Here is a 57671-nt window from a genome sequence, read left to right on the forward strand (position 1 = left end):
GCCGATCTGCTCAAGCAATTGATTGACCTTGGGTTGCTCGCGCAGGATCAACGCAATGTGGTTGCTGAGGGTGTCGATGGGCGCATGAAACTCCAGCGGCAGGCGCTCTTTGTTGACCGCCAGCTTGTTCAGGCCTACGAGGATGTCGGCCGCCTTGTCATCCGTGGTCATCTGGGCGAACTCAAGGCTGCTGAGCATCAGGTCGTAGGTGTCGGTAGAAATGTTGTGCAAGCGCAGTGCGTCGGCATCGGCCAACTGCCCCAATTGTGCCTGGATACCGTCGGCGGCAGCGGGCAGAAACGCCAGGGAGTTGCGCAGCACGGCGTTATGCGACTTGAAGCGCTCGACGTACTTTGCTTTTTCCTCGAACGCCTGCTGGTAGTCGGCGTAAGCCTGGCGCCATGCCGGGGAGTCACCGTGCTGGTTGCGGGTTTCAATGCGTTCGAAAGCCCACCACAGGCGCTTCATCTCGACCACTGGCCAGACCAAGGGGTCGTAGTTGTAGTTGATGCTGGTGCGGGCCTTGAGTATTTCGTTTTCCCATTGCGAGTCGTTTTGCTTGATCTGCCGGATCAGGTCACGGGCCTGGGTGTAGGTACCGCTCTCGTCGGCCTTGGACATCAGGTACAGGTAGACCAGCACCGAGGCCAGCAACGCGGCACTGGTGGCCAACAACAGCAAGCTGCGGCGGCGGGTCAACCTCATAGGGGTTTTCCCTCCCATTCACCGGTCAGGGTCTTGAGAAACTGAATGATCAGCGCTTTGTCGTCGGCGCTTGGCGTGCGCCCCAGTTGGTAGCGGAACATGACGTCCACCGCCGCTTCCAGGGTCGGCGCCGAACCATCGTGAAAGTACGGGGCGGTGACCGCGACATTGCGCAGGCTGGGCACCTTGAACACATGCCGGTCTTCTTCATCGCCCGTGACGTTGAAGCGCCCCAGGTCGGCAGGCGTGGGGTTGCCGCGGTCGGCGAAATAATCGCCCAGCACGCCGAACTTCTGCAGCATGTTGCCGCCGATATTGACGCCTTGGTGGCAGGCAATGCAGCCGTATTCCTGAAACCGCGCGTAGCCGTATTTTTCGTCCTTGCTGAGGATCTCGGTGTCGCCCTGCAGGTAGCGGTCAAAGCGTGAACCCGGGGTCAACAGCGTGCGTTGAAAGGTGGCCAGCGCGTCCTGAAGGGTGTGTTCATCCACCGCCTTGCCATAAGCCTTGGCAAACCCTGCGCGGTAGCTTGGGTCTGCGGCGACGCGCTGCACAACCACTTGCCAGTCGCTGCCCATTTCGCCTTGGCGCTGGACCACCAGGTGGGCCTGCTCTTCGAGGGTTTGCGCACGGCCATCCCAGAACTGGCGAAAGTTCAGGCTGGTGTTGAACACGCTGGGGGTATTGACCGGCAAGGGCTTGCCATCGACGCCGAGCGAGCGCACCTGGCCGTCGGCGCCCCCCTGGTCAAGCCGGTGGCAACTGGCACAGGCCAGGCTGGCGTTGCTCGACAAGCGCGGGTCATTGAACAGTTTGCGGCCCAGTTCGACCCGCTCAGGCGCTAATGCAGGCACCGCGGGCAATGGGGTGAGGGGGCCGCCAATGGCCTGTGCCAAGCCAATCGAAGGCACCAGGAGCAACAGCACGGCCGCGCACGTGCGAAACGGCGGGTGGATAGGCATCGGGCAACCCTCCCTGGTGACAACGCGCTATGCCGCTGAGAATAGTCAGTGCCGTGCGCCAGCGCTAACCGGCGGGGCAAATGTCATCTAGCCTGTGATCAAGGACCCGTTTGATTACCCGGTGCACGGAGGGGACCATGGAACAACCGGTAATGGATGATGTGGCCGACAGCGCTTCTGAGAAAGCCGTCGTGCTGCTGGTCGATGACGAGGCCTCGATTCTCAACAGCCTGCGCCGCCTGTTGCGCGGCCAGCCCTATGACGTGTTGCTGGCCGAAAGCGGCGCTCAGGCCCTTGAACTGCTTGAACAGCACCCCATCAACCTGGTGATCAGCGATGCCCGCATGCCCGGCATGGACGGCGCGACCTTGCTGGCGCAGGTGCACCAGCGCTTTCCCGGCACCTTGCGCATCCTGCTGACCGGTTATGCCGACATGGCCACGATCACCAAGGCGATCAATGACGGCCAGATTCACCGCTACATCAGCAAACCCTGGAATGACCAAGAGATGCTGGTGACCGTGCGCCAGGCCTTGGCCTTGCAGCACTCGGAAAGCGAGCGACGGCGCCTGGAGGCGCTGACCCAGGCACAGAACCAGCAGTTGAAGGTGCTCAATGCCAGCCTCGAACAGCGTGTCGCGGCGCGCACCGCCGAGCTGCAGCAAACGGCCGACATGCTCGACCTTGCCTACGAAGAGCTCAAGCACAGTTACGTCACCGGCACCGAGGTGTTCTCGCTGCTGGCCAACCTGCGCCTGCCCAAGCCCAAGCAGACCAACCGCCAGGTCATCGAACTGATTCGTGTGTACTGCACCCGCCATGGCCTGGATGAGGCCAGCCGCCGCGACCTGACCATGGCTGCCGCCCTGTACAACATCGGCAAGATGAGCTGGACCGACAGCATGCTGACCTGCCCGGTAGACCTGCTGCCGCATACCGAGCGCGACCTGTACCGGTCGTACCCGAAACAGAGCGAATCGCTGGTGATGACCCTGGAGCCGATGAAAGAAGCGGCGCAACTGATCTTGCACCATCAGGAACGTTGGGATGGCAGCGGCTTCCCCGACCATCTCAAGGGCGAGGCCATCCCCCTTGGGGCACGCTGGTTGAAGCTGGCGGTGGACTTCATCGAGTTGCAACGCGGCCTGGTGCTGGAGCGGCAGATGAACAGCGATGAGGCCTTGATGTACATCCGCAAATACGCAGGCAAGCTGTATGACCCGGCGCTTGTGGAAGACTTTGTAAACGTCTGCGCGGAGTTTCTCAGCGATGTGACCCTGGCCGACCCGACGGTGCAGGCCCTCGGTACCCGCGACCTGGCCGCCGGTATGGTCCTGGTGCGCAATCTGAATGCGGACAACGGCATGCTCTTGCTCAATGCTGGCAAGGTGCTGAGTACGGCGTTGGTGGAAAAGCTGATTGCCTTCGAGCAGATGGAGGGGGGCAAGTACAGCGTGTTCGTTCGCGTCCCTGAGGGGGCTGTGACTTGAGCCCCGGTATCGAAGCCTCCTAACCTGACGCCTTAGACGCAGGCATACACCACCAGCTCCACCAGCATTTCCTCACGCGCCAACCCCGCCACCACGACCGCTGCCCGGTTAGGGTAGGGCGGCTGGAAATACTCGGCATACAGGCTGTTGACCGTTGCCAGGTAGCTACGGTCGGTAACGTAGATAAGCACCTGGGTCACGGCGTCCAGTGACGCGCCCGCAGCCTCCAGGGTGTGGCGCAGGTTGTCGAGGGTCTGGCGAGTCTGCGCCTCGATGCCACCGGCGACCACCTGGCCCTGGGCGGCGATGGGGATTTGTGCCGTGTACAGCGTGCCGTTACCCACCACCGCCCATTCCAGTGGCGCTTTGGAGGCATACAGATCAGTCTTGATGGCATGTTTCATGGGTAATTCCTTGAGTGTTCGAAGTGCTCAGTCGGCATCGCTACCGCCACCTGCGCCATGCTGACGCGAGGCATCGGTGCTCTCGACCAGGATCTGCTCGGCAAGCTGCTTGAGACGCTGCCAGGTGTGCGCTTGCACCGTGAACCCCTGGCTGACCGGGGCATGGGGGGCAACCGGGTGGGGCGTGTGCAGGGGGCGATCGAACAGCACCGTGATGCTCTGGTCGATTGCCGCACTGGCGCAAGGCTGGTCGTCGCTGAGCAGTTGCGGGCGGGTGGCACCCGCAGCGAAGAACACCGCGTGCTGCTGGCGCGCATCGCCCCAACGCGCCTGTACCTCAAGGCCCAGCTCCGCGGCCCGGCTCAGGTAGCCCATCAATAACAGGCGGTTGTGGCAGTGCTGGATGCGCAGTACGCCGTGGCCAACCTGCAACGCTTTGTCCATGGCCAGCTCCACCACGGTCGCCGCGCAGCGCAGCACGCTCTGGCCGTGGCAGTCGATCACCAGCAGGGCGCTGTCTTCCAGGCACAGGGTGTAGGGCTGGGCTGCTTCGTGGTGCAGGTAGTCCAGGGCCTTTTCCAGCGTGCCCAAGCCGTCCAGCCCTTGAAGGTGCAGCCAGCCGACCAGCTCGGCGGCGTCCTCGCAGTCGCCGGCGGCAAAGCCCATGCCTTCGAAGGCCTTGCGGCACATCACCTGGATTTCGTTGAGTGACACGCGCATGGTCAAAGGCCTCCGTGCGGCATGACGGCGAAATTCCAGTCGTCGTCGAACGGCTGGCCTATTTCGCTGACCAGGGGCGCGCCCTGGAACAGCGTAATACGCACCCAACGGCTTGATTTGGGGTCGAACTTGCCGGCGCCGAAAAACGCCAGTTTGCAGCGCAGCAGGTGGATGGGCAGCATGTCGCTGGCCAGCAGGTTGGCGCGTATTTCGCCATAGGCACTCTGCGCCATGCCTTGCAGGCGACGCACCGTGCCTTTGAACCCCGGCTGGGCGATCAGGAAATGTGCCGTCAGTGCCTGCGGTTGTGCGCGCAGGTGTGCGTGCAGGGCGCGGTGGCAACGCTGGATATTGCGCGCGATGCCCAGTTGCATTTCTTTCTCGGCGCCAGGTTCTTCACTGCGCATGCCCAGGCGTGGCTCTTCCTTTTCGGCTGAGCGGTACCAGAAGAAGTGCTCGGCCTCGACGTTGTCAAAGTCGTAGGCCAAGGCCCAGGCATAGTGCGTTTCGATAAGCTCGCGCAACTGCCCGAGCGGCATCTGTGCATCCAGGCGCCACCCTTCGACGACCCCCATCTGCTCGGCCAATGGCGCTACCTGTTCGGGGTAAAGCTCCAGCAGTACGCTCACCAGCAGTTCCTGGCAGCCCAGCCCCGCGTGTGCCTCGCCCCAGGCCTGCACGCGTTGCCACAGCCCTTCGCTGCAAGGCTGGCAGGCGAGCCAGTCGGCCAGTTGAGCCAGCTCGACGAGGGTCTGTTGGTCCTGTTGATGTTGGCGCTGATCTTCGGTGCGGGTCTGCTGCAGATGCTCACGGGCACGTGCCAGCAGGTTGTGCAGGCGGGCCAGCGTGGCCGGCGCAGGTGTTTGAGCCAGTACCCGCGCCAAGGCGGTTTCCCGCGTGTGGACCCAGCGCTCGACCAGTTGCGGGTGGTTGATCAGGAACGGCGCCATGCCCAGCCCGGTGGCGTTGCCCACCCCCAGGTAACGTTGCAGCGCTACATCCAGGGGGGCTGCGCGATGCGGATTGAGCGCACGGGCCATGTGCTCGATCTGCTCGATGCTGAAATGGCGCAACAGGTACACCGTGAACATCTGTGCGCTGAACGGCTGGTTGAAGTCTGCGTTGCCTTGCAGGCAGGCGAAGTCGGCGATGCCGAACTTGCCATTGCCGTACACGGCGGTGGTGCGATAAAGGTAGCCGACTTCGGCCAGTTGCTGCGCGGCAGGCTGGTGACCTTCGGCCAACGCCGCGAGGAAGCGGTCGAAGTTGCGCAGGCTGCGGTTGGCACGTGACAGCACCAGTACGCGGGCGTCGAAGCGGCCGGCTTCCTGCAAGGGCACGTTGCGCTGCAGGTCGGCCAATTGCGCGTCATCGACATCGCCGGCAACCAGCACGAAGGTCACGTCCCATTGGTCGGCGATCACCCGGTCGCTGCGCTTTTCCGGGGGCAGGTAAGCCGAGAAGAGCACGCAATGGTAATGGGCGTGCGGCGTGTCGATCCGGTAGATGGCGGTACCGAAGCCCTGGTGGTCGAGGTCGAAGCGCCAGCGTCGGATTTGCCAGCGCTGCGTCATCATCCGCCGCATGCTGCTGCGCACGAAGCTCAAGGGGCTTTGGAAGTGGCTGCCGAGGCGGGCCAGGTCCATGACCTGGCTGGCCGGGCGCAGTGGGGCGGTTGCAAACACGGGGTTGGACATTGTTGTTGTACCTGCATGCTTCATGGTTCAGACGCCTTGTTCGCGGGCCATGTGGCGGGCGATACGCACCGCATCCCACAACGCTGGCAGGATCACCAGCGACACCGGCACCGCAGTAATGACGATAAAGGACTGCAAGGCCGTCACCCCGCCCGCGCCAATCGTGATCAGCACCACCGCCGCCAGGCCCATGCCGATGGCCCAGAAGCCGCACAGCCACTTCTTCGGTTTATCGTTGCTGGACATCGCCAGGGCCACGGTGAAGGCCATGGCATCACCGTTGGTAGCCACCGAGATGAAGCTCAGGAACAGAAACAGCGCACTGATCAGGCCGCCCAGCGGCAAGTTCTGCGTCACCCACAGCAGCAAGTCTTCCGGCTGGGTGCCATGGGCGGTGACGATGCCCGGTGTCTGCAGTTCCAGGCCGATGCCGGTGCCACCCACCACGGTGAACCAGAACATGGTCACCAGCGGGGCGATGATCGACAGCGTCATGATGATCTCGCGGATGGTGCGCCCGCGCGAGATTCGGGCGACGTACAGCGCGACCATCGGTGCATAGCCGATGAACCAGCCCCAGTAGAACACCGTCCACCAGTCCAGCCATTTCGGGTCGGCGCGAAACAGGGTCATGGGGATGAAGTTTTCCACGTGCAGGGCGAATGCTGCCGGGAAGCCGCCGAGGATGAACAGGGTCGGCCCGAACACCACCATGAACAGCGCCAGGCCGATCATCAGCCAGACATTGATCTCGCTGACGAAACGAATGCCCTTGAGCCCCACCAGGCACGATACGGTGTACATCAGTGTGACCAGGACGATGGTCAATGACTGGGTGAGAATGCCGTTGGGCACACCCCATACGGCGTGCAGGGCGCTGCTGATCTGCAGCCCGAGGAAGCCGATCGGGCCAATGGTGCCGGCGACCACGGCAATGATCGAGGTAGCGTCGGCCAGGGTACCGATCGGGCCTTTCAACGCACGTTCGCCGAACAGGGGGTAGAGCAGGGTACGTGGCGCCAGTGGCAGGCCCTTGTCGTAGTGCAGGTGCATCAGCACGATCGCCAACAGGCTGCCGAGCACGGCCCAGGCCAGGAAGCCCCAGTGCACGAAGGACTGCGCCAGTGCTGCGGTTGCTGCGGCTGCGCTGTGCGGTTGTACGCCGGCGAACAAGGGCGGCGGGCTGGCGAAGTGCATCAGCGGTTCGGCGGCGGCCCAGAAGGCACCGCCACCTGCCAGCAGCGCACACATGATCACCGCAATCCAGTTGAAGGTGCTGATGTCCGGGCGCTGAGCCACACCGCCCAGGCGCACCCGCCCGCAGCGGGAGAAACCAATGCCAAGGCTGACCGCGAAGGTCGCCAGCATCAGCACCTGCCAGTACAGGCCGAAGAACTTGGTCGACCAGGCGAACAGCGTGTTGACCAACGCCGACACCGCATCGATGTCGACCAGCGCCGCAATCAGGAATGCGCCAAGAAAGCCGCCGCTGATCAGGAACAGCGGCCAGTCGATGTCCCGTGCCAGTGGCAGGCGCATGGCCTGGCCTTCGGCCGGCAGGGTGGTGGGGTTTTTCATGATGCCTCCGGAACCTGCGATTGTTGTTATTGTTGATGCTGTCCGTGCGTAGGGCTCAAGCTGGCGCCGGGGTGGCGGTCTCCAGCAGGCGCAACCAGTTCAGCCCCATGATCTTGCCTACCTCGCCTTCGGCAAAGCCCCTGGCACGCAGGCCCCGGGCAATGTTGGGGAAGTCGCGGCTGTCACGGAACCACTGCAGGGGCGCCGGCCAGTTGGCGTTGTCCTTGGAACCCTCGCCGTAGTCCTTGTCCTTGCTCCAACGGCCGTTGCGCATCCACTCCAGCACCGCCAGTGGTTGTGCCTGGCACAGGTCGGTGCCGATGCCGATATGGTCCACACCCATCAGGTCGGCGGTGCGCGCGACCATGTCGCAGAAGCTTTCCAGGCTGCAGTCCGAAGCACCCTTGAGGTGGAACGGGTAGGTGCTGAAGCCCAGCAGGCCGCCGGATTCGGCGATACCACGCAGCACGGCGTCAGACTTGTTGCGCTTGGCCGCATGGAAGCTCGACGGGTTGGCGTGGGAGATGATCACCGGTCGGCTGGACAGCTCGATGGCCTGCAGGGTGCTGCGTTCGGCACTGTGCGACATGTCGATCAGCATGCCGACCCGGTTCATCTCGGCGATTACCTGGCGGCCGAAGCGGCTGATGCCGTTGTCCTCGTGCTCGTAGCAACCACTGGCCAACAGGCTTTGGTTGTTGTAGGTGAGCTGCATGACGAACACGCCGAGCTGCCGGAACACCTCTACCAACGCAATGTCGTCCTCGATCGGCGAGCAGTTCTGGAAGCCGAAGAAGATGCCTACCCGGCCTTCCTGCTGGGCCAGGCGGATATCGCTTGCCGAGCGCACCGGGCGGATCAGCTCGGGCCAGGTTTCGAAGCGGCGGTTCCACTCGCCCAGCCGTGACAGGGTTTCACGGGCATTTTCGTGATAGGCAATGGTGGCGTGAACGGCGCTCAGGCCACCGGCCTGCATCTGCTGGAATATTTCCGGGCTCCAGTTGGAGTATTGCAGGCCGTCGATCATCAGGATGTCGTGCATGGTCCGTACTCCTTCAGGGCCGCAGGTAGGTGGTCTTGACCACGGTGTAGAAGTCGCGGGCGTACTGGCCTTGTTCGCGCGGGCCGAAACTTGAGGCTTTGCGGCCGCCGAACGGCACGTGGTAGTCGGTGCCGGCGGTCGGCAGGTTGACCATGACGCAGCCCGTCTGGGCGCGGCGCTTGAACGCGCTGGCGTGGCGCAGCGATTGGGTGATGATGCCAGCGGTGAGGCCGTACTCGGTGTCGTTCAGGGTCGCCAGGGCTTCATCAAAGCCGCTGACGCGGATCACGCAGGCGATCGGGCCGAATACTTCTTCACGGTTGATGCGCATGTCGTTGCGGCTGTCGATGAACAGCGCAGGGCGCATGTAGTAGCCGTCAGTTTCCAGGTGCAGGCGTTCGCCGCCTTCGATCAGGGTCGCGCCTTCGGCTTGGCCCAGGCGCAGGTACTCCAGGTTTTGCTCCAGCTGACGTGCTTCGGCCACCGGGCCGATCTGCGAGCCGGCGTGCAGGGCATGGCCAACCTTGAGCTCGCGCATGCGCAGGCGCAGGGCTTCGACGAAGCGGTCGTGGATACCGTCGCAGACGATCAACCGTGAAGAGGCTGTGCACTTCTGGCCAGTACCGAAGAAGGCGCCGTTGAGGGCGCAGTCCACAGCCACTTCAAGGTCGGCGTCATCCATCACCACCAGGGCATTCTTGCTGCCCATCTCCAGCTGGCAGCGCACCAGGTTGCCGGCGGTGGCCACGGCGACCCGGCGGCCTGTCTGCAGTGAGCCGGTGAAGGTCAGCGCATCGATGTCGGCGGATTGCACGAGGGTTTCGCCAACGCTGGCGCCGCTGCCCATGACCAGGTTGAAGGTGCCGACGGGCAGCTGCTGGCGGCTGATGATTTCGGTCAGTGCCCAGGCGCTGGCCGGCACCAGGTTGGCGGGTTTGAACACCACGGCATTGCCGAAGGCCAGGGCCGGGGCGATCTTCCAGGCGGCAGTGGCCATCGGGAAGTTCCAGGGGGTGATGATACCGACCACGCCCACCGGTTCACGGTGCACTTCGATGTCTACGCCCGCGCGCACCGACGCTGCAGTTTCGCCTATCTGGCGTAATACCTCGGCGGCGTAGTAATGGAAGAACTGACCACTGCGGTTGACCTCGCCGATGCCCTCGGCCAGCGGCTTGCCTTCTTCACGTGAGAGCAGTTCACCCAGCTCCTGCTTGCGGGCGATCAACTCATCGCCAATCGCCATCAGCGCTTGCTGGCGCGCCTCCAGGCCAATTGCCGCCCACTGTGGTTGTGCGGCACGGGCCGCCTGAATGGCCTGCAGGGTCTGCTCGGTGCTGGCTTGATGGTAGTCACCGATCAGGTCGCTGATGTCCGAGGGGTTGTGGTTGGCAAGGGTGGCCTGGCCTTCGCACCACTGGCCATCGATGAAGTTTTTGTAGGTGTTGTGTGACATGGATGAAAGCCTCTGTTTGCCTGGCGTTCATCTTGCGAGCAATATGGCCCAAATAAAAATTAATAAAAAAAATGCTTTGATAAGGAAAGCTAACCATGTTGCCCGAGCTGAAAATCACCCAGCTGCGCTACTTTGTGCTGGTCGCTGAACTCAAGAGTTTCCATGCCGCCGCACGCCAGGCCTGCCGCACCCAGCCGGCGATTTCACTGGCGGTGCGTGAGCTGGAGCAAAAGCTTGACCAGGCGCTGGTGGAGAAGGGCGGTGGTCGGGTCGAGTTGACGCCATTCGGCGAGCATTGCCTGCCCCTGTTTCGTGGCCTGCTGGAGCACCACGACCGCATCGCTCGGGAGGCCACCTTGCTGGCCCGGCACGAGATCGGCCAGGTCAGTATCGCTACCGTGCCATCGGTGGCCAGCCGCCTGCTGCCGGGGCCTTTGGCGCGCTTTGTGGCCGAGCACCCGAACGTACAGGTCAGCATCCAGGACGGCACCGCCGAAAGCGTTCAGCATCTGCTGGCACACGGGCAGGTGGATTTTGGTATCAGCAGCCTGTGGCTGAACGATGAGCAGATCGCCTTTGCGCCGATCATCCACGATCAGGTCGGGGTGGTGTGCCGGGCCGACCACCCCTTGGTACTGGCCGGTGCGACGCTGCACTGGTCACAGTTGCAGGGGCTGGCGATGATCCGCAACGGCACCTCGAGGTTGCTCGAGGGTACGGATGCCGAGCGCTTGCTCGCCCACAGCCGGCTGTTTGTCTCGAACATGATTTCGCTGATTGCGATGCTGGAGGAGGGCGTGGGTATCAGTACCCTGCCGTACCTGGCGTTCCCGCAGGAAAACGACAAGCTCGCATTCCTGCCCCTGGCGGCGCCGAAGGTAGAGCGGCAGATTGGCATGCTGACACGCAAAGGCCGCAGCCTGTCGCCGGCGGCGCAGGCTTTGCTTGGGTTCTTGCAGGCGCAGATGGCGCAGTAAGGTGCGCCCAACCGTACAGGCTGGGCGTTGGCCTTAGCTATTCCAGTCCGGTGCAAAATCGGGGCTTACCACGCGCTGATCCTTCGGCAAGCCTGCGATCAACGCCCGGTCTTCATCATCCAGCCGTACCTCCAGCGCCGCCAGGTTCGCCAATTGGTTTTCGCGGCTGCTGGCCTTGGGGATCACTGCGACGCCGTCCTGGTCGAGCAGCCACTGCAGCGCCACCTGGCTTGGCAGTACGCCGTGCTTGCGCGCAATCGACTGGATCACCGGTTGCTGCGCCGCCTGGCCGCGGGCTAGCGGGGTGTAGGCAGTGAGCAGCAGGTCATGGCTGCGGGCATAGTCGAGCAGCGGTTGCTGGTCGAGCAGCACGTGGTACTCCACCTGAATGGCCGACAACGGCGCGCCCAGCGTCTCGATCACCTGGCGCAGCAGGCCGAGGGGGAAATTGGCCACGCCGATGCTGCGCGCCTTGCCCTCGTCACGCAGCGCTACCAGGGTCTCGATGCTGCGGGCCAGGTCCCAGTCCTTGCCGGGCCAGTGGATATGAAACAGGTCTACCTGGTCGGTGCCCAGGGCGCGCAGGCTGTCTTCCAGTGACTGACGCATGGCCTTGGGTTCAAGGCGATCCCACCACACCTTGGTGGTCAGGTGGATCTGCTCGCGTGGCACGTCGCTGTCGCGCAGGGCTTGGCCCACGGCGGATTCATTGTCGTAGGCAGTGGCGGTGTCGATGTGCCGGTAGCCCAGTTCCAGGGCTTGGCGCACGGCGTGGGTGCACTCGGTGCCGGTCATCGGCCAGGTGCCCAGGCCGATGCAGGGCAGGTCCAGGCCGTTGTGAGTGGTGAGCCTTCGCATGACGATTCCTTGTAGTGGTTACAGAGTCCGTAACGGATGGTCTTCGATCAGCCCGGTGCGAACCATGCGCGGCAGGCGGAAAGTGGTCGATCAGCGAACGGAAATTGCTTTTGGCCTGGACAGGCGGCAATTGAACTTCCTTATGCTCGTGCATCTCTTCTAGAATTCCAGCTGTTACATCCGCCAGGCCAGCCCTGTGCGGCTTTCCCTGGGCGTTGCATCCAGCCGCGCCGCCGTCGAGAACGCCATGAGTTCCAGCACACCGCTGTCCGGAGTCAACCAACCACTGCGTGGCATCGCCCTGGTGGTGGTGGCGACGTTCCTGTTTGCCAGTCACGATGCCCTGTCAAAATTCCTCGGTGGCCTGTACCCGATCATCATGGTGGTATGGGCGCGCTATCTGGTGCACACCCTGCTGATGGCCGGGATCTTCCTGCCCAAGTCGGGCCTCAATGTGCTGCGCACCCGCCGCCCGCTGTTGCAGACCCTGCGTGCCCTGAGCCTGTTGAGCACCAGCCTGTTGTTCACTACCGGCCTGCAGTACTTGCCGCTGGCCGAAGCCACTGCGGTCAACTTCCTGGCGCCGGTGCTGGTCACGGCCTTGTCGGCCCCGCTGCTCAAGGAGCGGGTGACGGTGGGGCAGTGGGTGGCGGTGGTGATGGGCTTTATCGGCGTGCTGGTGGTGGTGCACCCCGGAGGCGCGATGTTCACGCCGGCGATTCTGTACCCCTTCGGCTCGGCGCTGGGCTTCTGCTTCTATCAACTGCTGACGCGGATTCTGGCCGCCCACGACAGCCCTACCACCAGCAACTTCTATGCAGGGCTGTGCAACACCCTGGCGATGAGTGCGCTGGTGCCGTTCTTCTGGGAGGTACCGCGTTGGGACCACGCGCTGTTGATGCTGGCGCTCGGCGGGTTCGGCATGACCGCCCACCTGCTGCTGACCCAGGCGTTTCGCCATGCCGCCCCCGCGCTGCTGGCGCCGTTCAGTTACTGCCAGATCGTGTTTGCCGGGCTGCTCGGGATGTTGTTCTACAGCCAGGTGCCGGACAGCCTGAGCCTGGTGGGCATCTCGATCATCTGCCTCAGTGGCTTGGGCGCCGCCTGGATGCAGCGGCGCAAGTGAAATTGCCCGTGTTCAGGGCAACGCCATGAACTGCAGGATACGCTCGCGCAGCCAGCGTTCGGCCGGGTCGTTGTCCTGGGCGCCACTCCAGACCATGGACAGCTCCGCTTCGGTGATCTCGAAGGGTGCCGGGTCGGCGCGCAGGCTGCCGTCATCGGCCAGGGCGCAGGCGGCGTAGTCCGGTACCGTGGCGATCAGCTCGGTGTTGCGCAGCAGGGCACGCAGGCTGCCGAACTGCGGCACGGCCAGCACCACCTTGCGGCAACGGCCGATGCGCGCCAGGTCGAGGTCGATATTGCCGCTCATGTCGCCAGAGAACGACACCATCACATGCGGCCGGGCGCAGTACTCATCGAGGGTCAGTGGCCCCGGGCGATCGTCGGCGCGCAGCACCCGTACGCCAATGTCGCGCAACTTGCGGCGCTTGGCGGTGGCGGGCAGGTCGGTGGTATAGCTCACCCCAACCGAAATCTCGCCGCTGGCCAGCAGCCCCGGCATCAACAGGAAGTTGGCCCGCCGCACCACCACGCTGATCTGTGGCGCCTCTTCGCGCAGGGCCTGGAGCAGGGCGGGGAACAGGCCGAACTCGGCATCGTCCGACAGCCCGAGGCGGAATACATTGCAGCTGTTGGCCGGGTCGAATGCCCGCGCGCGGCTGATGGCCGAGGAGATCACATCCATGGCCGGCCCCAGCTCGGTGAAAATCTGCATCGCCCGCGGCGTGGGCTCCATGGCCCGGCCATTGCGGATCAGCAGCGGGTCGTCGAACAGCTCGCGCAGGCGGGCGAGGGCGGCGCTGACGGTGGGCTGGGTGATGAACAGCTTTTCACCGACGCGGGTCAGGTTGCGTTCGATCATCAGGGCTTCGAACAGCACCAGCAGGTTCATGTCGACGCGGCGCAGGTCGTTGCGGTTCATGGGGCTTGGCTCACGTTGGCTGGAAGGTTCGCGGTGCATTGAAGCACGGCGCCGGCCCTTGTGCCTTGTATGGATGTGCCGGCCTTATGGCGGGTCGGATCGGCGCTGACAGAGCCAGCCTATTGCGCCGGAATACTGGCTCTATTAGAAGTCTGCCCAAGCTCGACTAGTCTTTCCTCTGGCCCTGCGAATTGCCCATGTGGGCGGCGTCTGAGCACCTGTATTCAAGACCCTGCCGCCATGGCGTGACAGCGTTGCAAGCCCCGTGTCGGCAAAAGGCCGACCCGACCTGATGAGGGGTAGGCACGAGCCTCAGTGCTCGGCTGATAGAACACCTGGCATAGACCGGAAATCTGGATAACCGACCCAAAGGTACCCACAGATGTCGAACGAATCGAAATGCCCGTTCCATCAAACCGCAGGTGGCGGCACCACCAACCGTGACTGGTGGCCTGACCAGCTCAACCTGAGAATCCTCCACCAACATTCGTCCAAGTCCGACCCGATGGACCCCGACTTCGACTACGCCAAAGCCTTCAAGAGCCTCGACTTCCAGGCCCTCAAGCAAGACTTGACGGCCCTGATGACCGACTCGCAGGACTGGTGGCCCGCCGACTTCGGCCACTATGGCCCGCTGTTTATCCGCATGGCCTGGCACAGCGCCGGTACCTACCGTATTGGTGATGGCCGGGGTGGCGCAGGCTCTGGTCAACAGCGCTTCGCGCCGCTCAACAGCTGGCCGGACAACGTCAGCCTGGACAAGGCCCGGCGCCTGCTTTGGCCGATCAAGCAGAAGTACGGCAACAAGATTTCCTGGGCCGACCTGATCGTGCTCACCGGCAACGTCGCGCTGGAGTCCATGGGCTTCAAGACCTTTGGTTTCTCGGGCGGGCGCGCCGATGTGTGGGAACCGGACGAAGACGTGTACTGGGGCTCGGAAAAGGTCTGGCTGGGCGGCGACACCCGCTACGGCAAGGAACAGCTCAAGGCCCAGCCGCCCGGCCAGGGTGACCTGGTGGCCGAGCCTGCCAAGCATGGCGAAGAGCAAAGCCGCGACCTGCAGGCCGAGCGCAACCTGGAAAACCCGCTGGCCGCCGTGCAAATGGGCCTGATCTACGTCAACCCGGAAGGCCCGGAAGGCAACCCCGACCCGGTCGCCTCGGGCAAGGATATCCGCGAGACGTTCGGCCGCATGGCCATGAACGACGAAGAGACCGTGGCCCTGATCGCCGGTGGCCATGCGTTTGGCAAGACCCACGGCGCCGGCCCCGCCGACAACGTCGGCGCCGAACCCGAGGCCGCCGGCCTTGAGCTGCAGGGCCTGGGCTGGGCAAATACCTTCGGCACCGGCAAAGGCCCCGATACCATCACCAGCGGCCTCGAAGTGACTTGGACCTCGACGCCGACGCGCTGGAGCAACGAATACCTCAACAACCTGTTCAACTTCGATTGGGAGCTGACCAAAAGCCCGGCCGGCGCGCACCAGTGGCGGCCGAAGGAAGGCAAGGGTGCAGGCACCGTGCCGGATGCCCATGACCCGGGCAAGAAACACGCACCCTCGATGCTCACCTCCGACCTGGCGCTGCGTTTCGACCCGATCTACGAGCCGATCGCCCGGCGCTTCAAGGACAACCCCGAGCAGTTGGCGGACGCCTTCGCCCGCGCCTGGTACAAGCTGATCCACCGCGACATGGGCCCGCTTGCGCGTTACCTCGGGCCGGAAATGCCCAACGAGGTACTGCTGTGGCAAGACCCGCTGCCCAAAGCCGACCCCTCGTCGCTGAATGAGCAGGACATCGCTGCGCTCAAGGCCAAGGTGCTGGCGTCGGGCTTGAGCGTGGGTGAACTGGTGTCGACCGCCTGGGCCTCGGCTTCCACTTTCCGCGGTTCGGACAAGCGCGGTGGCGCCAATGGCGGGCGCTTGCGCCTGGCGCCGCAGAGAGGCTGGGCTGCCAACCAGGGCGTGGACAAGGTATTGGCGGCGCTGGAGAAAATTCAGGGCGAGTTCAACAACGGCGGCAAGCAGGTCTCCCTGGCCGACCTGATCGTGCTGGCCGGTACTGCAGCGGTGGAAAAGGCCGCCAAGGATGCCGGTTACACGGGCAGCGTGGGGTTCCGCCCCGGTCGCGTCGACGCGACCCAGGAACAGACCGACGTCGAGTCGTTCGCGGTGCTGGAGCCGCTGGCGGATGGCTTCCGCAACTTCACCAAGGACCGTTACAGCGTCAAGGCCGAGAAGCTGTTGCTGGACAAGGCGCAACTGCTGACCCTCACCGCCCCCGAGCTGACCGCGCTGATCGGTGGCCTGCGCGTACTGGGCGCCAACCAGGGTGGCAGCAAGGACGGCGTGTTCACCGACCGGCCCGGCACCCTGAGCAACGACTTCTTCCGCAACCTGCTGGACATGGGCGTGGAGTGGAAGCCGACCTCAGCCGACAACGAAGCCTTCGAAGGCCGTGACCGCAAGACCGGGCAGGTGAAATGGACCGGCAGCCGCGTCGACCTGGTGTTCGGCTCGCATGCCCAGTTGCGCGCGCTGAGCGAGGTATATGGCAGCAGCGATGGGCAGGCCAAGTTCGTCAAGGACTTCGTAGCGGCTTGGGTAAAGGTCATGGAGCTTGATCGCTTTGATCTGAAGTAACGTCATCAGTACGTGGGGGCGCTGTGCGCCCCATTCGCGGCGCAAGGCCGCTCCCACAGGGTGTGGGGGCGGCCTTTTGTCGCAAATGGCCGGCAAAGCAGCCCCGGCCATCCCGCCAATTCCAGGTCGGATAGATACAAAAGCGTCCTCGTTCGTTCTGTTGCAATGCTTCTCAGGCGGCCGGCCTGAACAGCGTGCTCACAACGACAAGGAACCCGACCATGCAAATGCCAAAGACCCTGAAGATCCGTAACGGCGAAAAGGTCAAAGCGACTTTCTCCGCGCAGGAATACGCAGCCCGCCACGCCCGTCTGCGGGCCTACATGGCCGAGCAGGACATCGAGGCGGCGATCTTCACCTCGTACCACAACGTCAATTACTACAGCGACTTCCTCTATTGCTCGTTCGGCCGCCCGTACGCGTTGGTCGTGACCCAGGACAAGGTCGTCTCGATCAGCGCCAATATCGATGGCGGCCAACCTTGGCGGCGCACGGTCGGCACCGACAACATCGTCTACACCGACTGGCAACGCGACAACTACTTCGTCGCCATCCAGCAGGCGCTGCCGCTGGCCTCGCGCATCGGCGTGGAGTACGACCACCTCAACCTGCAAAACCATGGCAAGCTCGCTGCCTGCTACCCCAAGGCCGAGCTGCTGGACATCGGCGCCCCGTGCATGCGCATGCGCATGATCAAGTCCGCCGAAGAGCAGGCGTTGATCCGCCACGGTGCCCAGGTGGCCGATATCGGCGGCGCTGCGGTGGTCGAGGCCCTGCGTGAGCATGTGCCAGAGTACGAAGTGGCCTTGCATGCTACCCAGGCCATGGTGCGTGAAATCGCCAAACGCTTCCCCGACGGTGAACTGATGGATACCTGGACCTGGTTCCAGTCCGGGCTCAACACCGATGGCGCACATAACCCGGTTACCAGCCGCAAGGTCGGCAAGGGCGAGATCCTCAGCCTCAACTGCTTCCCGATGATCGCCGGCTATTACACGGCGCTTGAACGCACCCTGTTCCTTGACCATTGCCCGGATGATCACCTGCGCCTGTGGCAGGCCAACGTCGAGGTGCACGAAGCAGGGCTGAAACTGGTGCGCCCGGGCATGCGCTGCAGCGACATTGCCCGTGAGCTGAACGAGATCTTCCTGCGTCACGACCTGCTGCAGTACCGCACGTTCGGCTATGGCCATTCGTTCGGCACCCTCAGCCACTACTACGGCCGCGAGGCGGGGCTCGAGCTGCGCGAAGACATCGACACCGTGCTGGAGCCCGGCATGGTGGTGTCGATCGAGCCGATGATCATGCTGCCCGAAGGTCGGCCGGGTGCTGGCGGCTACCGCGAGCATGACATCCTGATCGTCAACGACAACGGTGCCGAGAACATCACGCGCTTCCCGTATGGCCCGGAGCACAACATCATTCGCAAATAACGCCCGGTGCCGGCCTTTTGGGGCGGGGGTTGCCCCGCAAAGAGGCCGGCACGCACACCACAATAATTACTGAATGACCATTAGACCCTGCCTCCAATTAGAAGAATCAGAGGGTACCCGTCATGTCCAGCACCACCCTGAACGCTTCCACTCTCGGCGGCTCCGTGCCCAGCGCCGAACGCCAGGCCTTGCGCAAGGCCGCGCGCGCCAGTTTCATGGGCAACTTCGTCGAATGGTTCGACTACGCCGCCTACGGCTACCTTGCAACCATCATTGCCGCGACGTTTTTCCCGCAAACCGACAAGACCAGCGGTTTGCTGGCAACCTTCGCGGTGTTTGCCCTGTCGTTTCTCGTTCGCCCGTTGGGCGGTGTGGTCTGGGGCCATTTCGGCGACCGCCACGGGCGGCGCAACGCGCTGTCGTTGTCGATCCTGATCATGTCGATTTCGACCTTCTGCATCGGGCTGCTGCCCGGCTACGCGCAAATCGGCGTATGGGCGCCGTGCCTGCTGTTGCTGATTCGCCTGGTACAGGGCTTTTCGGCCTCGGGCGAGTATGCGGGGGCGTCGGCGTTTCTGGCTGAGTACGCACCGCAGGGCCGGCGCGGGCTGTACACCAGCATCGTACCGGCCAGTACGGCGGCGGGGTTGTTGTTCGGCGCGGCGTTCGTGGCGGTGCTGCATGAGGTGCTTAGCAGCGAAGACCTGCACAGCTGGGGCTGGCGGCTGCCGTTTCTGCTCGCGGCACCCTTCGGCCTGGTAGGCCGATATATCCGCATGAGCCTGCAGGACACCCCCAAGTTTCTGGAGATGGAGCAGCGCCTGGAGAACAAGGCCTGCATGGCCCCGGCGCCGATCCGTGAGCTGCTGACCGCGCACCGCCGCAGCCTGGTCATCGGTATCGGCGTCACCTGCCTTAACGCGGTCGCGTTCTACCTGCTGCTCAGCTACATGCCCACGTACCTGTCCACCGAGCTGGGCATGGGCGAGCGGGATGCCTTCATCGCCTCGACCGTCTCCCTGGCCACCTACATCGGCCTGATCTTCCTGATGGGGCGGCTGTCTGACCATTTCGGCCGCAAGACCATGCTGGTGATCGCCTCGCTGTTGTTTCTGGGGCTTACCGTGCCGCTGTTCACCTTGCTCGATGGGCAGCCACTGCTGGTGATCCTGGCCATCCAGATCCTCTTCGGTGCGATGCTGGCGATGAACGACGGTACCTTGCCGTGCCTGTTGGCGGAGATCTTCCCGACCCGGGTACGCTTCAGCGGCTTTGCCCTGAGCTTCAATGTGGCCAATGCCTTGTTTGGCGGGACGGCGCCGTTCATTGCCACCTGGTTGATACAGGTGACCGGCAGCAAGCTGGCGCCGGCCGGGTACCTGCTGGCGGCGGCACTGGTGGCGCTGGTGGCGATGTTGATGTGCCGGGAGACGGCGCATGCGGCCTTGAAAGACTAGCGGGCTTTGCCGGCCGCTTCGCGGGGTTACCGGCGAAGCGGCATCCCCTCACTCAGTGCAACGAAGCCTGGCGCCGCTCCCCCAACGGCGACAGCCCAAAGAAGCGGCTGTAGCTCTTGGAAAAATGCGCCGGCGAGCTGAAGCCGCACGCCAGCGCCACCTCACGTACCTGCACATCGCTGCGCAGCAGCAGCTCCCGCGCGCGCGACAGCCGCAACTCCAGGTAGTACTGGCTGGGTGTACGCTGCAGGTATTTATGGAACAACCGCTCCAACTGGCGCACGGTCACTTCGTTGAGGCTGGCCAGCTCCTCCAGCCCCAGGGGTTCTTCCAGGTTGGCCTCCATGATCGCCACCACCTGGCTCAGCTTGGGCTGGGCGCTGCCGAGCAACGTGCGCAGCGGCACCCGCTGGCGCTCGCGCTCGCCACGCACCCGGTCGCACAGCAGCAGCTCGGCCGCCTTGGCGGCGATGCCCTGGCCACCTTCCTCACGGGCCACCAGTTGCAGCATCATGTCCATGGCCGCCACACCGCCCGAGCAGGTATAGCGGTCGCGGTCCAGCTCGAACAGCTGGCCGGAAATGACGATACCGGGGAACTGCTCCTGCAAGGTCTGCATGTCTTCCCAGTGGATGGTACAGCGGTAGCCTTTGAGCAGCTCGGCCTTGGCCAGCAGGTAGCTGCCGGTGCAGATGCCGCCCAGCGGCAGGCGTTGACGGGCCAGTTGGCGTAGCCAGTCGATCAGTGGCCGGGTGCCACGGCTGCGGTCGATCGGGTTGGCACCGACCACCAGCAGAGCGTCCAGCGCCGGGGCGTTGTCGATACAATGGTCAGGCAGCACGCGCATGCCGTTGCTGGCCATTACCGGCTCGTGGCTGGCGGCGATCAGCACAGTGCGAAACATCGGGCGGCGGGCGGCCAGGTTGGCCATGCGCAGGGTCTCCACCGCCGACGCCAGGCCGATGGTGGTGAAGTTGGGCAGGATCAGAAAGCCGAAGGTCTTGACGGTGCAGGGTGATACGGGTGCAGTAGCGGGGTGGACCATTGCGATCTTCCTGTGCAAGCTGAGGCATAGTTGGTCAGGGGCAGTGAAAAATCCAAGCCTCGCGTGTTTCTTGTTGTTATGGGTCGTTGCCGGGTCGATCTTACACCCCCGGCGCAGCGGCCAGGAATGGCTCCGCCGGCTGGCGGCTGCCAACAGTGATTGCCCATAGAAGGTGAACGTTCAGTGAACCCCGAATCCATGCTGGCGGCATTGCCAGGTTTCGCCATGACACCCGCGTCGATCGAGGTGCTGCCCGATGCCAGGGCCTATCGCACCTGCCTGCTCGAGCGCATCAGGGCGGCGACCCGGCGTATCGTCATCGTCGCGCTGTACCTGCAGGAAGACGAAGCCGGCCAGGAAGTGCTGGATGCCTTGTACCAGGCCAAAGCCGCGCGGCCAGGCCTGGAGATCACCATCGTGGTCGACTGGTTCCGTGCCCGTCGCGGCCTGCTGGGGGGCGGGCGGCAGCCAGGCAACGCTGCTTGGTACCAGGCCCAGCGTCAGCACCATGGCCTGGACATCGTCATCCATGGCGTGCCCGTGCAAACCCGCGAGCTGTTTGGTGTACTGCACCTTAAAGGCAGCATCATCGACGATTGCGTGATCTACACCGGCGCCAGTCTCAACAACGTCTACCTGCACCGTTTCGACCGCTACCGCCTGGATCGCTACCACCTGTTCCACTCACCGGCCCTGGCCGATGCCATGGTCGATCTGGTGCGTCGCCTGCTGCACCACACTGCCACGCCGCGCCTCGACCTGCCGGCACCGCCCTCGACCCGCAGCCTGCGCGGCGACATCCGGCGCTTGCGCGCGCGGCTGCGGCGCATGGCCTATGACGTGCCTGCCAGCGCGGCGGGGCAGGGCCTGCGGGTGATCCCGCTGCTGGGTGTCGGGCGCGGCAACCTGCTCAACCGGGTGCTTTGTGCACTGCTGGGCGCTGCGCGCACGCAAATTGTCATCAGCACGCCGTACTTCAACCCTCCACGGGTATTGATGCGCGAAATCGACCACGCACTCGACCGGGGCGTGCGGGTGGCGCTGATTGTCGGCGATCGTACCGCCAATGACTTCTATATCGCGCCCGGCGAGCCGTTCAGTGCCAGCGGCGCGTTGCCTTACCTGTACGAGGACAACCTGCGCGCATTCACCCGCCGTCGCCAGGCCGCCCTTGCCAGTGGCCAGCTTGAGGTGCGGATCTGGAACGACCCAGGGCACACCTTCCATGCCAAGGGGCTGTGGGTCGACCAGCGTTACTCGCTGTTGACCGGCAACAACCTGAACCCGCGAGGGTTCAACCTGGACCTGGAAAACGGCCTGCTGATCGATGACCCCGAGGCACAGTGGGCAGTGCCGCGCGACGCCGAGTTGGCGGGGTTGCGCCAGCATGCGCGCAGGATCGATTCAGCTGCCGAGCTGGGGGTCAAGGCCGAGCACCCCAAGGAAGTGCGCAAGTTCTTGCGACGGTTGCGCTACAGCCGCCTGGAACCGTTGATCAAGCGGGTGCTGTAACGCTGTTGAGGGGGCTCTGAAAAAGTCTTGCAAGCGCATACAATCAGGCCTTTTCCACGTTAACCAGATAGGCCAGACCGTCCATGGCGCTTGACCCCCCAACGATGCTGACAATCACCATCGCCCTGGCAGCTGCGGCTGCATTGTACCTGGCGATCGAGTGGCGCAGTGTTCGCGAGCCCTCGCTGCTGTTCTGGAGCACCGGCTTCGCCACGATTACCGTCGGCTGCATCCTGGCCCTGTTGCGGGGCAGCGGCTTGCTGCTGATCGGTATCTGGTTCGCCAATGGTTTGCTGGTGGTGGCGCACGGGTTTTTCCTGCTGGGGGTGCTGCGCTTCACCCAGCACCGCCTGTCGCGCGCCTGGCTGCTGATGGTGGTGGTGTGGTTCGCCTTGCTGCTGTTGCCCGCCGGCCCCGAGTGGTCGAAGGTGATGCTGATGGTCAACTCGTTGCTGGTGGCGTTGCTGACGCTCAGAGCCAGTTTCCTGTTGAAGCCCCACGGCAGGTCGTTGAGCGTGGGCGCGGTGCAGTTGCGTTATGTGCTGCTGATTCATGGCCTGTTCTATGTGGTAAAGGCGATTATTGCAATCACCCCGGGCACGCTGATTGACCTGGCGACGTTTGGCGGGCTGATCATCCAGGTTTCCCTGGTCGAGGGGGCGATGGCAATCATGCTGATTGCGCTGTCGATGACCGGCACGGTGCGTTATCGCCGTGAAGAGCGCATTGCCCGGCTGGCGGCACGGGACCCGCTGACAGCGTTGTACAACCGCCGCGCGCTGGAAGTGCGGGCGACGCACTTTTTCAAAGAGGTGAGCCCGGCGCGGCCAGGCGCCTTGCTGCTGATCGACATCGACAATTTCAAACTGGTCAACGATTTGCACGGGCACATTGCCGGTGATCGGCTGTTGATCGCCTTGAGCGAGATGATTCGTGCGGTGTTGCCGGAGCGATCACTGGCGGCGCGGCTTGGCGGCGACGAGTTTGTCATCCTGCTCAGTGCGGCGACCAGCGAGCGCGTGGTGGCGCTGGGCAGCCAGTTGCGTGAACAGTTTCAGCAGTTTGCGCTGCAAACGGTGCCCACGCCGCAGGCCGTGACCTTGAGCATCGGTGCCAACCTGTTCGACCAGCCGCCCGCGAGCCTGGCGGCGTTGATCGAGCAGGGGGATGTGGCGCTGTATCAGTCCAAGCGCGGTGGGCGCGACAGCATTCGCCTGGTCGACCGGACGCTGGTCAGCTCGGGCAGCTAGCAACGCTTGACGCTGGGGGCCGCCAAAGCGGCCCCCAGACACTCAGGTCACAACCTGATAGCAAGGCACATACGCCGCGCCACCCGGCAGTTTCATCCGGTGCTGGTCGACAAACGCCTGCAACAGGTGCCCCAGCGGCGCCAATACCGCACTGTCACCACGGATCTGGTACGGCCCGTGTTCCTCGATCAGGCGGATGCCCTTGTCCTTGACGTTGCCCGCCACAATCCCGGAAAACGCCCGGCGCAGGTTGGCGGCCAGTTCATGCGGCGGCAGCTCGCGGCGCAGGGCCAGTTCGGCCATGTTGGCGTGGGTCGGGTCGAACGGGTGCTGGAAGCCCTCGTCGATTTTCAGCAGCCAGTTGAAGTGGAAGGCATCGTTGCGCTCGCGGCGGAACTGCTTCACCTCCTTGAGCCCTTCGACCATCTGCCGCGCCACTTCGGCCGGGTCATCGATGATGATCTGGTAGTGGCGCTGGGCGGCGTCACCCAGGGTAGCGCCGACGAACGCGTGCAACTGCATCAGGAACGGCTCGGCACTGCGTGGCCCGGTCAGCACCACCGGGAAGGGCAGGCCCTGGTTGTCCGGGTGCATGAGAATGCCGAGCAGGTAGAGGAACTCCTCGGCTGTACCGGCGCCGCCGGGGAAGATGATGATGCCGTGGCCGACGCGGACGAAGGCTTCCAGGCGTTTCTCGATGTCCGGCAGGATCACCAGTTCGTTGACGATCGGGTTCGGCGCCTCGGCGGCGATGATGCCCGGCTCGGTCAGGCCCAAATAGCGGCTGCCGTGCATGCGTTGCTTGGCGTGGGCGATGGTGGCGCCCTTCATCGGGCCCTTCATCACCCCAGGGCCGCAGCCGGTGCAGACGTCCAGCTTGCGCAGGCCCAGCTCGTGGCCGACCTTCTTGGTGTACTGGTATTCCTCGGTGCTGATCGAGTGGCCGCCCCAGCACACCACCATCTTCGGCTCTACGCCGGGGCGCAGGGTGCGGGCGTTGCGCAGCAGGTGGAACACGTAATCGGTGATGCCCTGGGAGCTTTCCAGGTCGATGCGCTGGCTGGCCAGCTCGCTTTCGGTATAGACGATGTCGCGCAAGGCGCTGAAGAGCATTTCGCGGGTGCTGGCGATCATCTCGCCATCGACGAAGGCATCGGCTGGGGCATTCAACAGCTCCAGACGTACGCCGCGGTCTTGCTGGTGGATGCGCACCTCGAAGTCCTTGTAGGCCTCGAGGATGGTCTTGGCATTGTCGACATGCGCGCCGGTATTGAGGATGGCCAGGGCGCACTGGCGGAACAGGGTGTAAAGGCTACCGGTACCGACTTCACTCAGTTGCTGCACTTCACGTTGCGACAGCGTCTCCAGGCTGCCTTTGGGGCTGACGGATGCATTTATGACATGGCGTTGAGGCATCTAAGTCTTTCCTGTGCGGGTAAAACATCCTTCTTTGACACCACCATACCGAGAAATGCACGCGACAACGAGGGGCACCGCGGAAAGATTCTGCAGACGGTGGGGGGCGGCTTCGCGGGTAAACCCGCGAAGCCGCCCCCCACTGAGCTTGCATGTTCAGCCGAACAGTTTTTGCACCCCGAAGGTAATGGCCAGCCCACCGCCCACCAGCCACAGGTTGAGTATCGCCCCGGTAATCAGCGCCCGTGGCCCCGCCTGGCGGATCTGGCTGAATCGGGTCTCCATGCCCAGCGCGGTCATGGCCATGGTCAGGGCAAAGGTGTCGAGCGTATTCACCGCCTGGGTCACACTGCCAGGCAGCACCTGCAGCGAGTTCACCAGCACCAGCGCCAGGAAGCCGAAGGCGAACCAGGGCATGGCGATGCGCCCGTTGCCTTGCCCCTGGCCAGGCTGGCGCGCGCGGCTGATCCACAAGCCCACCACCAGCAACACCGGCACCAGCAGCATCACCCGGGTCATTTTGACGATGGTCGCAATGTGCGTAGCCTCGGGGCTGACGTTGCTCGCGGCGCCGACCACCTGGGCCACTTCATGGATAGTGCCGCCGAGGAACAGCCCGGCGCCCAGGGTATCGAGGTGCAGCCAGCCGGCATTGATCGCCAGTGGGTAGAGGAACATCGACAGGGTACCGAACAGCACTACGCTGCCGACCGCCATGGCGCTCTTGTGCGGTGCGCTGCGCAGCGCCGACTCGAAGGCCAGCACCGCAGCCGCGCCGCAGATGGCACTGCCGGCGGCGGTGAGCAGTGCGGTGTCGCGGTCCAGCTTGAGCAGCTTCATGCCACACCAGAGGCCGATCAGCAGGGTACTGACCACCACCAGCAGCGACACCGTCAGCCCCGACCAGCCGACTTCGGCGATTTCCTGCAGGCTGACCCGCAGGCCGAAGAAGGCCACGGCGATGCGCAGCAGCCCGCGCGCCGAAAAATTGATGCCCGCCGCCCAACTGGCCGGCACGCCATCGCGCAGTGCATTGCCATACAAGGCACCGGCAACGATACCGACGATCAAGGGGCTGATACCCAGGCTGGCGATGGCGGGCAAGGCCGCCAGCTGGGTGACGGCAAGCGCGAACAGCGCGACGAACAGGATGCCATTGAGCCGCCCTCGGGTAGAGAGGGTAGGCGTATAGGCGGGGTGGGACGGAACCGTGGCCATGTGAGTCCTCCGGAAAAAGTGTTTCGACAAGGCCTACGTTAATCTGGTTATAAGCTTATAAAAAATCGTAATTTAGGATGTCAAGTATCCATTTTGCTGATATTTTCAATTCATGACCCCAGAACAACTGATAACGTTTGCCACGGTTGCCGAGCACGGCAACATCAGCCATGCGGCCCAGGCGTTGCACCTGTCGCAGCCGGCTGTGTCCGGGCAGCTGAAGTTGCTGCAGGAGGCGTTCGGCGAACCGCTTTATCAACGCGCCGGCCGTGGCGTGCGGCTGACAGCTGCGGGTGAGCAACTGCTGGCCCATGCCGAGCGCCTGCGCGACACCTTTCGCCAGGCGCAAGCCCTGCGCGAGGCCATGCGGGGCCTGGAGCGCGGCACGCTGCGCATCGGCGCCAGTACCACCCCTGCCAGCTACCTGTTGCCGTACCTGATCGCCGACTTCCATGCACGCTACCCGGACGTGTCGGTGAGCACCTCCAATGGCAACACTGCAGAAATCGTCGCCGCGCTGGGCAGTGTCGACATCGCCCTGATCGAAGGCCCCCCCGGGCAGGAACTGCCCCTGGGCACGGGGGTGACGCCGTGGCGTGAAGACGAGATCGTCGCCATCGTGCCCAGTGGCCATCCGTTGGCAGGTGACGAGCCGCAGACCCTGGAATCTGTGGGTGCCTACCCCTTGGTGCTGCGCGAGAGTGGGTCGGGGGTGCGGCAGATTGTCGAACGCGCGTTTGCCCGCAGTGGCGTGGCGATGCGCGTGGGGCTGGAGATTGCTGGCGTGGAGGGGGTAAAGGAAGCGGTGCGGGCGGGGATGGGCATCGGCTTTGTGTCGGCCATGTCGATTCGCCATGAAGATGGCGCGTTGCAGCGGCTGCGGATTGCGCCGCAGCCGCTGGTGAGGCGCTTTTCCATCCTGATGCCCCATGCCGCCACGCCTTCGCGGGCGGCGGCACGGTTTATGGCGTTGTGCGTTGGGGAGCTTGATGTGGGTTAGGTCCCGCGGGCGCCCAAGGCATTTCACGCGCCGCCCGGCTTCGACGGCAGTCAATAGCGTCGGGCCAAGGTCGAGGCTGAGCACGCTGCCTAACGATTGCGTAGCGTGTCCAGCGCTGGGGACCAAACGACATGGCCACAGCGCTCACATGCGACCGAGTCGTGCGCCTCATGGTAGGTCGGAAAACCACAGCCCACGCAACAGTAAAGGCCGGCAGAAGGTGGTGAGGAGTATTGCGGGCGGTGCTCGCAGGGGAGCACTGACAAACCCGCCTTGGTGTCTTCCGGCTCAAAGAAATACAAACTGAGCTCACCGTCAGTTTCCAACAGGCCCAAACGTACCTGTCCCAAGTGCTCTACACCGCGTTGGCGTAGTTCCATGAAGAGTTCATTCGAGGAAATGTTCATATTGCGCAGCGAATGGATCTCGTACATTCCGTCCTTCACCACCGTTATCGGCAATCCATCAATCCAGGCTTCGCACGTCTTGCTCCGCTTCATGAGGTAGACCGTACCCCGATACAGCAACAGGAGCGTCAAGAAGACCAGGGCCACCGGCAGCAGCGGAACATCCTCGTAGAAGGTCACATCGCCGGCAGCGGAGCCGAGGGTCAGAATAACGACCAGCTCGAAGCGGGAGAGCTGTTTGATTCCGCGTCGGCCACTGAATTTGAGGAAGAAGAACACGGCTGCAAATGCGGCCAAGACCCTGAGGGCGACCTCCAGAAGAAAGGTCACAGGCAGCTCGCCCAGCAGCATCCGTTGAAGGTCGAAAGATACCATTCGTTTTCCTATCCGCTTGTCCAAGGGGCACAGGTCGACGATAGCCCGGAAAGGTTCATCGCCCATTCATGGCTAAGACAGCGAGTTTCAGGTCAGCTATCCACCTATCGCTTGTTGTCACCCGAGTAAGCCGGCGCCTGGTGGTCGCTTGCACTATCGTTAGCGACCGCCAGGTTGGTGAATCCACATCGCGTAGGCCGATTTCAATGCCACCAGGTGCCTGGCTTGGCATTTTCAGCGCCTATCAGATCGAGCGCCGCCCGCGCGGCGCATCGCGAGCGAAGCTCGCTCCTGCATCCGTTTCAGGCCAGTTAATCCTGAGGCATTGGCGCGCGGCCCCTTGGCGTCCGCCTTAATATTGTGTCGGACAAACAAGGCGGTCGCGCGCGCTGGCACAGGCGTGACTGGCCCGAAACGGATGTAGGAGCGAGCTTCGCTCGCGATGCGCCGCGCGGGCGGCGCTCGATCTCCGCACCACCTCCAAACCCAAGACAGGCACCTAGCCGCCATCACCCTATCACCCGACAAGCACATAGCAGCCTCACTACTAGTAGACGCTCACATTGACAGGGCTCAAGCCACCTTGAACACATGCTTCAGATAAGCCACGAAGTTCTCATCCCGGCACTGCGTCTTGCCCGGGCTATCACTGATCTTCGCCACCGGCGCGCCATTGCAGGCCGTCATCTTGATCACGATGTTCATCGGCACGACACCTGGGATATCGCAAGTCAGATTGGTGCCGATGCCAAAGCTCACATTGATCCGTTCATGCAGCGCGCGGTACAGGCCAAGTGCCTTGGCAAAGTCCAGCCCATCGGAAAAGATCAGCGTCTTGCCCTGCGGGTCGATGCCCAGACTTTCATAGTGGGCAATGGCCTTCTCTGCCCAGGCTAGCGGGTCGCCAGAGTCGTGGCGCAACCCGTCGAACAGTTTGGCGAAGTACAAATCGAAATCGCCCATGAACGCGTCCATGGTGATGCAATCGGTCAACGCGATGCCCAGCAGCCCGCGATATTCGCGTACCCAGCAATCCAGCGCGGCCGCCTGGCTGTCGACCAGCCGCGGGCCAAGTTGCTGGTGGGCCATGAACCATTCGTGGGCCATGGTACCGATGGGCTTGAGTTGGTATTCGCGGGCCAGGTGCACGTTGCTGGTGCCGACGAAGCGACCCGGGAAGTCGCGTTTGAGGGTGTGCACCACGGCCTCCTGAACGCGGTACGAGAAGCGCCGCCGGGTGCCGAAGTCGGCCAGTTGAAAGCCTGCCAGCTCATCGGCGCTGGCCTCGGCCTTGAGCCAGTCGAGCTTCTGGTACAGCCGCTCGCCCACCTGCTCCATCATCACCTCGCGGTAGCGGTAGCGGTTGCGCACTTCGCTGATGATCGCCAGCAGCGGGATCTCGTAGAGGATCACGTGCAGCCACGGCCCACGCACGCGAATCGCCAGCTGCCCGGCGTCATCCAGGCCCACCTGTACGTAACGCAAGTTGAAGCGGAACAGGCTGAGAAAGCGGATGAAGTCCGGTTTGATGAACGGAATCTGCTCCAGATACGCCAGTTGGTCGTGGGTGACGGTGACCTCGGCCAGTTGCTCGACCTGGTAGCGGATTTCTGCCAGGTAAGGGGAGAGGTCTTCACCATTGCGGCAGCGGAACTCCCATTCCACCTCGGCATTGGGGTAGTTGTGCAGCACGGCCTGCATCATGGTGATCTTGTAGAAGTCGGTGTCCAGCAGGTTCTGGATGATCCGTGGGCCGAATACGCTGTCACTCATGGGCGGTCTTCCTTGATCAAAGCGAGCTGGTGGTCGAGCGCGGCCTCGTCGCCGCAGAGGATGACACCCTCGGCAGCCAGCGCCCCGCAGGCGCTGATGGCGCCTTCCTGGGTCAGGGCGCGGCAGGCGGGCAGGTACAGCAGCACCTGGAAACCGGCCTGGCGCAGTTGGCGGGCAGTGGTCTTGACGCAGTAGTCCAAAGCCAGGCCGCCGACGATGACGGCGCCCACCTGTTGCACGGTGAGGTATTCGATAACCCCGGTGGAGCGGCGTTCGGCCAGGTCGTGGTAGCAGGCGCCGTAGGGGTGCAGGTCGGGTTCGACGCCTTTCCACACGAAGTAGTCGTAGTCGATGGGGGCGGGGAGGCCGGGCAGCAGCTCGAAGCCGGGGGTGCCTGGCACGCAGTGGCTGACCCAGGTCAGGTCGGCATTGGCCAGCGTCAGCGGTTGCAGCATCTGCCCAGGTTCGGCCACCACCCAGGCGGCATTGGCCGGGTGGGCGTCCTTGCTGCCCAGGCGCAGGTCGGCACGAAGGGCCATGGTGTTGAGGTCGGCGGCAATTTCATTGCCCTCGGGTACCGGCAGTTCGTGTGGGGCGTTGGCAGTGAAGCCGTTTTGCGCGTCGACGTCGAAACTGGCGATCTTCATGGTGCTCTCCTCGCGGGTGTTGCTATATATTCCACCTGGTGTATTAAGTGTGTCAAGCACCAGAGCAGGTAGGAAAGAAGCTTGTGCTATTAAAGCGCTCTGGTGGAATATTGCAGGATTGAACAGTGGAGCCTTTGCGTGAGTAGCACTGAAGTCCTGGCCAGCGTCGATATCGTCGCTCTGCGCATGGCCCCTGAAGCCCAGCACCTGCAAGTGTTGTTGCACCGCCGAGAGCGCGAACCGCACGTCGGCCAGTGGGCGTTGCCGGGTGTCATCGTCAACGGCCGTATTGCCGACACCAGCCTGGAAGGCGCCGCCGAGCGCGCCTTGCGCGAAAAGGCCCGTATCGTACCGTGCTACATGGAACAGGTAGGCACCGAAGGCAATGCTTTCCGTGACCCGCGCGGTTGGTCGCTGAGCACCTACTACCTGGCCCTGCTCGACCCTGGGCAGGCCGTTGAGGGTGAGCAGCTGGCGTTTTTTGATGTGGACAGCGTGCTGGAGCGCAGGGTGCTGTTGCCCTTCGATCACAGACTGCTGGTGGAGCGCGCCCGCGAGCGACTGGCGGCGAAGACGGTGTACAGCAGCCTGCCGTTGTACTTGCTGGCAGAGAAGTTCACGGTGCTCGATGCGTTGGCGTCAGTGCAGGCGTGCCTGGGGCAGGCTGTGAACAGCACCTCGCTGCGCAAGCGCCTGGAGCGTTTGCGCGAGCAGGGGTGGGTGAGGGACACCGGGGAGAAGAACCAGCCACGGCTGGGCAGGCCGCAGCAGTTGTTTCAATACACACCGCAGGGGCCGCGGCCGTTCATGTTCGACCGCAGCCTGTTGCCGGAGGGCGGGCAGTAGCTTGCTTGTCTTGGTTTCTTCAGGAGGGCGAAGATCGAGCGGGGCCCGCGAAGCGCAAGCCTTGGTTTATCTGGCGCCTATGAGATCGAGCGCCGCCCGCGCGGCGCATCGCGACGCAAGGCCGCTCCTACATTTGTTTCGGGCCAGTGCGGCCAGTGGCATTTGCGCGCGACCGCCTTGTTTGTACGACGCGATATTGAGGGGGGCACCAAGGGGCCGCGCGCCAATCCCCCAGGAATAATTGGCCCGAAACAAATGTAGGAGCGGCCTTGCGTCGCGATGCGCCGCGCGGGCGGCGCTCGATCTCGTAGGCGCTGAAAATGCCAAGCCAGGCACCTGCGGCGCTCGATCTCATAAGCGCTGAAAATGCCAAGCCTGGCACCTGCGGCGCTCGATCTCATAGGCGCCAGATAAACCAAGGCATGCCCCTCGATCTCCCGACGAGCAACCCGCAGCCATTCTTACCGCCCACACCGGCTGGTATCACCATGCTCCGCCGGCGCTGTGCGCGCCGCAGCCAGCAGGGTCGCCAACACAATCAACGCCGCCCCCGCCGCCATGCGCAGGCTCGGCTGCTCACCAAACAGCCACCAGGCACCGAGGATCGCATACACCGGTTCCAGCGCGATGATCATGCCGGCGGTACGTGCCTCCAGGCCTTCGAGGCTCTTGACGAACAGAAACTGCGACAGCCCGGTGCAGAACACCCCCAACAGCGCCAGGTTGACCCAGTCGTCGCCGCCCAGGCTGGTACTGGCCAGGTGGGTGAAGGCGAACGGCGCAACCAGCGCGGCTACCACCACGTTCTGCCAGAAGGCTACCTGCAAGGCATTCATGTTCGACGCATTGCGGCGGTTGGCTACGGTCAGCACGGCGAACGCCAGGCCCGAGCCCAGGCCCCAGATCAGGCCAAGGGTGCCGCTGTCGAGCAGGCCGAAGGACGGCACCACCATCACCAGGCCCGCAGTCACCATCAGCAACAGCAAGCCCTGCACGGCACCGATGCGCTGGCCGAACACGCCGCGTTCGATCATGGCTATGAAGGCAGGGAAGCTGGCGAAGCCCAGCGTGGCCACAGCCACGCCGCCGACCTTGACGGCGATGAAGAAGGTCACCCAGTGCGTCGCCAGCAACGCGCCGGTTAGGCCCAGGATGGGCAGGTTGCGCAGGGTCAGCGCATCGAGCAGGCGGGTGCCCTTGAGCCCGGCGACGAAGCCCAGGGCAATGAAGGCGAAGGTGGCACGGCCGAAGGTGATGATGCTGGCGTCGGCCTCGATCAAGTGGCCGAGGATACCGGTCAGGCCGAACAGCACAGCGGCGAGGTGTGCAACGAGCAGGGCGTTGCGCCGGCCGGTGGCAGCACCGGCTACGGGGATTGAAGTCGCGATCATGGCAGTCAAATTTTCACAAAGTGGCGCGCGCAAACACTCCCGGCTGGCGCGGCGCGGGTCTCTGATTCTGGGAGTTTTATGGTTATGAGCCCGGGCGAATTGCCCGGTGCAAAAAGGCGCCACAGCGTTGGAATTGTGAAGCGAGGCTGCTTACTCGCAAATACCGCGTCAACCAGCCCACGGCGCGGGGCTGGTCGATGTGTGTATTATTTTTGTATACAGGGATGTGAGGCCGATTGCGGGCGACGCATACATGTCAGATCGCGACATCGCTTGTTGCTTGACCGCGCCGTGTCATTCTTCGCCGTAGTTCATGATCGACAACAGCCGGATCGGCACCTGCACCAGTTGCTCCGGCCCGTGTGGGGTTTCGCCATCGAAGGTCAGGCTGTCGCCGGCATGCAGGTGGTAGAGCTGGTTACCGTGGCGGTACACCAGTTCACCCTCCAGCAAGTGCAGGAATTCCGTGCCCGGGTGGGCGAAGGTCGGAAACTCCTCGCTGGCATCGTCCATGCTCACCATGTACGCCTCGAAGTTCTTTTTCGGGCCCCTGGCGTGATTGAGCAAGTGGTAGGTATGGCCCTTCTCGGTGCCGCGGCGCACCACCTCCAGCCCTTCACCGGCCTTGACCAGCAGTGCGTTGCCATCGGGCTGGTCATACTGGCTGAACAGCTTGGCCATCGGCATGCCCAGCACGTCGCACAGGCGGCTGAGGGTATCGAGGCTGGTCGACACCTGGGCATTCTCGATCTTGCTCAGCATGCCCTGGCTGATCCCGGCGATGCGCGCCACATCGGCGAGCTTCAGCGACTGGGCCTGGCGCTGGCGCTTGATCTGCAGGCCCAGGTACTGCTCCAGGCGAAGGCGGGGTTCGGTTTCGGTCGGCATCGAGAGTCCTGCACGGTTTCAGTTCAAGAATAAAGATTTCGCACTGGGAAAGTGCGCCGGGCGGCTGCGTTGGCCGTCGGTTTCCTCGGGTGAAAACGAGTTTCCCATATCTACAACGAAAATGTCTCCGTCATGGCGCCAGCCCCTGTCGCGTGCAAGCCCCCTGTGACAAGGGATTGTGGGAGGGGACGTGCCCGCTAAGCGGTAACACTCGGTAAGTTGGCAAGTACATTGCATTCCTGTGATGAAAGTAAGTTTCCCATGCGGAATTACATGCAGCCCCTTACCAGGAGTGTTCAACCCATGTTGCCAGCAGAAACCCAGCGCACCCTCGACCAGCACGGCATCAAGTATGTGCTGGCGCAGTTCGTCGATATCCATGGCTCGGCGAAGACCAAATCGGTGCCGATCTCGGGCCTGAAGATGGTGGCCGAGGAGGGCGCCGGTTTCGCCGGGTTCGCCATCTGTGGCATGGGCATGGAACCACACGGCCCGGACTTCATGGCCCGTGGCGATCTGGCCACGCTGATCCCGGTACCCTGGCAGCCTGGTTATGGCCGGGTGGTGTGCGTCGGCCACGTCAACGGTAAACCTTGGCCCTACGACAGCCGCTACGTGTTGCAGCAGCAGGTGCAGCGCCTGGCCGACAAGGGCTGGACGCTGAACACCGGGCTTGAGCCCGAGTTCAGCCTGTTCCGCCGGGACGAAGCCGGCAAGCTGCAGGTGGTGGATGCCTCCGACAACCTCGACAAGCCGTGCTACGACTACAAGGGCCTGTCGCGCTCGCGGCTGTTCCTCGAACGCCTGACCGAAGCCCTGCAGCCGGTGGGCTTCGACATCTATCAGATCGACCACGAGGACGCCAACGGCCAGTTCGAGATCAACTACACCTACAGCGATGCCATGGAGTCGGCCGACCGCTTCACCTTCTTCCGCATGGCGGCCGGCGAAATCGCCAACGACCTGGGGATGATCTGCTCGTTCATGCCCAAGCCCGACCCCAAGCGTGCCGGCAATGGCATGCACTTCCACCTGTCGCTGGCCAGCAGCACACACAAGAACCTGTTTCATGACCCGTCCGACAGCAGCGGCATGGGCCTGTCCAAGCTGGCCTACCACTTTGCTGCGGGCTTGCTTGCCCATGGCCCGGCGCTGTGCGCGTTCGCCGCGCCCACGGTCAATTCGTACAAACGCCTGGTGGTCGGCCGCTCGTTGTCCGGTGCTACCTGGGCGCCAGCCTTCGTGGCCTATGGCGCCAACAACCGCTCGGCGATGGTGCGCATCCCCTATGGCCGCCTGGAGTTTCGCCTGCCGGATGCCGGCTGCAATCCCTACCTGGTCACCGCCGCGATCATCGCCGCCGGCCTGGATGGTATCGACCGTGAACTGGACCCTGGCCAGATGTGCAACGAGAACCTCTACAACCTGAGCCTGGAAGAAATCGCCGCACGCGGCATCAAGACCTTGCCGCAGTCGCTCAAGGAAGCCGCCGACGCGCTGGAGGCCGACCCCTTGTTCCGCGAGGTGCTCGGCGCCGAGATCGTCGACGAGTTCATCAAGCTCAAGCGCATGGAGTGGGTGGAGTATTGCCGCCACGTCTCCGACTGGGAAATCCAGCGCTACACCGAGTTCTTCTGACCGCCCCCCATCCTTGGCGCGGCCAGCAAGACAGCGGTCGCCCACTGCCCAGTAAGGAGCAACACCATGTGTGGAATCGTAGGCCTGTACCTGAAAAAGCCGGCGCTGGAAGCCCAGCTCGGCAAACTCTTCGAACCCATGCTGCAGGCCATGACCGACCGTGGCCCGGACAGCGCCGGCTTTGCCATCTATGGCGATGAAGTGGCCGATGGCTGGGTCAAGCTGACCTTGCAGGCGAGCGCCGTGGACTATCCGTGGGCGGCGCTGATGGGGCAACTGGAAGGGCGCCTGGGCTGCTCGCTGGACTGGTTCCAGAACGCCAGCGCCGCCGTGCTCAAGGTACACACCCACGAAGCGGCCGCCCGTGCAGCCTTGGCCGAGCTGGCCGCCGACGTGCGCATCATGAGCGCCGGGCAGAGCATCGAAATCCTCAAGGGCATGGGCCTGCCGGCCGAGATCTCTAGCCGCTTCGGCCTGGCCGGCATGCAAGGCAGCCACATCATCGGCCACACCCGCATGGCCACTGAAAGTGCAGTGACCCTGGAAGGCAGCCATCCGTTTTCCACCGGCGCCGACCTGTGCCTGGTGCACAACGGCTCGCTGTCCAACCACTTCCGCCTGCGCCAGGAGCTGAAACGCGAAGGCATTAGCTTCGAGACCGACAACGACACCGAAGTGGCGGCTGGCTACCTGGCCTGGCGCCTGCAGCAGGGCGACAGCCTGGCACAGGCCCTGGATGGCGCCCTGCAAGACCTGGACGGCTTCTTTACCTTCGCCATCGGCACCCGCAACGGCTTTGCCGTGATCCGCGATCCGATTGCCTGCAAGCCGGCGGTGCTCGCCGAAACCGACGACTACGTGGCCATGGCCTCCGAGTACCAGGCCCTGGCCAGCCTGCCAGGCATTGAAAACGCCAAGGTCTGGGAACCAGCACCGGCCACCTTGTACGTCTGGGAGCGCGAAAGCGCCTGACCTGTCATCGACTCACTGGAGCACCTCATGAAAACGATCGACCTTTCCAGCGCCTCGGTGCGCGAACTCAACCAGGCCCTGCATGGCGACGTGCAGGACCGCGAGTGGCGGGTCAGCCGCCCGGACGGCAAGCACAACCTGGCCGTGGGTATCAACCAGCCGGTGTCGGTGGATATCGACGGCCACGCCGGCTACTACTGCGCCGGCATGAATCAACAGGCCAGCGTCACCGTGCACGGCAACGTCGGCGTGGGGGTGGCCGAGAACATGATGTCCGGCTCGGTGCGGGTCAAGGGCAGTGCCTCGCAGGCAGCCGGCGCCACGGCCCACGGCGGGCTCTTGGTGATCGAGGGCGATGCCGGGGCTCGGTGCGGCATTTCGATGAAGGGCGTGGACATCGTGGTCGGCGGCAGCATCGGCCACATGAGCTGCTTCATGGGCCAGGCCGGGCGCCTGGTGGTGTGCGGCGATGCCGGCGATGCGCTGGGCGACTCGCTGTACGAGGTGCGCATCTACGTCAAGGGTTCGGTGCAGTCGCTAGGCTCGGACTGCATCGAAAAAGAGATGCGTGCCGAGCACTTGCAAGAGCTGCAGGCGTTGCTCAACGAGGCGGGCCTGGAGCACAAGGCCGCCGATTTCAAACGCTACGGCTCGGCCCGTCAGCTGTACAACTTCAAAGTCGACAACGCCAGCGCGTACTGATCCAGGAGCCTACCCATGAGCGAACAATTCCCCCCGGTACTGCGTGAATCGGCCACCTTCGATCGCCTGACCATCCAGGAAATCCAGCGTGCCGCCGAAACTGGCATTTACGACATCCGCGGCGGCGGCACCAAGCGCCGTGTGCCGCACTTCGACGACTTGCTGCTGCTGGGCGCCAGCGTGTCGCGCTACCCGCTCGAAGGCTACCGCGAAAAGTGCGGCACCGACGTGGTGCTCGGCAACCGTTTTGCCAAGAAGCCGATCCACCTGAAGATCCCGGTGACCATTGCCGGCATGAGCTTCGGCGCGCTGTCGGCCAATGCCAAGGAAGCGCTGGGCCGGGGTGCGACCATCGCAGGTACCAGTACCACCACCGGCGACGGCGGCATGACCCCGGAAGAGCGTGGCCAGTCGCAGCACCTGGTGTACCAGTACCTGCCGTCGCGCTATGGCATGAACCCCGACGACCTGCGCAAGGCCGATGCCATCGAGATCGTCCTCGGCCAGGGCGCCAAACCGGGCGGTGGCGGCATGTTGCTGGGCATGAAGGTTACCGAGCGGGTGGCCGGCATGCGCACCTTGCCGATCGGCGTAGACCAGCGCAGCGCCTGCCGCCACCCGGACTGGACCGGCCCGGACGACCTGGCGATCAAGATTGCCGAGCTGCGCGAGATCACAGACTGGGAGAAACCCATCTACGTGAAAATCGGCGCCAGCCGCCCGTACTACGACGTCAAGCTGGCGGTGAAGGCCGGCGCCGACGTGATTGTGCTCGACGGCATGCAGGGCGGTACCGCCGCGACCCAGGAGGTGTTCATCGAGCATGTCGGCATTCCCATCTTGCCGGCCATCCCGCAGGCGGTGCAGGCGCTGCAGGAGATGGGCATGCACCGCAAGGTGCAACTGATCGTCTCGGGTGGTATCCGCAACGGTGCCGACGTGGCCAAGGCCATGGCCCTGGGGGCTGACGCCGTGGCCATCGGCACCGCCGCGCTGATCGCCCTGGGTGACAACCACCCGCGGCTGGATGAGCAGTTGAAGGCGATCGGCTCTGCGGCTGGTTTTTACGATGACTGGCAGAACGGCCGTGACCCGGCGGGCATCACCACCCAGGACCCGGAACTGGCCAAGCGCCTGAACCCGGAGGAGGCCGGCCGGCGGCTGGCCAACTACCTGCGCGTGCTGGTGCTGGAGGCGCAGACCATGGCCCGCGCCTGTGGCAAGTCGCACCTGCACAACCTCGACCCGGAGGACCTGGTGGCGTTGACTGTGGAGGCGGCGGCGATGGCGCGGGTACCGCTGGCGGGCACCGCCTGGGTGCCCGGGCAAACGCAGTACTGATGCGGCAATTGGGGCCGCTTTGCGGCCCTTTCGCGGCACAAGGCCGCGAATGGCTGCAAATCAGGCCCTACCAGAGCGCGATGTCATAGGTCAGGTAGACCCGGTTACTGTCCCGCCCCCGGGAATAATCAGCGCGGTAGACGTAGTTGCGCAGCTTCACTCCCAGCCCCTTGAATGTGCCCGCCTGCACGACGTAGGCCAGTTCGCTGTCGCGCTCCCATTCACGTGCCCCGGCATCACCTGCCTTGTCGTTGTCACCGCTCAGGTAGCGGCTCATGAAGGTCAGCCCAGGCACACCGGCTGCCGCGAAGTTGTAGGCGTAACTGACCATCCAGGTCTTCTCGTCTTCTTCAATGAACTTGCCGATACCGACGTTGCTGAACGAATACACGGTGGCGCCGCTGATGTAGGGCAGCCCGGCAACCCCATCGAGCACCTGACAACCCGCACCCACGGTGTGGCCGCTGTGGGCATAGCTGAGCTGGCCGCTGAGCATGTCGTTATCAATGGGGCCACCCTGTGCTGCGCCATCGTCGCGGCTTTTGAAGTAACGCACATCACTGGCCAACACGCCCCCTGCCAGCGGCAGCTCATGGGCAATGCCGGCAAAGTCCTGGCGGTAGAAGTTGTTCAGCTCGCCGCGAAAGTAGCTCAATCGCAGGGTTTTGCTCACTGCGTAATCGGCACCGGCATAGCTGAAATCCGCCGATGCATCGCCGCTGTAGCCATCGGCGAACAGGCCAGTGCTGTCGGACGAATCGCGCTGCTTGAAACGCTGCAGATGGCCACCGGTCAAGGTCAACCCGTCAATATCGCTGGAGACCAGCTGGGTGCCCTGGTAGGTCTGCGGCAGCAGGCGCGCGTCGTTGTACACCAATACCGGTGTCTTGGGCAGCAACGTACCGTGCTTGATCACGGTCTTGCCCAGCCGGGCCTTGGCGGTGACCCCGGCACTGGCAAACTCATTGGCCGCGCGGCCATCGTCATGCACCGGCAACAAGCCGGTACCGCTGCGCCCGCGGCCCGAGTCCAGCCTGACGCCCACCAGTGCCATGGCATCCAGGCCTACCCCTAGCGTGCCTTGTGTGAACCCGGATGCGTAATCCAGCAAGAACCCTTGCGCCCATTCCACCCGTTCACTTTTTGCCGTAGCAGCAGCACGTGTGCTGAGGCCTTGCTCGTCGCGAAAGTGCTCGTTGAAGTACACGTTGCGCAATTGCAGCTTGAGTGCGCTGTCTTCGATGAAACCAGCAGCGTGGGTCAGGGGCACATGGGCAAGCAGCAGGCCGCACGCAGCCCTGCGGAGAATGACTTGGGTCATGGTCCGGATACTCTCTTGTTATTGTGGGTTGGGCATTCAGACGAAGAACGACAGCGCTCCGGTCAGCAGCGCAATGGCAGTAATGACCAGCGAGGTGAGCACGGCCCACTTGACCGTGGCTTTCTGGAAGTCGCCGATATCCCGGTCGACCATGCCGACCAGCAACAAGGTCGAGGCCACCAGCGGGCTCATCAGGTGCACCGGCTGGCCGAGCACCGAGGCGCGGGCGATCTCTACCGGGTCGATGCCATACGCTGCGGCGGCATTGGCCAGGATCGGCACCACACCGAAGTAATAGGCATCGTTGGAGAGCACGAAGGTCAGCGGCATGCTGGTAATGGCCACCACCAGCGGGAACCAGTGGCCCCAGGATGGCGGAATCCAGTCGACCAAGGTCTGCGCCAGCGCATCGACCATCTTGGTGCCGGAGAAGATGCCCGCGAAGATGCCTGCGGCAAATACCAGCAGTACGACGGTCATGGCATTGCCGGAGTGCGCCAGTATCCGCTCCTTCTGCACATTCAGTTGCGGGTAGTTGATCATCAGCGCGGCGACAAAACCGATCATGAACAGAATCGCGGCGTGCATCACCCCGGCTACCAGGGCGATCATCACTGCCACCACCAGCACCAGGTTGACGTAGGCCAGCCGTGGTCGCTTGTGCGGGGTATCTTCCAGAATGGCCTTGATGTAGCAGTTGCCGCCGCCTGCTTGCAGCTGGATGTTACCGATGCGCTTGCGCTCGGCGCGCCCCAGCAGAAATGCCGTGAACACCACCCAGGCGGCACCGCCGACCATGGTCGGCAGCATGGGGATGAAGTACTCGGACGCGTCCAGGCCCAGTGCCGCAATCGCCCGCGTCGCCGGCCCGCCCCAAGGGCTCAAGCCACTCATGATGCTCAGCGACAGCATGGCTACGGTGGCGAGGATCATCGGGTTCATGCCGATGCGTTTGTACAGCGGCAGCATGGCTGCGCAGGTGATCATGTAGGTAGTGGTGCCATCGCCGTCCAGCGCCACCAGCAGCGAGAGCAGGGCGGTACCGATGGCAATCTTTACCGGGTTGCCGTTGACACGCTTGAGAATCATGCGGATCAGCGGGTCGAACAGGCCGGCATCGATCATCAGGCCGAAGAACAGGATGGCGAACAGCAGCAATGCTGCCGAGGGTGCGACCATTTTCAGGCCGTCGAGCATCATTTTGCCAAGGTCGGGCGCGAAGCCCCCGATCACGGCGGACACGATCGGCACCAAGGTCAGGGCGACGATAGGCGACAAGCGTTTGCTCATGATCAGGTAGGTGAATACCACCACCATGGTCAAACCCAGCAATGCCAGCATGGTTTTCTCTCTTGTTGTTATTGTCAGTGTGGCCGAACGCAAGGCAAACGGCGGTCTTGCCGCCCGGCGTCATGCCTGCCGGGCGGTGCGTTTTACGTAGGTGCGGAGGGGGTCAGCTTTGGCGGGTGGGCTCGGCGGCCGACCAGGGGGCGTTCGGCTCGGCGATGGCCGCAGGCGGCATTTTCCCGTCTGCCAGCATTTGCTTGAGCACCTGCCGGTCGCAAGCACCTTCAGACAGCGAGATGACCACGGTGGCCACGGCGTTGCTGGCCAGGCTGGTGAGGGCGCGTGCCTCTGACATGAAACGGTCGATACCGATCAGCAGCGCCAGGCCGGCCAGTGGGATATCGTGGATCACCGTCAGCGTCGAAGCGAGCGCCACGAAACCGCTGCCCGTCACACCGGCGGCGCCTTTGGACGACAACAGCATGATCGCCAGCATGGTCAGCGTCTGGCCCAGGCTCAGGTCGATGTTGCACGCTTGCGCGATGAACACGGCGGCGAGCGACAGGTAGATCGCAGTGCCATCAAGGTTGAAGGAGTAGCCCGTGGGCAGCACCAGCCCGACCACGCCCTTCCTGCAACCCAGCGCCTGCAGCTTTTCCAGCATCCGTGGCAATACCGGCTCGGTAGACGAGGTGCCGAGTACCACCAGGAACTCCTCGCGGAAGAACCGCAACAGCTTCCACAAGCTGAAGCCGTGCAGCCGGCACAGGCCACCGAGTACCACCAACACAAAGAACGCGCAGGCGATGTAGAGGGTCATCACCAGCTTGGCCAAGGCGCCCAGCGAGGTAATGCCGTACTGGCCCACGGTAAAGGCCAGCGCGCCGAACGCACCGACCGGGGCAAAGCGCATCAGGTAGCCGAAGATGCGGAACACCATCTGCGAGGCGGACTCCAGCACGTTCAGCACAGGTTGGCCATGTTCGCCCATGGCCGACAGGGCAAACCCCGACAGCACCGCGATGAACAGCACGGGTAGCACTTCGCCTTTGTTGAAAGCACCCATGAAGGTGTCAGGGATGATGTGCATGAAGAAGTCGACCACACCCAGCTTGGCCGCCGACGCGGTGTACTGGCTGAGGCCCGCCGTGCTCAGGGTGGCAGGGTCGATGTTCATGCCCACGCCAGGCTGGAACACATGCACGGCCACCAGGCCGATTACCAGGCTGATTACCGTCAGCACCAGGAACAGCAACAACGTCTTGCTCATCAGGCGCCCCAGCGAGCGCTTGTCGGTCATGCCGGCGATGCCGGTGACGATGGTGCAGAACACCACGGGCGCGATCATCATCTTGATCAGCTTGATGAAGGCATCGCCCAGCGGCTTCAGCGCCACGGCCTGCTCGGCCCAGAGGTGGCCGACCAGTACACCCAGCAGCACGGCGCAGAGGATCTGAAAGTACAACGATTTGATGAGTTTCATGAGGCATCACCCATTGTTGAAATTGTGCGGATGCGCTTTGGGTTGAACATGTGCAGTACGCGCTAGCTGGCAAGGCGGCGCATTGTCGGGGCATACACGTAACCTGAAAAGAGCCGGCGGGCAGTGCGGATCACCGACGCCTGCAGCTTGCCGCCGTCGCGGCTCAAGGCCACATCGATGACGCCGCTGGGGTGCTCCAGCCGTACTTCGGACAGTTGCAGGGCGTGCTCGCCCAACAGTTGGGCGGTCACGGTGCCGGGGGTCACGCAGGCAGTGGCCAGGCCAATCGCGCCAGTGATCGCCAGCGCACGGTGGCAGTTGTGCGGCATGAAGTAGCGCACCTGCAGCGTGCCGTCGCTGGTTGGCGGCGACACCACCACCGGTTTCGGGATCACCATGCCACGCACATCACCCAGGCCCATGGCCCGGCCCGCCTGCAACCGCAGCGCTTCCAGGCGCTTGAGCAGAGCGCTGTCGGCATCCAGGGCGGCAGGGCGCTCGTTACCGGCCAGGCCCAGCTGGCTGGCTTCGATGATCATCAGCGGCATGGCCATGTCGATGCAGGTGACGGCCGTGCCGTCGAACACATCGCGGGCCTGCCCGGTCGGGAACAGTTTTCCAGTCTTGCTGCCGACCGCATCGAGGAAGGTCAGGTGGATCGGCGCGGCCGTGCCGGGTACGCCGTCGATAGCGGTGCGGCCTTCGTACTTGACGGTGCCGCCAGGGGTTTGCACCAGCGAGGTGACGAAGGTCTGGGTATTAATGTTGCGAATGCGCACCAGGGTTTTGTCGCCTTGGGCTTTCACCAGCCCCTGTTCGATGGCAAACGGGCCGACCGCACACAACATGTTGCCGCAGTTGGGCGCGGTGTCGACGCGTCGCTCGGCGACCATGACCTGCACGAACAGGTAATCGACGTCGGCGTCCGGGTGCAGGGAGGGGCTTACGATCGCCACCTTGCTGGTTTGCGGGCTGCCACCACCGATGCCGTCGATTTCCAGCTCATGGCCAGACCCCATCAGGCTGATCAGTACTTCGTCGCGCTCCACCACATTGGCCGGCAGGTCCCAGGCATGGAAGAAAGGGCCTTTGGAGGTACCGCCGCGCATGAGCACACAAGGGATTCGTTGCATGACTACTGACTCTCGTTGATCAATTGGCATCATTGATGTGTTGAGAGAAAGAGTGACAGGCGTTGATAAATCAATCCAATGCAAATATCGTAGCGATTAATGCATGTAGTTGAATAATTGCCGACGCTATGAAGTGGAGTCAAACCTGTGGAATATGAGCTGCAAGATATCCGTTCTTTCGTGAAAATCGCCGAACTCGGCAGCTTTCATGAAGCAGCTGAGGCCCTGCACCTTTCCCAACCAGCACTCAGCCGGCGGATCAAGAAGCTGGAAGAGGGCCTGGGCACGCCTTTGCTCGAACGCACCACGCGTCGGGTTGGCCTGACCAGTGTCGGCCGCGATTTCCTGCCCAAGGCGCGGCGCCTGCTCGATGACTTCGAAGACTCGATCCTGAGTATCCGCGAACTGGCCGAGCGTCAGACCGGGCAAGTCACCCTGGCGTGCATCCCGACGGCGGCGTTCTACTTTCTGCCCACCGTGATTCGCCAGTACAACGAGCAATACCCGAAAATTCGTATCCGCCTGCTCGACCTCAGCGCCAACGATGGCCTTGAAGCGGTCTTGCGCGGCGAGGCCGATTTCGGCATCAACATGATGAGTGGCCAGCACCCGGACATCGAGTTTGTGCCGCTGGTCAACGAGCATTTCGTGCTGGCCTGCCGCCGCGATCATGAACTGGCAAGCCGCGAATCGGTGACCTGGACGCAGCTCGCTGACCACCGCCTGATCGGCGTGGGGCGCCTGAGTGGTAACCGCATGCTGCTGGACCACGCCTTGTCGGGGCTCAACATTCGGCCCAAATGGTTTTATGAGGTGCAGCACCTGTCCACTTCGCTCGGCATGGTCGAGGCAGGGCTTGGTGTGTCTGCGATGCCCAGCCTGGCCATGCCGGCAGCGGACCACCCGACGCTGGTCAGCGTGCCCCTCACCGACCCACAGGTGACGCGAACTCTGGGCCTGGTCTACCGGCGTGGGGCTTCGCTGTCGCCGGCTGCAGAAAAGTTCGTGTCGATCCTGCTGGAAAAATGGCGAGGCGGTTAAAAACGCCGTGCGGGGCGTCAGAAACAAACCGGCCCGTGTTGCCACGGGCCGGTTGCTGGTGATGCAGGTTGGCTCAGCGGGCGATCAGACGCCCATCGCCAGCTTGGCGCTGGTCTGCCGACGACGATAGGCACTGTCGCGGCTCGCCAGCCACCCGTACAGCGGCGAGGTGACCAGCAGCCCGACCAGCCACGACAGGTCGGCACCGTTGATGTGCTCGGAGATCGGCCCGACGTACAGCGGCGTGTTCATGAACGGGATCTGCACCACGATGCCCACCGCATAGGCAATCAGCGCCTGTGGGTTGTAGCGCCCGTAGATGCCGCCATCGACCTTGAAGATCGACTGAATGTCGTAGTCGCCCTTGTGGATCACATAGAAGTCGATCAGGTTGATCGCGGTCCAGGGCACCAGCACCACCAGCAGCACCAGCACCATGTCGACGAAGTGGCCGATGAAGTCCTTCGAGGCGAACACCGCTACCACACTGCAAGCCGTCAGCACGATCAGCGACAGCACCGCGCGGCTCTTGGCGGTGGGGATCCAGCGGTGGGCGAAGGTCTGGATCAGGGTGATGATCGACAGCACCGCGCCGTACAGGTTGAGGGCGTTGTGGCTGATCACGCTGAGCAGGAACAGCACCAGCATGATCGGGCCGAGGGTGCCGGTGGCGAGCTTGACCGCGTCCATGGTGTCCATGCCGGCCGGGATCGCCAGCACCGCCACGGCGCCGAAGATGAACGACAGGCTCGAACCCAGGGCCGAGCCCAGGTACGTGGTCCAGAAGGTCGATGAGACTTTCACGTCAGCCGGCAGGTAGCGCGAGTAATCCGACACATAAGGGGCAAAGGCGATCTGCCACAGCGCCGCCAGCGACACGGTGGCCAGCCAGCCGGCCAGGTTGAAGCCGCCGCGGGTCAGGAAGTCGTCGCTTTGCACGTGGCTGAAGATGTAGCCGAAGCCGACCACGATGCCGATGCCCAGCACCCAGGTGCCGATGCGGTTGAGCACGTGGATGAAGCGGTAGCCGATGATGCCGATGATGCCCGATCCCAGCGCACCGATGACGATACCCACCGGTACCGGTACGGCCTCGACCACACCATGCAGCGACTTGCCGGCCAGGACGATGTTGGAGGCGAAGAAGCCGATGTACATCACCCCGGCGATCACCACCACCAGCAGCGCACCGAGCGAGCCGAACTGGGCGCGGCTCTGGATCATCTGCGGGATGCCCATCTGCGGGCCCTGGGCCGAGTGCAGCGCCATCAACACCCCGCCGACCAGGTGGCCGACCAGGATGGCGATGATGCCCCACACCAGGTTCAGGTGAAACAACTGCACGCCCAGCGCGCCGGTGACGATGGGCAGCGGCGCGATGTTGCCGCCGAACCACAATGTGAACAGATCCCTTACCTTTCCATGGCGGTCTTGCGGGGGCACGTAGCCGATCGTGTGTTTTTCTATGAGGGGTGCCGTGTTGGCTGCACTGGTCATGACTGACTCCAAGGCAAGGTGGGGCAGGGGGTACTGCCCGGGGGCGTGCCGGCGAAGGGCAACGCGTTCTTGTTGGAGGGATGATGCGGGGAGTCGGGATAACGAGAAATTAGTAAATATGTGCCCATAAACCTTAAAAAACCTAAGGCTGACAAAAGGTTAAGGGACGAGTGGTAGCAAGGAGCGGGCCACCGCGCTGAAAGCCTTGAGGTTGGGGGCTGCAGGCTGTCGGGAAACAGCACAGGTGAGCCGGCGTGGTGCGCAGTGCGCGTTTCCAGTGCAGGTGAACAGGCGGTAGAAAATCAGAAATTGTCACTGCATCGGTAACAGCCGGTCCTGAATCACTTCCTTCATCACCAACGTCGAACTCAGCCGCTTCACATTGGGAATGCTGGTGAGGTGCTCGTCATATAGCCTCTGAAACGCTGGCAGGTCCTTCGCCACCACGTGCAGCAGGTAATCCGGGTCGCCGAACAACCGCTGCGCCTCGACGATCTGCGGGATCTCGGCCAGCGCTGCCTCGAAGTCCGCCACCGGCTGGCGCGTCACCTCGCGCAGGGTGACGAACACCAGCGCGGCAAAATTCAGCCCCAGCGCGGCCGGTGCCAGGCGCGCGTGGTACCCGAGAATGGCGCCGGTGTCTTCCAGCGCCTTAAGGCGACGATGGCAGGGCGACAAGCTCAACCCTACGCGGTCAGCCAGCTCGGTCACCGACAGGCGCCCGTCTTTTTGCAGCTCGGCAAGGATTTTTCGATCGGTCCGGTCCATTGAGAAGAATCTTCCAGTCTTTATGTAGTGATGGGGAATATACGAAAGAAAATGCCCCGGCGGAATCCGTAATCTTTCTGCACACCAAGACAAGACATAAGGAAGACTCAAGTGGCAATCAGTGTGCTGACGGCGTTCTGGGCCGTGTCGTTGCTGTTCGTGATCACCCCCGGCGCAGACTGGGCCTATGCCATCTCGGCGGGCATGCGCGGGCGCTGGGTGATGCCTGCGGTGGCAGGCATGTTGTCTGGGCACTTCCTGGCAACCCTGGTGGTGGCTGCGGGCGTGGGCAGCCTGCTCGCTGGGTACCCGCTGGCGCTGATGTTGCTGACGCTGGCGGGCTGTACCTACTTGCTGTGGCTGGGCGGCAACCTGCTGCTGAGCCCGGGTGTGCCGCAGGCGGGGCAGGACGGCGTGGGGGACTCCGGTTCGCGCTGGGCATTGAAGGGCTTTTGCGTGAGCGGGCTGAACCCGAAGGTGTTCCTGCTGTTTCTTGCCCTGCTGCCGCAATTCACCGACCCACACTCCAGCTGGCCCGTGCCGCTGCAGATCCTGTTGCTCGGGCTGGTGCACCTGTGCAGCTCGCTGGTGATCTATTCGCTGGTGGGCTATGGCGCCAAGGCCGTACTGAGCACCCGGCCTGGGGCGGCGAAGATGGTCGGACGGGTATCGGGCCTGGCCATGATCGCGGTGGCCCTGGGGCTGATTGCCGGGCAGTTGGGCTGAATCTACCGGCGCTGACGTGGCTCGGATACACTTGCCGCTTCTCTTCGCACAGCCAGGATGTGCCCCATGCCCGAAACCGCCCAACTGCTGACATTCGCGCTGATCTGCCTGGGCATGGTGCTGACGCCCGGGCCGAACATGATCTACCTGATTTCTCGCTCGATCTGCCAAGGCCGTAACGCCGGCTTGATATCCCTTGGCGGCGTGGCCTTGGGCTTCGTCATCTATATGCTCTGCGCGGCGCTGGGCATCACCGCGCTGGTGATGGCGGTACCGTTTGCCTATGACGTGCTGCGCATCGGCGGCGCACTGTACTTGCTGTACCTGGCCTGGCAGGCGCTGCGGCCTGGCGGTAGCTCGCCATTTCAGGTACGTGAACTGCCTGCCGACAGCCCGCGGCGGCTGTTCACCATGGGTTTTGCCACCAGCCTGCTGAACCCCAAGATTGCGGTCATGTACCTGTCGCTGATGCCGCAGTTCATCGAGCCCGGTCACGGCAGTGTACTGGTGCAGTCGCTGGTGCTGGGCTGCACGCAAATCGCGATCAGCGTATCGGTCAATGCGCTGATCGCCGTGATGGCCGGTTCCATCGCCGTGTTTCTCGGTGGCCGGCCCGTGTGGCAGCAGGTTCAGCGCTGGCTGATGGGCACCGTACTGGCCGGCCTTGCCCTGCGCATGCTGGCCGAAGGGCGCCGCTGAACAACCGCTGATTTCTGTGGAACGAACCGTTGATTGCAACGCTCCTATCGTAAGATGGATAGCAAGGTGCCCGGGGCTTCCCAGACATGAACCTGTTACAGCAACGCGATGCGCACACTCCGCCACTGCATTTTCTGCTCAACGGCGGCACCATCGGTGGTCTGCTGCAGTCGATGGACTGGAGCAGCTCGCCGCTCGGCCCCCCCGAGCACTGGTCGCCCCACCTGCAGGCGGTAATGGCTACATTGCTGCCGGCCCAGGCGCAGTTCGTGCTGTTCTGGGGCGAAACTTACGTAGCGCTCTACAACGATGCCTATGCACCGACCATTGGTACCAAGCATCCCCAGGCACTGGGGCGCCCGGCTGAGGACAACTGGCGTGAGCTGTGGGACGACCTTGAGCCGCTGCTGCGTGGCGTGCGTGAGACCGGCCAGACGTTTTCAGCCAAGGACCGCCCGTTCTATATAGAGCGTCGCGGTCTGGGTGAGACCGTGTACTTCGATGTCTCCTATTCCGCCGTGCGCGAAGCCGATGGCAGCGTTGGCGGGGTGTTGTGCCTCGTGACTGAAACCACCGAACGGGTTCGTTTCCAACAGCGCCAGGCGTTTTTGCTGGAGCTGGGCCGCACCTTGCCTGGGCTGGGTGAAGCGGAGCGTATCGAGGCCTATGTGGTGGCACGCCTCGCCCAGCACCTGGGGGCGACGCAGGTGTGTTTCGGCGAGGACCTGGGCGACGGCGCAGGTTACAAGGTTGCGCATGACTGGGCTGACGGCCTGCCTTCGAGGGTCGGCCAGCACCGCTACACCACGTTCGGAACATCGCTACGTGAGCAGTTGGTGGCGGGTAAGGTGGTACAGCAGGCCTATGACAGCGCATCGGCGCCGCTGAGCGGCTTGTGTAGTACGCTGCATGTGCCGGTGCTGCGCGCCGGCCGCTTGGAAGCCATGCTTGCCGTGCACTTTCACACGCCACATCACTGCTTCGAAGACGAGTGCCAACTGGTCGAGGATGCCGCCAAGCAAGCCTGGGCGGCCATTACCCATGCCCGTGCAGAGCGTGCCCTGCACCTGCTCAACGAAAGCCTGGAGGAGCGCGTCGCGGCCGTGCTGGCCGAGCGCGAGGCGGCGATTCTGCAACTGCATGAAGCGCACAAGCTGGAGATGATCGGCCAGTTGACCGGTGGCATCGCCCATGACCTCAACAACATGCTCACGCCAATTATCGCCTCCTTCGAATTGATGCGTCGGCACCCGCAATCCGAGCGAGCCCCCCGCTTGATCGACGGTGGCCTGCAAGCCGCCGAGCGGGCGCGCAACCTGGTGGGGCGCTTGCTGAGTTTCGCCCGTCGACAGACCCTCAAGCCACAAGCCGTGTCGCTGGCTGCCTTGGTGGAGGATATGCGCGAACTTATGGCGCGCTCGCTTGGGCCGACCATTGCCGTGCAGGTGCAAGTCGACCCGTTGCTGCCCGCCGTGCTGGTCGATCCGCATCAACTGGAGCTGGCGCTGCTCAACCTGGTGGTCAATGCCCGCGACGCCATGGCCGGCGGCGGTGCCCTGAGCATCGTCGCCGGGCTCGATGCCGACGGCCCGCCGAACCCGATGGGCATGACGGGCGCGCCGTTGGCCTGGCTGCAGGTTCGCGACAGTGGCAGCGGCATGAGCGATGAGCAGCTGCGCCGCTGCGTCGAGCCATTCTATTCCACCAAGGGCGTGGGCAAGGGCACCGGCCTTGGCTTGCCGATGGTGCAGGGGCTGGCGGTGCAGTCGGGTGGTGGCTTCGCGATTCGCTCGCAGCAGGGGGAGGGGACTGTGGCCACGCTGTGGTTGCCGATCAGCGATGTCGCCGCGGTTGGCCGTGACAGTGACAGTGCAGAGGCGCCACTGGCCGACCGTGCCAGCCGAATTCTGTTGGTGGACGACGAGGAGATCGTGCGCCATGCCACGGCCTTGCAGTTGCGCGACCTGGGTTACGAGGTGTGCGAAGCGAGCAGTGCCGCGGCAGCGCTGCAGCGGGTGGAGCAGGGCTGGCAGCCGGACGTGCTGGTGACAGACCACGTCATGGCCGACATGACCGGGGTGCGTTTTGCCCAACAGATGCGCGAGCGCCAGGCTGACCTGCCGGTGTTGATCATCACCGGCTATGCCAACCTTACACCCCGCGAGCTCAAGGGCTTCGAGGTGTTGCGCAAGCCGTACCGGCGCGCCGAGCTGGCGCAGAGTGTGGCGCGGTTGCTGGCCGCCCCGCGTTAGCCGCTGTTCAGCTTCCCAGCACCTTGGCCAGCACCTGGCACACCTGCTCGGCCGAGTACGGCTTGGCCAGGAAGGCAAAGCCCTGGTGGCCGCCTTCGGCAATCGCATCGCTGTAGCCCGAGGTGAGGATCACCGGCAGTTGCGGGCGTTGGCGCCGCAGTTCGCGGGCCAGCGCCAAGCCCCCCATGCCGGGCATGAGCACATCGGAAAACACGGCATCGAAATCGCCCGCCGGGCCGGCCAACAAGGCCAGCGCTTCCTCTGCCGAATTTGCCCAACTGATCCGGTAGCCGTGGTCCTCGAGAATCTGCGCGGTGAACGTGCAGAGGTCGGGGTTGTCCTCCACCACCAGTATCCGCCCTCGCGCCTTGCCGACCTCGGGTTGGGTGGGGGCGGCGGTGACGTCGGCCGGTTCGGCAGGCGGGGCCTCTTGCGGCAGGTACAGGGTGAACGTTGTGCCTTCGCCCTCGACGCTGACCACGGCTACATCGCCACCGGACTGCTTGGCGAAACCAAACACCTGGGACAGGCCAAGCCCGGTCCCTTCACCGGGGGCCTTGGTGGTGAAGAAGGGGTCGAAGATGCGGTCGAGCAACTTCGCGGCAATGCCGATACCGCTGTCCACCACCGAGATGGCCGCAAACGTGCCCGCTGGCGCAGGCTGACCACGCAGCGCGGGCATGTGCTGATCGGCCAACAGGCGCAGGCGCAAGGTGCCTTCGCCGGCCATGGCATCGCGGCCGTTGAGCATCAGGTTGATCACCGCCGTTTCCAGTTGGCTGAGGTCGGCGCGGATATGGCAAGGCGCGTCGGGCAGTTGCAGTTCCACCTTGATACGCGCCCCGGTGGCGGTATCGAGCATCTCGGCCATGGCCTCCAGGCGGGGCCCGGCCTCGAACACTTGCGGGCTCAATGCCTGCCGGCGGGCGAAGGCGAGCAACTGGCCGGTCAGTTTGGCGCCGCGGTCGACGGTGTCGGCCATGGTCTTCAGGTAACGTTCGCGACGGCTTTGCTCAAGGTCGGGGCGCTGCAGGAAGTGCAGCGACGAGCGGATGATGGTCAGCAGGTTGTTGAAGTCGTGCGCCACGCCACCGGTGAGCTGGCCGATGGCTTCAAGCTTCTGCGCTTGGCGCAAGACGGCTTCGGTGTGCAGCAGTTGGCTGGTGCGTTGGTCGACGCGCTGTTCCAGCGTGGCATTGAGCGCCTCCAGCGCCGCCATCGCCTCGCGCACTTCGGCATGGGCCTGGACCCGCTGGATATGCGACCAGCAGCGCTCGGTCACCTCGCCGATCAAGCGCAGCTCGTAGCCGGTCCACACCCGGGGCGCCTTGTCGTGGATGGCCATCAGTGCGGTCAGGCGACCGTCCTTGATCAGCGGCATGCAGATGGTCGCGGTGATGCCGATGGCCTGGAAGGTCGCCGCTTCTTCGGCGGCCAGTTCGCTGAGGTTGTCGTTGATGACCAGCGGCTCGCCAGCGCGCAACTGGCTGACTGCCAGGCGGCCGAAGTCGGCCAGGCGGTATTGGCCAATCAACCGTGGCGAACCGGCTGCCACGGCGTCGCCGCAGATGTTGAAGCCATCCTGGTCGGCATCCATGACCGCGTAGGCGCAGCTGGAAAGCTGCAGGTGCTCGACCAGCATGCGCGTGGTGATGGCCATGATCCGCTCGGGGTCGGTGGCGTTGGCCACCTCGCGGCCCAGGCCGTCGAGGAAGTTGAGGCGCTGGCTGTTGACCACGCTGGTGGTGGTTTCGGTCACGGTGTCGAGCATGCCCAGTACGCTGCCGTCCTCGCCACGGATGGGGCTGTAGCAGAAGGTGAAATAGGCGCGCTCCGGGCCACCGTTGCGGTCGATGACCAGCGGGAAGTCTTCGATGAACACCGCTTCACCGGCCAGGGCGCGGTCGGCCATGGCGCCGATCTCGCCCCAGGCTTCCTGCCACACCTCGCTGAACGGGCGGCCCAGGGCCTGCGGCTTGCTGCCGAGAATCTCGGTGAAGGCGTCGTTGTAGAGGGTAATCAGCTCATTGCCCCATAGCACTGCCTGCGGGAAGCGCGAGCCCAAGCACAGTGCCACCGTCGTCTTGAGTACGCTGGGCCATGCCTGCAGCGGGCCAAGTGGGGTGCTGTGCCAATCATGCTGGCGGATGTGTTCGGCCATCAGCCCGCCGCCATCTAGCCATTTCGCCATGTGCTCTGCCGATCCTTTTGCCTGGGAGCATAAGGGTGCACCGAGAATGGCCAATTGGCGAGGCCTTTATGTCGCCTTGTCCGGCCCTTTCGCGGGGCAAGCCCGCTCCCACAGGTGCCCCTCTGCATTCGGATTCAAAGGTGGCCTGCGGGAGCGGGCTTGCCCCGCGAAAGGGCCGGACCAGGCTCAGCGAATGAAGTGCACCTTGCCGGTATCGTCGTTGCCCATGTAGATGCCGTAGACCCCCGCCTGGCGCTCAAGAATGTAACGCTCGAGAATCTGCCGGATCGCCGGGTAGTAGATTTCGTCCCAGGGGATTTCCCCCGGTTCGAAGAACTTGTAGGCCAGGGTCTCCGGCCCGAACTGCCCGGTCTCCTGGGTGGCGATGGCGCGGAAGATGATGTACACCTCGCTGATCTTGGCCACGCTGAAGATCGAATAGGGCGAGACGATTTCGGCGTGCACGCCGCTTTCTTCCCACACTTCGCGCAACGCCGCCTGCTCGGTGGTTTCGCCTGCTTCCATGAAGCCTGCAGGCAAGGTCCAGGTGCCAGGGCGCGGCGGGATGGCGCGCTGGCACAACAGGTACTTGCCATCGCGCTCGATGATGCAGCCGGCGATGATCTTCGGGTTGATGTAATGGATGTAACCGCAGGCGGTGCAGCGCAGGCGTTCGTGGGTGTCGCCTGTGGGAACGCCCCGAGCCAGTTCCGTGGTGCAGTGCGGGCAGTAGCGCGGGGCGTTGGGCATGGTCAGCGGCCTATGCGGGGTTCTATACGGGGTTCTTTGAGGGCCAGGGGCTCGACCATGTCGCGCACCTTGGTGTTGTCATCCTGCTTCTGGCGCAGGTAGTCCAGGGCTACCTTGGCGGCAGCGCGGACGTGATCGACCGAGGCCTGGTGGGCAACCAGCGGGTCGCCGCCCTTGATCGCCTCGACGATCTTTTCCATCTCCCGGTTGCTGGCACCCCGGCGGTTCTCTTGCGAGACCGAGGTGGCACGCAGGTAGCTGATGCGTGCCTGCAACTGGCGCAGCTGCTGGGCGGCGACCTGGTTGCCGGAGCCTTCCAGCAGCACGTCGTAGAAGCCTTGCACCGAGTCGAGCACCTGTTGCAGCTCGCCTTCTTCCAGCGCTTCGCGGTTGACCTCCAGCGCGCGTTCCAGGGCGCGGATGTCCTTGGCCTTGGCATTGAGCGTGAACAGCTGGACGATCAGGCCTTCGAGCACGCAGCGCAGCTCGTAGATATCGCGGGCATCTTCCAGGGTAATGATTGCCACGCGCGGGCCTTTGGCATCGGCGAATTCGACCAGGCCTTCGGATTCCAGGTGGCGCAGCGCTTCTCGCACCGAGGTACGGCTGACCCCGAGGCGGTCGCAGAGGTCGCGTTCTACCAGGCGGTCACCCGGCAGCAGATGGAAGTTCATGATCGCGGCGCGCAGCTTGTCGAGCACGATTTCGCGCAGGGTAACGGGGTTGCGGTTGACCTTGAAGCTGTCGTCGAGTGGCTGGCGTTTCATCAGGTGCGCTCTTTATGAGGCTGTTGCGCCAACATCGCGGAGTGCCTGGAACCTTGGCACTCCTTGCAGTGGTTCGAACAGCCCGTTGTTAACGGGTTGACTCCGCATCGGCTTCGGCGAACGCTTCGCGGGCCAGGCGGAAACTGTCCACCGCCGCGGGTACGCCGCAATAAATGCCGACCTGGAGCAGGATCTCGCGAATCTGTTCACGGCTCAGCCCATTACGCAATGCGCCGCGGATATGCAGCTTGAGTTCGTGGGGCCGGTTGAGCGCGGAAATCATGGCCAAGTTTATCATGCTGCGCTCTTTGAGCGACAAGCCATCGCGGCCCCAGACATGGCCCCAGCAGTACTCGGTGACCAGCTCCTGCAGCGGTTTGGTGAACTCGTCGGCGTTCTGGATGGAACGGTTGACGTACTCCTCGCCCAGCACCTGGGTGCGGATCTGCAGGCCTTTCTCGTACTTTTCGTTGCTCATGCACTGTACTCCGGAAGAAAACAGGGGCCGCTACCGAGGGTGAGGCGATAGCGCGGCCCCTAAAAGCAGGACGGTCGGGGTCTGTCAGCCAAGTGGCGGCAGGGCGCCCAGCTTGCCCCGGTGATAAACCATCGGCGTCACCGGCGCAGCCGGCAGCACCAGGTTCTTCACCGCGCCGACGATGATCGCGTGGTCACCGCCGTCGTACTCGCGCCACAGTTCGCACTCGATGATCGCCGTGGCCTTGGCCAGCAACGGGTTGCCCAACTCGCTCAGGTGCCAGTCGATGCCTTTGGCTTTCTCCTTGCCCTTGCCGGCAAACGCATAAGCCTCGGCAGTCTGGTCGGCAGACAGCAGGTGAATGGCGAACTGCTTGCTGTCACGCAGGATCGGGTAGGTGTCGGAGGCGTAGTTGGGGCAGAACAACACCAGCGCCGGCTCGATCGACAGCGCGCTGAACGCGCTGGCGGTGATGCCGACGATGCCGCCGTCGGCGTCCAGGGTGGTGACCACCGTAACGCCGGACGGGAACGAGCCCATCACGTCTTTGTAGATGCCTGGTTCGATCATCTCGTGCTACCTCTCAACGCATCACAAACGGGTCGGGCATGGGCGCGGTGGACAGGTTGATCCACACGGTCTTCAGCTCGGTATAGGCCAGCACCGAATCGATGCCGCTTTCACGGCCGTAGCCGCTGTTCTTGAAACCACCGATCGGCGCCATGGCCGAGACCGCGCGGTAGGTGTTGACCCAGATGATGCCCGAGCGCACGTCGCGGGCCAGGCGGTGGGCGCGGCCCAGGTCGCGGGTCCAGATGCCGGCGGCGAGGCCGAACTGCGAGTCGTTGGCGATTTCCAGGGCCTCTTCCTCGGTCTTGAAGCGGATGACCGCAGCCACCGGGCCGAACACCTCTTCCTGCATGATGGTCATGGCGTTGCTGTCGCACTCGAACAGGGTCGGCTCGTAGAACCAGCCGTCACCCTCGACCTCGGCACGCTTGCCGCCCAGGTGCAGCTTGGCGCCTTCGGCCTTGGCCGCGGCGACCAAACCTTCGACCACGGCCAGTTGCTGGGCGGTGGCCATCGGGCCCATTTCACTGGCCTCGTCCTGCGGGTTGCCGATGCGGATGCGCTTGGCACGCTCGACCAGGCGGGCGACGAACTCGTCGAAGATCTCGTCCTGCACCAGCAGGCGCGAGCCGGCCACGCAGCTTTGCCCGGAGGCGGCATAGATGCCGGCCACGGCGCCGTTGATGGCGCTGTCCAGGTCGGCGTCGGCAAAGATGATGTTCGGCGACTTGCCGCCCAGCTCCAGCGACAGCTTGGCGAAGTTCTCGGCGCTGCTGCGCACCACGTGGCGGGCGGTGGCGGCGCCGCCGGTGAAGGCGATCTTGCGCACCAGCGGGTGGCGGGTCAGCGCCGCGCCGGTGCTTGGGCCGTAGCCGGTGACCACGTTGACCACGCCCGGCGGGAAGCCGGCCTCATGGGCCAGGCGAGCCAGTTCGAGGATGGTCGCCGAGGCATGTTCGGACGGCTTGAGCACGATGGTGTTGCCGGCGGCCAGGGCCGGGGCCAGCTTGATCGCGGTCAGGTACAGCGGGCTGTTCCACGGGATGATCCCGGCGACCACGCCGATCGGCTCGTGCACGGTGTAGGCGAACAGGTCCGGCTTGTCCAGCGGCAAGGTGCCGCCTTCGAGCTTGTCGGCAAGGCCTGCGGTGTAGTGGAAGAACTCTGGCAGGTAGCCGACCTGGCCGCGGGTTTCGCGGATCAGCTTGCCGTTGTCACGGCTTTCCAGCTGGGCCAGGTGCTCCTTGTTCTCGGCGATCAGGTCACCCAGGCGGCGCAGCAGCTTGCCGCGCGCGGTGGCGGTGATGCTGCGCCAGGCTTTGCTGTCGAACGCGCGCTGAGCGGCCTGCACGGCCAGCTCCACATCGGCTTCGTCGGCGTCGGGCAGTTGCGCCCAGGCCTGGGCGGTGGCCGGGTTGAGGCTGTCGAAGGTCTTGCCGCTCTGGGCATCGAGCCATTGGCCGTCGATGCACATCTGGAAACGTACGAGGGTCATGCAACAATCCCCTTGGCGGATTCGGTGAGGGTGCGGGCTTGCTTGAGGAAGTCCAACAGCATCTTGTTGACTTCACGCGGTGCTTCCACCGGCATCATATGCCGTTGCTCGGCGAGGACCACGCTGTGCGCGCCCGGAATGCTGGCGGCAAGCTGGCGGGTCATGGCCGGGGTGGAGCCCGAGTCGAGTTCGCCGGTGGCGATCAGTGTCGGCACCTGGATACTGCCCAGGTCGCTGGCGCGGTACATGTCCTGGGTGGCGAACAGCGAATAGGTGGTGTGGTAGCCCTGCGGGTCGTTGCTCGCCAGTACCTGGCGAATGGCGGCGACCTGGGCCGGGTTGGCGGCCTTGTATTCGCGGCTGAACCAGCGGTCGAGGGCGGCGTCGACGTTGGCGTCGGGGCCCAGTTCTGCAGCCTGGGCGGCGCGGGCGATTACCCCGGCACTTTGCTCGGGGGTGCGGTTGAACACACTGTTGAGCACCACCAGCGCCGCCAGCCGTTGCGGGTAGGCGAGGGCGAAGGCGCGGGCTACCAGGCCGCCCATGGAGAAGCCGATGACGGTTGCCTGGGCAATCTGCAGGTGGTCGAGCAGCTCGGCGAGTTGGGCGGCGTAGCCTTCCAGGCTGGTGTCGGCGGCTGGCAGCGCGCTCTGGCCGTGGCCGAGCATGTCATAGGCGATGACGCGGTAGTCGTTGGCCAGGCCAACGAACTGACCACCCCACATTTCTTTATTCAGGCCCACGCCGTGGATCAGTACCACAGCCTGGCCCTGGCCTTGAACCAGGTAACTGGTCCCGGCCGGTGTACGTTCAGCGACAGGCTGAATCATGGAGGGCGCTCCTTGAAGGTCGGGCGCGGCGGGTAAGCACGCCACGCCCCGGCCCGTCTTGGTTGTTGTTATTGAGCGTTGGCTTTTTCGGCAGCCAGTTCTTCCAGGTCGATGTAGCGGTTACCAATGCGCGGGTGCAGACGGCCACCGTCGGCGGCGCCCAGGACCACGACGATTTCGTCGGCACGTGGGGCGTCTTCGATCTGCATTTCCAGGGTGATGTAGTGCGAGCGCAGGCCTTCGTCGTCTTTCTGCATCATCGGGATCTGGATCGAGGTACCTGGGCCGCCGCGCTTGTTGGTGAAGCTCAGGTAGCTCTTGGCCTGCACCGCTTCGCGGTAGTGGTTGCCAAAGCGCAGGGTGTGGATCACGGCAGAGGCGTGCTCGATTTCGCCATCAGCGCCGACCACTGCGGCTTTACCGTAGGCTTCGATCTTGTCGGCACCGCCGATGGCGGCGGTCAGGCGCTCGACCATCAGCGCACCCAGCTCGGAGCAG

At 63.9% G+C, this 57671-nt stretch carries 50 protein-coding genes (2 of these 50 running past the window's edge); 18 read left to right on the forward strand and 32 right to left on the reverse strand.

Annotation, left to right across the window (positions count from 1 at the left end; all coding sequences use genetic code 11):
- Both DJ563_RS04535 and DJ563_RS04540 read right to left on the reverse strand, forming a co-directional pair.
- Nucleotides 1-705, reverse strand: the beginning of a protein-coding gene (locus DJ563_RS04535) for a DAHL domain-containing protein (protein WP_274098933.1). The gene continues 1116 nt to the left of window position 1, outside the view; the window shows 705 of its 1821 coding nt (coding positions 1-705); the start codon lies at nt 703-705; its stop codon lies beyond the left edge, outside the window.
- The gene (locus DJ563_RS04540; protein ID WP_274098934.1) at nt 702-1667 is read right to left on the reverse strand and encodes a cytochrome-c peroxidase; all 966 of its coding nucleotides are present in this window, start codon (nt 1665-1667) and stop codon (nt 702-704) included. Before DJ563_RS04540 ends, DJ563_RS04535 begins: the two co-directional genes overlap by 4 nt.
- A gap of 137 nt (nt 1668-1804) precedes the next feature.
- On the opposite strand from DJ563_RS04540, the gene DJ563_RS04545 reads away from it, so the two are divergent.
- Nucleotides 1805-3157, forward strand: coding sequence for an HD domain-containing phosphohydrolase (locus DJ563_RS04545; protein ID WP_434518904.1), 1353 nt, complete (start codon nt 1805-1807; stop codon nt 3155-3157).
- Nucleotides 3158-3189: 32 nt separating this feature from the next.
- On the opposite strand, the gene DJ563_RS04550 is transcribed toward DJ563_RS04545, so the two are convergent.
- From DJ563_RS04550 to DJ563_RS04575, 6 genes are read right to left on the reverse strand one after another with little or no spacing between them, the layout of a single operon-like run.
- Nucleotides 3190-3561: a RidA family protein gene (locus DJ563_RS04550; protein ID WP_434518905.1), complete on the reverse strand. Its 372-nt coding sequence runs from the start codon at nt 3559-3561 to the stop codon at nt 3190-3192.
- Nucleotides 3562-3588: 27 nt separating this feature from the next.
- Entirely contained in the window at nt 3589-4281 is a 693-nt protein-coding gene (locus DJ563_RS04555) for a DUF3726 domain-containing protein (protein ID WP_434518906.1), read from the reverse strand.
- Nucleotides 4282-4283: 2 nt separating this feature from the next.
- Entirely contained in the window at nt 4284-5978 is a 1695-nt protein-coding gene (locus DJ563_RS04560) for a hypothetical protein (protein WP_434518907.1), read from the reverse strand.
- A 27-nt stretch (nt 5979-6005) separates the two neighbouring features.
- The gene (locus tag DJ563_RS04565; protein ID WP_434518908.1) at nt 6006-7556 is read right to left on the reverse strand and encodes a BCCT family transporter; all 1551 of its coding nucleotides are present in this window, start codon (nt 7554-7556) and stop codon (nt 6006-6008) included.
- 55 nt (nt 7557-7611) lie between these two features.
- On the reverse strand, nt 7612-8598 hold the full coding sequence (locus DJ563_RS04570; RefSeq protein WP_274098938.1) for a dipeptidase: 987 nt from the start codon (nt 8596-8598) through the stop codon (nt 7612-7614).
- A 13-nt stretch (nt 8599-8611) separates the two neighbouring features.
- Complete coding sequence (locus DJ563_RS04575) at nt 8612-10054, reverse strand: aldehyde dehydrogenase family protein (RefSeq protein WP_434518909.1); 1443 nt, start codon at nt 10052-10054, stop codon at nt 8612-8614.
- Between the two features lie 95 nt (nt 10055-10149).
- On the opposite strand from DJ563_RS04575, the gene DJ563_RS04580 reads away from it, so the two are divergent.
- Nucleotides 10150-11031, forward strand: coding sequence for a LysR family transcriptional regulator (locus DJ563_RS04580; protein WP_274098940.1), 882 nt, complete (start codon nt 10150-10152; stop codon nt 11029-11031).
- A 33-nt stretch (nt 11032-11064) separates the two neighbouring features.
- Here the strand turns inward: DJ563_RS04580 and DJ563_RS04585 are convergent, their stop codons facing one another.
- Entirely contained in the window at nt 11065-11889 is an 825-nt protein-coding gene (locus DJ563_RS04585; RefSeq protein WP_033697288.1) for an aldo/keto reductase, read from the reverse strand.
- A 247-nt stretch (nt 11890-12136) separates the two neighbouring features.
- Here DJ563_RS04585 and DJ563_RS04590 point away from each other — a divergent pair, with 247 nt between their 5' ends.
- Nucleotides 12137-13015 (forward strand): DMT family transporter, encoded by an 879-nt coding sequence (locus tag DJ563_RS04590; protein WP_033697289.1) that lies wholly within the window; start codon nt 12137-12139, stop codon nt 13013-13015.
- Nucleotides 13016-13027: 12 nt separating this feature from the next.
- Here the strand turns inward: DJ563_RS04590 and DJ563_RS04595 are convergent, their stop codons facing one another.
- Nucleotides 13028-13933 carry a LysR family transcriptional regulator gene (locus tag DJ563_RS04595; RefSeq protein ID WP_274098941.1) on the reverse strand — a complete coding sequence of 302 codons (906 nt, stop codon included), beginning with the start codon at nt 13931-13933 and terminating at the stop codon, nt 13028-13030.
- Nucleotides 13934-14315: 382 nt separating this feature from the next.
- Here DJ563_RS04595 and katG point away from each other — a divergent pair, with 382 nt between their 5' ends.
- From katG to DJ563_RS04610, 3 genes are all read left to right on the forward strand, one after another.
- Nucleotides 14316-16574, forward strand: coding sequence for a catalase/peroxidase HPI (gene katG / locus DJ563_RS04600; protein ID WP_434518910.1), 2259 nt, complete (start codon nt 14316-14318; stop codon nt 16572-16574).
- A 221-nt stretch (nt 16575-16795) separates the two neighbouring features.
- Nucleotides 16796-18007 carry a M24 family metallopeptidase gene (locus DJ563_RS04605; RefSeq protein ID WP_033697291.1) on the forward strand — a complete coding sequence of 404 codons (1212 nt, stop codon included), beginning with the start codon at nt 16796-16798 and terminating at the stop codon, nt 18005-18007.
- 122 nt (nt 18008-18129) lie between these two features.
- The gene (locus DJ563_RS04610) at nt 18130-19464 is read left to right on the forward strand and encodes an MFS transporter (protein WP_274100300.1); all 1335 of its coding nucleotides are present in this window, start codon (nt 18130-18132) and stop codon (nt 19462-19464) included.
- A gap of 52 nt (nt 19465-19516) precedes the next feature.
- Here DJ563_RS04610 and DJ563_RS04615 read toward each other — a convergent pair whose 3' ends face one another.
- Complete coding sequence (locus DJ563_RS04615; RefSeq protein ID WP_274100299.1) at nt 19517-20509, reverse strand: GlxA family transcriptional regulator; 993 nt, start codon at nt 20507-20509, stop codon at nt 19517-19519.
- A gap of 183 nt (nt 20510-20692) precedes the next feature.
- Between DJ563_RS04615 and pssA the strand changes: the two genes are divergently transcribed.
- Both pssA and DJ563_RS04625 read left to right on the forward strand, forming a co-directional pair.
- Nucleotides 20693-22021: a CDP-diacylglycerol--serine O-phosphatidyltransferase gene (gene pssA / locus DJ563_RS04620; RefSeq protein WP_434518911.1), complete on the forward strand. Its 1329-nt coding sequence runs from the start codon at nt 20693-20695 to the stop codon at nt 22019-22021.
- An 83-nt stretch (nt 22022-22104) separates the two neighbouring features.
- A complete protein-coding gene (locus tag DJ563_RS04625; RefSeq protein WP_434518912.1) occupies nt 22105-23271 on the forward strand; it encodes a GGDEF domain-containing protein in 1167 nt (388 codons plus the stop codon).
- Nucleotides 23272-23313: 42 nt separating this feature from the next.
- Here DJ563_RS04625 and ppnN read toward each other — a convergent pair whose 3' ends face one another.
- Entirely contained in the window at nt 23314-24687 is a 1374-nt protein-coding gene (gene ppnN, locus DJ563_RS04630; RefSeq protein ID WP_033697295.1) for a nucleotide 5'-monophosphate nucleosidase PpnN, read from the reverse strand.
- Between the two features lie 156 nt (nt 24688-24843).
- Nucleotides 24844-25905, reverse strand: coding sequence for a YeiH family protein (locus DJ563_RS04635; protein ID WP_434518913.1), 1062 nt, complete (start codon nt 25903-25905; stop codon nt 24844-24846).
- 112 nt (nt 25906-26017) lie between these two features.
- On the opposite strand from DJ563_RS04635, the gene DJ563_RS04640 reads away from it, so the two are divergent.
- On the forward strand, nt 26018-26905 hold the full coding sequence (locus DJ563_RS04640; RefSeq protein WP_274100681.1) for a LysR family transcriptional regulator: 888 nt from the start codon (nt 26018-26020) through the stop codon (nt 26903-26905).
- 89 nt (nt 26906-26994) lie between these two features.
- Here the strand turns inward: DJ563_RS04640 and DJ563_RS04645 are convergent, their stop codons facing one another.
- The 3 genes from DJ563_RS04645 to DJ563_RS04655 form a co-directional block, all read right to left on the reverse strand.
- On the reverse strand, nt 26995-27687 hold the full coding sequence (locus DJ563_RS04645; RefSeq protein WP_274100682.1) for a DUF421 domain-containing protein: 693 nt from the start codon (nt 27685-27687) through the stop codon (nt 26995-26997).
- 573 nt (nt 27688-28260) lie between these two features.
- Nucleotides 28261-29460, reverse strand: a complete 1200-nt coding sequence (gene pncB / locus DJ563_RS04650) for a nicotinate phosphoribosyltransferase (protein WP_434518914.1) — start codon at nt 29458-29460, stop codon at nt 28261-28263.
- Nucleotides 29457-30107, reverse strand: a complete 651-nt coding sequence (locus tag DJ563_RS04655) for an isochorismatase family protein (RefSeq protein ID WP_274100685.1) — start codon at nt 30105-30107, stop codon at nt 29457-29459. The genes pncB and DJ563_RS04655 overlap by 4 nt, the downstream gene beginning before the upstream one ends.
- Nucleotides 30108-30245: 138 nt before the next feature.
- Here DJ563_RS04655 and DJ563_RS04660 point away from each other — a divergent pair, with 138 nt between their 5' ends.
- On the forward strand, nt 30246-30953 hold the full coding sequence (locus tag DJ563_RS04660; protein WP_186659421.1) for an NUDIX hydrolase: 708 nt from the start codon (nt 30246-30248) through the stop codon (nt 30951-30953).
- Nucleotides 30954-31414: 461 nt separating this feature from the next.
- Here DJ563_RS04660 and DJ563_RS04665 read toward each other — a convergent pair whose 3' ends face one another.
- On the reverse strand, nt 31415-32344 hold the full coding sequence (locus tag DJ563_RS04665) for a DMT family transporter (protein ID WP_434518915.1): 930 nt from the start codon (nt 32342-32344) through the stop codon (nt 31415-31417).
- A 294-nt stretch (nt 32345-32638) separates the two neighbouring features.
- Entirely contained in the window at nt 32639-33232 is a 594-nt protein-coding gene (locus tag DJ563_RS04670) for a helix-turn-helix domain-containing protein (protein ID WP_186659426.1), read from the reverse strand.
- Nucleotides 33233-33535: 303 nt separating this feature from the next.
- Between DJ563_RS04670 and glnT the strand changes: the two genes are divergently transcribed.
- The 4 genes from glnT (at nt 33536) to DJ563_RS04690 (ending at nt 37885) form a co-directional block, all read left to right on the forward strand.
- The gene (gene glnT / locus DJ563_RS04675) at nt 33536-34870 is read left to right on the forward strand and encodes a type III glutamate--ammonia ligase (RefSeq protein ID WP_186659429.1); all 1335 of its coding nucleotides are present in this window, start codon (nt 33536-33538) and stop codon (nt 34868-34870) included.
- Between the two features lie 66 nt (nt 34871-34936).
- Nucleotides 34937-35842 (forward strand): class II glutamine amidotransferase, encoded by a 906-nt coding sequence (locus DJ563_RS04680; protein ID WP_033697305.1) that lies wholly within the window; start codon nt 34937-34939, stop codon nt 35840-35842.
- Between the two features lie 27 nt (nt 35843-35869).
- On the forward strand, nt 35870-36544 hold the full coding sequence (locus DJ563_RS04685) for a protein glxC (protein ID WP_047583883.1): 675 nt from the start codon (nt 35870-35872) through the stop codon (nt 36542-36544).
- Nucleotides 36545-36559: 15 nt separating this feature from the next.
- Nucleotides 36560-37885, forward strand: a complete 1326-nt coding sequence (locus DJ563_RS04690; protein ID WP_033697307.1) for an FMN-binding glutamate synthase family protein — start codon at nt 36560-36562, stop codon at nt 37883-37885.
- Between the two features lie 67 nt (nt 37886-37952).
- On the opposite strand, the gene DJ563_RS04695 is transcribed toward DJ563_RS04690, so the two are convergent.
- The 4 genes from DJ563_RS04695 to DJ563_RS04710 all read right to left on the reverse strand — a co-directional run bounded on the left by DJ563_RS04695 (nt 37953) and on the right by DJ563_RS04710 (nt 43109).
- Nucleotides 37953-39206: an OprD family porin gene (locus DJ563_RS04695; protein WP_434518916.1), complete on the reverse strand. Its 1254-nt coding sequence runs from the start codon at nt 39204-39206 to the stop codon at nt 37953-37955.
- A gap of 36 nt (nt 39207-39242) precedes the next feature.
- Entirely contained in the window at nt 39243-40568 is a 1326-nt protein-coding gene (locus DJ563_RS04700) for a CitMHS family transporter (protein WP_434519692.1), read from the reverse strand.
- A 91-nt stretch (nt 40569-40659) separates the two neighbouring features.
- Nucleotides 40660-41976, reverse strand: coding sequence for a C4-dicarboxylate transporter DctA (gene dctA / locus DJ563_RS04705; protein WP_274100335.1), 1317 nt, complete (start codon nt 41974-41976; stop codon nt 40660-40662).
- 62 nt (nt 41977-42038) lie between these two features.
- A complete protein-coding gene (locus DJ563_RS04710) occupies nt 42039-43109 on the reverse strand; it encodes a 4-oxalomesaconate tautomerase (RefSeq protein WP_274100336.1) in 1071 nt (356 codons plus the stop codon).
- Between the two features lie 147 nt (nt 43110-43256).
- Between DJ563_RS04710 and DJ563_RS04715 the strand changes: the two genes are divergently transcribed.
- Nucleotides 43257-44150, forward strand: coding sequence for a LysR family transcriptional regulator (locus DJ563_RS04715; RefSeq protein WP_033697311.1), 894 nt, complete (start codon nt 43257-43259; stop codon nt 44148-44150).
- 84 nt (nt 44151-44234) lie between these two features.
- On the opposite strand, the gene DJ563_RS04720 is transcribed toward DJ563_RS04715, so the two are convergent.
- Together DJ563_RS04720 and DJ563_RS04725 are read right to left on the reverse strand one after the other, a co-directional pair.
- Nucleotides 44235-45647 carry a purine-cytosine permease family protein gene (locus DJ563_RS04720; protein WP_258714734.1) on the reverse strand — a complete coding sequence of 471 codons (1413 nt, stop codon included), beginning with the start codon at nt 45645-45647 and terminating at the stop codon, nt 44235-44237.
- A 312-nt stretch (nt 45648-45959) separates the two neighbouring features.
- The gene (locus tag DJ563_RS04725) at nt 45960-46415 is read right to left on the reverse strand and encodes an Lrp/AsnC family transcriptional regulator (RefSeq protein ID WP_434518917.1); all 456 of its coding nucleotides are present in this window, start codon (nt 46413-46415) and stop codon (nt 45960-45962) included.
- Between the two features lie 111 nt (nt 46416-46526).
- Here DJ563_RS04725 and DJ563_RS04730 point away from each other — a divergent pair, with 111 nt between their 5' ends.
- The 3 genes from DJ563_RS04730 to DJ563_RS04740 all read left to right on the forward strand — a co-directional run bounded on the left by DJ563_RS04730 (nt 46527) and on the right by DJ563_RS04740 (nt 50092).
- On the forward strand, nt 46527-47141 hold the full coding sequence (locus tag DJ563_RS04730) for a LysE family translocator (protein WP_434518918.1): 615 nt from the start codon (nt 46527-46529) through the stop codon (nt 47139-47141).
- Between the two features lie 66 nt (nt 47142-47207).
- Nucleotides 47208-47840: a LysE family translocator gene (locus tag DJ563_RS04735; RefSeq protein ID WP_033697315.1), complete on the forward strand. Its 633-nt coding sequence runs from the start codon at nt 47208-47210 to the stop codon at nt 47838-47840.
- 86 nt (nt 47841-47926) lie between these two features.
- Complete coding sequence (locus DJ563_RS04740; RefSeq protein ID WP_434518919.1) at nt 47927-50092, forward strand: response regulator; 2166 nt, start codon at nt 47927-47929, stop codon at nt 50090-50092.
- Between the two features lie 7 nt (nt 50093-50099).
- On the opposite strand, the gene DJ563_RS04745 is transcribed toward DJ563_RS04740, so the two are convergent.
- The 8 genes from DJ563_RS04745 to DJ563_RS04780 form a co-directional block, all read right to left on the reverse strand.
- Entirely contained in the window at nt 50100-52283 is a 2184-nt protein-coding gene (locus DJ563_RS04745) for a response regulator (RefSeq protein WP_434518920.1), read from the reverse strand.
- A gap of 186 nt (nt 52284-52469) precedes the next feature.
- Nucleotides 52470-53033, reverse strand: a complete 564-nt coding sequence (locus DJ563_RS04750) for an NUDIX hydrolase (protein WP_033697318.1) — start codon at nt 53031-53033, stop codon at nt 52470-52472.
- 2 nt (nt 53034-53035) lie between these two features.
- Nucleotides 53036-53800 carry a GntR family transcriptional regulator gene (locus DJ563_RS04755; RefSeq protein ID WP_033697319.1) on the reverse strand — a complete coding sequence of 255 codons (765 nt, stop codon included), beginning with the start codon at nt 53798-53800 and terminating at the stop codon, nt 53036-53038.
- Between the two features lie 88 nt (nt 53801-53888).
- Nucleotides 53889-54278 carry a carboxymuconolactone decarboxylase family protein gene (locus DJ563_RS04760; RefSeq protein WP_033697320.1) on the reverse strand — a complete coding sequence of 130 codons (390 nt, stop codon included), beginning with the start codon at nt 54276-54278 and terminating at the stop codon, nt 53889-53891.
- A gap of 84 nt (nt 54279-54362) precedes the next feature.
- Nucleotides 54363-54848, reverse strand: a complete 486-nt coding sequence (locus DJ563_RS04765) for a flavin reductase family protein (protein ID WP_033697321.1) — start codon at nt 54846-54848, stop codon at nt 54363-54365.
- Nucleotides 54849-54861: 13 nt separating this feature from the next.
- Nucleotides 54862-56343, reverse strand: a complete 1482-nt coding sequence (locus DJ563_RS04770; RefSeq protein ID WP_047583887.1) for an aldehyde dehydrogenase — start codon at nt 56341-56343, stop codon at nt 54862-54864.
- Nucleotides 56340-57173, reverse strand: a complete 834-nt coding sequence (locus DJ563_RS04775) for an alpha/beta fold hydrolase (RefSeq protein WP_033697323.1) — start codon at nt 57171-57173, stop codon at nt 56340-56342. The genes DJ563_RS04770 and DJ563_RS04775 overlap by 4 nt, the downstream gene beginning before the upstream one ends.
- Before the next feature lie 68 nt (nt 57174-57241).
- On the reverse strand, nt 57242-57671 hold the 3' portion of the coding sequence (locus DJ563_RS04780) for an amino acid synthesis family protein (protein ID WP_003256068.1). The gene runs 167 nt beyond the window's last position; only the last 430 of its 597 coding nucleotides appear in the window; its start codon lies off the right edge, out of view — the gene reads right to left on this strand; it ends in the stop codon at nt 57242-57244.

This window comes from Pseudomonas sp. NFX1 (genome assembly GCF_051123555.1).
GTDB lineage: Bacteria > Pseudomonadota > Gammaproteobacteria > Pseudomonadales > Pseudomonadaceae > Aquipseudomonas > Aquipseudomonas capeferrum.

Coding starts and splice junctions, on each gene's coding strand:
- DJ563_RS04540 (WP_274098934.1), bottom strand. CDS start 1,667: ATGCCTATCCACCCGCCGTTTCGCACGTGCGCGGCCGTGCTGTTGCTC.
- DJ563_RS04545 (WP_434518904.1), top strand. CDS start 1,805: ATGGAACAACCGGTAATGGATGATGTGGCCGACAGCGCTTCTGAGAAA.
- DJ563_RS04550 (WP_434518905.1), bottom strand. CDS start 3,561: ATGAAACATGCCATCAAGACTGATCTGTATGCCTCCAAAGCGCCACTG.
- DJ563_RS04555 (WP_434518906.1), bottom strand. CDS start 4,281: ATGCGCGTGTCACTCAACGAAATCCAGGTGATGTGCCGCAAGGCCTTC.
- DJ563_RS04560 (WP_434518907.1), bottom strand. CDS start 5,978: ATGTCCAACCCCGTGTTTGCAACCGCCCCACTGCGCCCGGCCAGCCAG.
- DJ563_RS04565 (WP_434518908.1), bottom strand. CDS start 7,556: ATGAAAAACCCCACCACCCTGCCGGCCGAAGGCCAGGCCATGCGCCTG.
- DJ563_RS04570 (WP_274098938.1), bottom strand. CDS start 8,598: ATGCACGACATCCTGATGATCGACGGCCTGCAATACTCCAACTGGAGC.
- DJ563_RS04575 (WP_434518909.1), bottom strand. CDS start 10,054: ATGTCACACAACACCTACAAAAACTTCATCGATGGCCAGTGGTGCGAA.
- DJ563_RS04580 (WP_274098940.1), top strand. CDS start 10,150: ATGTTGCCCGAGCTGAAAATCACCCAGCTGCGCTACTTTGTGCTGGTC.
- DJ563_RS04585 (WP_033697288.1), bottom strand. CDS start 11,889: ATGCGAAGGCTCACCACTCACAACGGCCTGGACCTGCCCTGCATCGGC.
- DJ563_RS04590 (WP_033697289.1), top strand. CDS start 12,137: ATGAGTTCCAGCACACCGCTGTCCGGAGTCAACCAACCACTGCGTGGC.
- DJ563_RS04595 (WP_274098941.1), bottom strand. CDS start 13,933: ATGAACCGCAACGACCTGCGCCGCGTCGACATGAACCTGCTGGTGCTG.
- katG (WP_434518910.1), top strand. CDS start 14,316: ATGTCGAACGAATCGAAATGCCCGTTCCATCAAACCGCAGGTGGCGGC.
- DJ563_RS04605 (WP_033697291.1), top strand. CDS start 16,796: ATGCAAATGCCAAAGACCCTGAAGATCCGTAACGGCGAAAAGGTCAAA.
- DJ563_RS04610 (WP_274100300.1), top strand. CDS start 18,130: ATGTCCAGCACCACCCTGAACGCTTCCACTCTCGGCGGCTCCGTGCCC.
- DJ563_RS04615 (WP_274100299.1), bottom strand. CDS start 20,509: ATGGTCCACCCCGCTACTGCACCCGTATCACCCTGCACCGTCAAGACC.
- DJ563_RS04625 (WP_434518912.1), top strand. CDS start 22,105: ATGGCGCTTGACCCCCCAACGATGCTGACAATCACCATCGCCCTGGCA.
- ppnN (WP_033697295.1), bottom strand. CDS start 24,687: ATGCCTCAACGCCATGTCATAAATGCATCCGTCAGCCCCAAAGGCAGC.
- DJ563_RS04635 (WP_434518913.1), bottom strand. CDS start 25,905: ATGGCCACGGTTCCGTCCCACCCCGCCTATACGCCTACCCTCTCTACC.
- DJ563_RS04640 (WP_274100681.1), top strand. CDS start 26,018: ATGACCCCAGAACAACTGATAACGTTTGCCACGGTTGCCGAGCACGGC.
- DJ563_RS04645 (WP_274100682.1), bottom strand. CDS start 27,687: ATGGTATCTTTCGACCTTCAACGGATGCTGCTGGGCGAGCTGCCTGTG.
- pncB (WP_434518914.1), bottom strand. CDS start 29,460: ATGAGTGACAGCGTATTCGGCCCACGGATCATCCAGAACCTGCTGGAC.
- DJ563_RS04655 (WP_274100685.1), bottom strand. CDS start 30,107: ATGAAGATCGCCAGTTTCGACGTCGACGCGCAAAACGGCTTCACTGCC.
- DJ563_RS04665 (WP_434518915.1), bottom strand. CDS start 32,344: ATGATCGCGACTTCAATCCCCGTAGCCGGTGCTGCCACCGGCCGGCGC.
- DJ563_RS04670 (WP_186659426.1), bottom strand. CDS start 33,232: ATGCCGACCGAAACCGAACCCCGCCTTCGCCTGGAGCAGTACCTGGGC.
- glnT (WP_186659429.1), top strand. CDS start 33,536: ATGTTGCCAGCAGAAACCCAGCGCACCCTCGACCAGCACGGCATCAAG.
- DJ563_RS04680 (WP_033697305.1), top strand. CDS start 34,937: ATGTGTGGAATCGTAGGCCTGTACCTGAAAAAGCCGGCGCTGGAAGCC.
- DJ563_RS04685 (WP_047583883.1), top strand. CDS start 35,870: ATGAAAACGATCGACCTTTCCAGCGCCTCGGTGCGCGAACTCAACCAG.
- DJ563_RS04690 (WP_033697307.1), top strand. CDS start 36,560: ATGAGCGAACAATTCCCCCCGGTACTGCGTGAATCGGCCACCTTCGAT.
- DJ563_RS04695 (WP_434518916.1), bottom strand. CDS start 39,206: ATGACCCAAGTCATTCTCCGCAGGGCTGCGTGCGGCCTGCTGCTTGCC.
- dctA (WP_274100335.1), bottom strand. CDS start 41,976: ATGAAACTCATCAAATCGTTGTACTTTCAGATCCTCTGCGCCGTGCTG.
- DJ563_RS04710 (WP_274100336.1), bottom strand. CDS start 43,109: ATGCAACGAATCCCTTGTGTGCTCATGCGCGGCGGTACCTCCAAAGGC.
- DJ563_RS04720 (WP_258714734.1), bottom strand. CDS start 45,647: ATGACCAGTGCAGCCAACACGGCACCCCTCATAGAAAAACACACGATC.
- DJ563_RS04725 (WP_434518917.1), bottom strand. CDS start 46,415: ATGGACCGGACCGATCGAAAAATCCTTGCCGAGCTGCAAAAAGACGGG.
- DJ563_RS04735 (WP_033697315.1), top strand. CDS start 47,208: ATGCCCGAAACCGCCCAACTGCTGACATTCGCGCTGATCTGCCTGGGC.
- DJ563_RS04740 (WP_434518919.1), top strand. CDS start 47,927: ATGAACCTGTTACAGCAACGCGATGCGCACACTCCGCCACTGCATTTT.
- DJ563_RS04745 (WP_434518920.1), bottom strand. CDS start 52,283: ATGGCGAAATGGCTAGATGGCGGCGGGCTGATGGCCGAACACATCCGC.
- DJ563_RS04750 (WP_033697318.1), bottom strand. CDS start 53,033: ATGCCCAACGCCCCGCGCTACTGCCCGCACTGCACCACGGAACTGGCT.
- DJ563_RS04755 (WP_033697319.1), bottom strand. CDS start 53,800: ATGAAACGCCAGCCACTCGACGACAGCTTCAAGGTCAACCGCAACCCC.
- DJ563_RS04760 (WP_033697320.1), bottom strand. CDS start 54,278: ATGAGCAACGAAAAGTACGAGAAAGGCCTGCAGATCCGCACCCAGGTG.
- DJ563_RS04765 (WP_033697321.1), bottom strand. CDS start 54,848: ATGATCGAACCAGGCATCTACAAAGACGTGATGGGCTCGTTCCCGTCC.
- DJ563_RS04770 (WP_047583887.1), bottom strand. CDS start 56,343: ATGACCCTCGTACGTTTCCAGATGTGCATCGACGGCCAATGGCTCGAT.
- DJ563_RS04775 (WP_033697323.1), bottom strand. CDS start 57,173: ATGATTCAGCCTGTCGCTGAACGTACACCGGCCGGGACCAGTTACCTG.